The 56054-nt window shown below is 67.3% G+C and carries 55 protein-coding genes (2 of these 55 running past the window's edge); 24 read left to right on the plus strand and 31 right to left on the minus strand.

Going from position 1 to position 56054, the window contains the following annotated elements:
- From VH569_RS18710 to VH569_RS18720, 3 genes are all read left to right on the plus strand, one after another.
- Positions 1-914 carry the 3' portion of a solute carrier family 23 protein gene (locus VH569_RS18710; protein WP_423316926.1) on the plus strand. Its footprint begins 412 nt before the window's first position, so 914 of the gene's 1326 nt are visible here — the last part of the coding sequence; its start codon lies beyond the left edge, outside the window; its stop codon occupies positions 912-914.
- Between the two features lie 366 nt (positions 915-1280).
- On the plus strand, positions 1281-1976 hold the full coding sequence (locus VH569_RS18715) for a hypothetical protein (protein WP_423316927.1): 696 nt from the start codon (positions 1281-1283) through the stop codon (positions 1974-1976).
- A gap of 156 nt (positions 1977-2132) precedes the next feature.
- Complete coding sequence (locus VH569_RS18720; RefSeq protein ID WP_423316928.1) at positions 2133-3119, plus strand: LysR substrate-binding domain-containing protein; 987 nt, start codon at positions 2133-2135, stop codon at positions 3117-3119.
- A 3-nt stretch (positions 3120-3122) separates the two neighbouring features.
- Here the strand turns inward: VH569_RS18720 and VH569_RS18725 are convergent, their stop codons facing one another.
- The 8 genes from VH569_RS18725 to deoC all read right to left on the minus strand — a co-directional run bounded on the left by VH569_RS18725 (position 3123) and on the right by deoC (position 12348).
- The gene (locus VH569_RS18725) at positions 3123-4763 is read right to left on the minus strand and encodes an FGGY-family carbohydrate kinase (protein WP_423316930.1); all 1641 of its coding nucleotides are present in this window, start codon (positions 4761-4763) and stop codon (positions 3123-3125) included.
- Positions 4764-4784: 21 nt separating this feature from the next.
- Positions 4785-5708 (minus strand): ribokinase, encoded by a 924-nt coding sequence (gene rbsK / locus VH569_RS18730; RefSeq protein ID WP_423316931.1) that lies wholly within the window; start codon positions 5706-5708, stop codon positions 4785-4787.
- Positions 5709-5739: 31 nt separating this feature from the next.
- The gene (locus VH569_RS18735) at positions 5740-6825 is read right to left on the minus strand and encodes an aldose 1-epimerase family protein (protein WP_423316932.1); all 1086 of its coding nucleotides are present in this window, start codon (positions 6823-6825) and stop codon (positions 5740-5742) included.
- Between the two features lie 38 nt (positions 6826-6863).
- Positions 6864-7856, minus strand: coding sequence for an ABC transporter permease (locus VH569_RS18740; protein ID WP_377805568.1), 993 nt, complete (start codon positions 7854-7856; stop codon positions 6864-6866).
- A 12-nt stretch (positions 7857-7868) separates the two neighbouring features.
- Positions 7869-8846 carry an ABC transporter permease gene (locus VH569_RS18745; protein ID WP_012977088.1) on the minus strand — a complete coding sequence of 326 codons (978 nt, stop codon included), beginning with the start codon at positions 8844-8846 and terminating at the stop codon, positions 7869-7871.
- Positions 8847-8857: 11 nt separating this feature from the next.
- Entirely contained in the window at positions 8858-10360 is a 1503-nt protein-coding gene (locus VH569_RS18750) for a sugar ABC transporter ATP-binding protein (protein ID WP_423316933.1), read from the minus strand.
- A gap of 83 nt (positions 10361-10443) precedes the next feature.
- Entirely contained in the window at positions 10444-11490 is a 1047-nt protein-coding gene (locus tag VH569_RS18755; protein ID WP_377805566.1) for an autoinducer 2 ABC transporter substrate-binding protein, read from the minus strand.
- Positions 11491-11676: 186 nt separating this feature from the next.
- The gene (deoC, locus tag VH569_RS18760; RefSeq protein WP_423316934.1) at positions 11677-12348 is read right to left on the minus strand and encodes a deoxyribose-phosphate aldolase; all 672 of its coding nucleotides are present in this window, start codon (positions 12346-12348) and stop codon (positions 11677-11679) included.
- Positions 12349-12636: 288 nt separating this feature from the next.
- Between deoC and VH569_RS18765 the strand changes: the two genes are divergently transcribed.
- Positions 12637-13404, plus strand: coding sequence for a DeoR/GlpR family DNA-binding transcription regulator (locus tag VH569_RS18765; protein WP_423316935.1), 768 nt, complete (start codon positions 12637-12639; stop codon positions 13402-13404).
- Between the two features lie 9 nt (positions 13405-13413).
- Here VH569_RS18765 and VH569_RS18770 read toward each other — a convergent pair whose 3' ends face one another.
- The gene (locus tag VH569_RS18770; protein ID WP_423316937.1) at positions 13414-14361 is read right to left on the minus strand and encodes a LysR family transcriptional regulator; all 948 of its coding nucleotides are present in this window, start codon (positions 14359-14361) and stop codon (positions 13414-13416) included.
- Between the two features lie 123 nt (positions 14362-14484).
- Here VH569_RS18770 and VH569_RS18775 point away from each other — a divergent pair, with 123 nt between their 5' ends.
- The 10 genes from VH569_RS18775 (at position 14485) to fdhF (ending at position 28245) form a co-directional block, all read left to right on the plus strand.
- Positions 14485-15981: a form I ribulose bisphosphate carboxylase large subunit gene (locus VH569_RS18775; protein ID WP_423316938.1), complete on the plus strand. Its 1497-nt coding sequence runs from the start codon at positions 14485-14487 to the stop codon at positions 15979-15981.
- A 13-nt stretch (positions 15982-15994) separates the two neighbouring features.
- Positions 15995-16435: a ribulose bisphosphate carboxylase small subunit gene (locus tag VH569_RS18780; RefSeq protein WP_423316939.1), complete on the plus strand. Its 441-nt coding sequence runs from the start codon at positions 15995-15997 to the stop codon at positions 16433-16435.
- Positions 16425-17147 (plus strand): ribulose-phosphate 3-epimerase, encoded by a 723-nt coding sequence (gene rpe / locus VH569_RS18785; protein WP_423316941.1) that lies wholly within the window; start codon positions 16425-16427, stop codon positions 17145-17147. Before VH569_RS18780 ends, rpe begins: the two co-directional genes overlap by 11 nt.
- Positions 17144-18064, plus strand: a complete 921-nt coding sequence (cbbX, locus tag VH569_RS18790; protein WP_423316942.1) for a CbbX protein — start codon at positions 17144-17146, stop codon at positions 18062-18064. Before rpe ends, cbbX begins: the two co-directional genes overlap by 4 nt.
- A gap of 46 nt (positions 18065-18110) precedes the next feature.
- Positions 18111-19223: a class 1 fructose-bisphosphatase gene (locus VH569_RS18795; RefSeq protein ID WP_377805557.1), complete on the plus strand. Its 1113-nt coding sequence runs from the start codon at positions 18111-18113 to the stop codon at positions 19221-19223.
- Positions 19224-19236: 13 nt separating this feature from the next.
- Positions 19237-20112, plus strand: coding sequence for a phosphoribulokinase (locus tag VH569_RS18800; protein WP_423316944.1), 876 nt, complete (start codon positions 19237-19239; stop codon positions 20110-20112).
- Positions 20113-20165: 53 nt separating this feature from the next.
- Positions 20166-22232, plus strand: coding sequence for a transketolase (tkt, locus tag VH569_RS18805; protein WP_423316945.1), 2067 nt, complete (start codon positions 20166-20168; stop codon positions 22230-22232).
- Between the two features lie 16 nt (positions 22233-22248).
- The gene (fba, locus tag VH569_RS18810) at positions 22249-23340 is read left to right on the plus strand and encodes a class II fructose-bisphosphate aldolase (RefSeq protein ID WP_423316946.1); all 1092 of its coding nucleotides are present in this window, start codon (positions 22249-22251) and stop codon (positions 23338-23340) included.
- Positions 23341-23675: 335 nt separating this feature from the next.
- Positions 23676-25463 (plus strand): NAD(P)H-dependent oxidoreductase subunit E, encoded by a 1788-nt coding sequence (locus VH569_RS18815; RefSeq protein ID WP_423316947.1) that lies wholly within the window; start codon positions 23676-23678, stop codon positions 25461-25463.
- Between the two features lie 10 nt (positions 25464-25473).
- Positions 25474-28245 (plus strand): formate dehydrogenase subunit alpha, encoded by a 2772-nt coding sequence (gene fdhF, locus VH569_RS18820; RefSeq protein ID WP_423316949.1) that lies wholly within the window; start codon positions 25474-25476, stop codon positions 28243-28245.
- A gap of 71 nt (positions 28246-28316) precedes the next feature.
- On the opposite strand, the gene VH569_RS18825 is transcribed toward fdhF, so the two are convergent.
- Positions 28317-28760 (minus strand): dihydroneopterin aldolase, encoded by a 444-nt coding sequence (locus tag VH569_RS18825; protein ID WP_423316951.1) that lies wholly within the window; start codon positions 28758-28760, stop codon positions 28317-28319.
- A gap of 24 nt (positions 28761-28784) precedes the next feature.
- A complete protein-coding gene (locus tag VH569_RS18830) occupies positions 28785-29201 on the minus strand; it encodes a DUF3280 domain-containing protein (protein WP_423316953.1) in 417 nt (138 codons plus the stop codon).
- Positions 29202-29354: 153 nt separating this feature from the next.
- On the opposite strand from VH569_RS18830, the gene VH569_RS18835 reads away from it, so the two are divergent.
- Positions 29355-29993: a hypothetical protein gene (locus VH569_RS18835; RefSeq protein ID WP_423316954.1), complete on the plus strand. Its 639-nt coding sequence runs from the start codon at positions 29355-29357 to the stop codon at positions 29991-29993.
- Between the two features lie 9 nt (positions 29994-30002).
- Here the strand turns inward: VH569_RS18835 and VH569_RS18840 are convergent, their stop codons facing one another.
- From VH569_RS18840 to VH569_RS18860, 5 genes are all read right to left on the minus strand, one after another.
- Entirely contained in the window at positions 30003-31346 is a 1344-nt protein-coding gene (locus tag VH569_RS18840; RefSeq protein ID WP_423316956.1) for a quinoprotein dehydrogenase-associated putative ABC transporter substrate-binding protein, read from the minus strand.
- 7 nt (positions 31347-31353) lie between these two features.
- Complete coding sequence (locus tag VH569_RS18845; RefSeq protein WP_423316957.1) at positions 31354-31956, minus strand: c-type cytochrome; 603 nt, start codon at positions 31954-31956, stop codon at positions 31354-31356.
- A gap of 100 nt (positions 31957-32056) precedes the next feature.
- A complete protein-coding gene (locus VH569_RS18850; protein WP_098736894.1) occupies positions 32057-33892 on the minus strand; it encodes a methanol/ethanol family PQQ-dependent dehydrogenase in 1836 nt (611 codons plus the stop codon).
- A 413-nt stretch (positions 33893-34305) separates the two neighbouring features.
- The gene (locus tag VH569_RS18855; RefSeq protein ID WP_109047346.1) at positions 34306-35121 is read right to left on the minus strand and encodes an ABC transporter permease; all 816 of its coding nucleotides are present in this window, start codon (positions 35119-35121) and stop codon (positions 34306-34308) included.
- Positions 35118-35906 carry an ABC transporter ATP-binding protein gene (locus VH569_RS18860; protein ID WP_423316960.1) on the minus strand — a complete coding sequence of 263 codons (789 nt, stop codon included), beginning with the start codon at positions 35904-35906 and terminating at the stop codon, positions 35118-35120. The genes VH569_RS18855 and VH569_RS18860 overlap by 4 nt, the downstream gene beginning before the upstream one ends.
- A 156-nt stretch (positions 35907-36062) precedes the next feature.
- On the opposite strand from VH569_RS18860, the gene VH569_RS18865 reads away from it, so the two are divergent.
- From VH569_RS18865 to VH569_RS18875, 3 genes are read left to right on the plus strand one after another with little or no spacing between them, the layout of a single operon-like run.
- Positions 36063-37178: an ATP-grasp domain-containing protein gene (locus VH569_RS18865; RefSeq protein ID WP_423316962.1), complete on the plus strand. Its 1116-nt coding sequence runs from the start codon at positions 36063-36065 to the stop codon at positions 37176-37178.
- Positions 37175-38083, plus strand: a complete 909-nt coding sequence (locus tag VH569_RS18870) for a RimK family alpha-L-glutamate ligase (RefSeq protein WP_423316964.1) — start codon at positions 37175-37177, stop codon at positions 38081-38083. The genes VH569_RS18865 and VH569_RS18870 overlap by 4 nt, the downstream gene beginning before the upstream one ends.
- Entirely contained in the window at positions 38080-38916 is an 837-nt protein-coding gene (locus VH569_RS18875) for a RibD family protein (protein WP_423316966.1), read from the plus strand. Before VH569_RS18870 ends, VH569_RS18875 begins: the two co-directional genes overlap by 4 nt.
- A 46-nt stretch (positions 38917-38962) precedes the next feature.
- Here VH569_RS18875 and pqqA read toward each other — a convergent pair whose 3' ends face one another.
- From pqqA to VH569_RS18920, 9 genes are all read right to left on the minus strand, one after another.
- Positions 38963-39043: a pyrroloquinoline quinone precursor peptide PqqA gene (gene pqqA / locus VH569_RS18880; RefSeq protein ID WP_098736899.1), complete on the minus strand. Its 81-nt coding sequence runs from the start codon at positions 39041-39043 to the stop codon at positions 38963-38965.
- 418 nt (positions 39044-39461) lie between these two features.
- Positions 39462-39989 carry a formaldehyde-activating enzyme gene (gene fae / locus VH569_RS18885; RefSeq protein ID WP_280177216.1) on the minus strand — a complete coding sequence of 176 codons (528 nt, stop codon included), beginning with the start codon at positions 39987-39989 and terminating at the stop codon, positions 39462-39464.
- Positions 39990-40304: 315 nt separating this feature from the next.
- Complete coding sequence (locus VH569_RS18890) at positions 40305-40688, minus strand: hypothetical protein (protein ID WP_423316968.1); 384 nt, start codon at positions 40686-40688, stop codon at positions 40305-40307.
- A gap of 147 nt (positions 40689-40835) precedes the next feature.
- The gene (locus VH569_RS18895; RefSeq protein ID WP_109047351.1) at positions 40836-41810 is read right to left on the minus strand and encodes a PQQ-dependent catabolism-associated beta-propeller protein; all 975 of its coding nucleotides are present in this window, start codon (positions 41808-41810) and stop codon (positions 40836-40838) included.
- A 27-nt stretch (positions 41811-41837) separates the two neighbouring features.
- On the minus strand, positions 41838-43103 hold the full coding sequence (locus VH569_RS18900; protein WP_423316970.1) for an ABC transporter substrate-binding protein: 1266 nt from the start codon (positions 43101-43103) through the stop codon (positions 41838-41840).
- On the minus strand, positions 43078-43833 hold the full coding sequence (locus tag VH569_RS18905; RefSeq protein WP_423316972.1) for a formylmethanofuran dehydrogenase subunit C: 756 nt from the start codon (positions 43831-43833) through the stop codon (positions 43078-43080). The genes VH569_RS18900 and VH569_RS18905 overlap by 26 nt, the downstream gene beginning before the upstream one ends.
- Positions 43830-44753 (minus strand): formylmethanofuran--tetrahydromethanopterin N-formyltransferase, encoded by a 924-nt coding sequence (gene fhcD / locus VH569_RS18910; RefSeq protein ID WP_423316974.1) that lies wholly within the window; start codon positions 44751-44753, stop codon positions 43830-43832. Before fhcD ends, VH569_RS18905 begins: the two co-directional genes overlap by 4 nt.
- Positions 44753-46429: a formylmethanofuran dehydrogenase subunit A gene (locus VH569_RS18915; RefSeq protein ID WP_423316976.1), complete on the minus strand. Its 1677-nt coding sequence runs from the start codon at positions 46427-46429 to the stop codon at positions 44753-44755. Before VH569_RS18915 ends, fhcD begins: the two co-directional genes overlap by 1 nt.
- Positions 46423-47688 (minus strand): formylmethanofuran dehydrogenase, encoded by a 1266-nt coding sequence (locus VH569_RS18920; protein WP_423316978.1) that lies wholly within the window; start codon positions 47686-47688, stop codon positions 46423-46425. The genes VH569_RS18915 and VH569_RS18920 overlap by 7 nt, the downstream gene beginning before the upstream one ends.
- A gap of 293 nt (positions 47689-47981) precedes the next feature.
- Here VH569_RS18920 and VH569_RS18925 point away from each other — a divergent pair, with 293 nt between their 5' ends.
- From VH569_RS18925 to VH569_RS18950, 6 genes are read left to right on the plus strand one after another with little or no spacing between them, the layout of a single operon-like run.
- Positions 47982-48998: a beta-ribofuranosylaminobenzene 5'-phosphate synthase family protein gene (locus VH569_RS18925; protein ID WP_423316979.1), complete on the plus strand. Its 1017-nt coding sequence runs from the start codon at positions 47982-47984 to the stop codon at positions 48996-48998.
- Positions 48999-49014: 16 nt separating this feature from the next.
- A complete protein-coding gene (locus VH569_RS18930; protein WP_423316980.1) occupies positions 49015-49923 on the plus strand; it encodes an NAD(P)-dependent methylenetetrahydromethanopterin dehydrogenase in 909 nt (302 codons plus the stop codon).
- Positions 49920-50924, plus strand: a complete 1005-nt coding sequence (mch, locus tag VH569_RS18935; RefSeq protein WP_423316982.1) for a methenyltetrahydromethanopterin cyclohydrolase — start codon at positions 49920-49922, stop codon at positions 50922-50924. The genes VH569_RS18930 and mch overlap by 4 nt, the downstream gene beginning before the upstream one ends.
- On the plus strand, positions 50921-51775 hold the full coding sequence (locus tag VH569_RS18940) for a triphosphoribosyl-dephospho-CoA synthase (RefSeq protein WP_423316984.1): 855 nt from the start codon (positions 50921-50923) through the stop codon (positions 51773-51775). Before mch ends, VH569_RS18940 begins: the two co-directional genes overlap by 4 nt.
- The gene (locus VH569_RS18945) at positions 51772-52698 is read left to right on the plus strand and encodes a quinoprotein relay system zinc metallohydrolase 2 (RefSeq protein WP_423316985.1); all 927 of its coding nucleotides are present in this window, start codon (positions 51772-51774) and stop codon (positions 52696-52698) included. Before VH569_RS18940 ends, VH569_RS18945 begins: the two co-directional genes overlap by 4 nt.
- Before the next feature lie 11 nt (positions 52699-52709).
- Positions 52710-53534 (plus strand): quinoprotein dehydrogenase-associated SoxYZ-like carrier, encoded by an 825-nt coding sequence (locus tag VH569_RS18950; protein WP_423316987.1) that lies wholly within the window; start codon positions 52710-52712, stop codon positions 53532-53534.
- A 7-nt stretch (positions 53535-53541) separates the two neighbouring features.
- Here the strand turns inward: VH569_RS18950 and VH569_RS18955 are convergent, their stop codons facing one another.
- The 6 genes from VH569_RS18955 to ctaD all read right to left on the minus strand — a co-directional run.
- Complete coding sequence (locus VH569_RS18955) at positions 53542-53886, minus strand: hypothetical protein (protein WP_423316988.1); 345 nt, start codon at positions 53884-53886, stop codon at positions 53542-53544.
- Between the two features lie 155 nt (positions 53887-54041).
- Positions 54042-54236 carry a hypothetical protein gene (locus VH569_RS18960; protein ID WP_098736911.1) on the minus strand — a complete coding sequence of 65 codons (195 nt, stop codon included), beginning with the start codon at positions 54234-54236 and terminating at the stop codon, positions 54042-54044.
- Positions 54237-54432: 196 nt separating this feature from the next.
- Positions 54433-54906, minus strand: coding sequence for a hypothetical protein (locus VH569_RS18965; protein ID WP_423316990.1), 474 nt, complete (start codon positions 54904-54906; stop codon positions 54433-54435).
- A 44-nt stretch (positions 54907-54950) separates the two neighbouring features.
- On the minus strand, positions 54951-55295 hold the full coding sequence (locus tag VH569_RS18970; protein WP_423316992.1) for a cytochrome C oxidase subunit IV family protein: 345 nt from the start codon (positions 55293-55295) through the stop codon (positions 54951-54953).
- Positions 55292-55960, minus strand: coding sequence for a cytochrome c oxidase subunit 3 (locus tag VH569_RS18975; RefSeq protein ID WP_423316994.1), 669 nt, complete (start codon positions 55958-55960; stop codon positions 55292-55294). Before VH569_RS18975 ends, VH569_RS18970 begins: the two co-directional genes overlap by 4 nt.
- Positions 55953-56054, minus strand: the 3' portion of a protein-coding gene (ctaD, locus tag VH569_RS18980; RefSeq protein ID WP_423316995.1) for a cytochrome c oxidase subunit I. Its footprint extends 1542 nt past the window's final position; the window shows 102 of its 1644 coding nt (coding positions 1543-1644); its start codon lies off the right edge, out of view — the gene reads right to left on this strand; the stop codon is at positions 55953-55955. The genes VH569_RS18975 and ctaD overlap by 8 nt, the downstream gene beginning before the upstream one ends.

Here is a 56054-nt window from a genome sequence, read left to right on the forward strand (position 1 = left end):
CGCCGGCGGTCACCGGTGCGGTCGGTGCGGCCATCGGCCTCAACCTGTCGCCGGTCGCGGTCAAGGGCATCGAGGGAAGCGGTCCGCACATCCTCGTCGCCCTGTTCACGCTGGTCGCCACCGCCCTCATCGCGGTCTATGCCCCGCTTGCCATCCGCCGGGTGTCGATCCTCGTCGGCATCGCCTCCGGCTATGTCTTCTATGTCGTGCTCGCCAACGGCATGGGCCTGCTGCCGCCGGTCAGCTTCGCCGAGCTGGACGCCGCCCCGTGGTTCGGCATGCCGGCCTTCCGCACGCCGACCTTCGATGCCGGCGCCATGGCGCTGGTCGCCCCCATCGCCTTCATCCTCGTCGCGGAGAATCTCGGCCACATCAAGGCCATCGGCGCGATGACCGGGCGCAACCTCGACCGCTTCATCGGTCGCGGCTTCATCGGCGACGGCATCGCCACCATCGTGTCCGGCAGCGGCGGCGGCACCGGCGTCACCACCTATGTCGAGAACATGGGCGTGATGGCGGTCACCCGCGTCTTCTCCACCCTGATCTTCGTCGTCGCCGCCGTCGCCGCCATCCTGCTGGGCTTCTCGCCGAAGTTCGGCGCCCTGCTGCGGACCATCCCGGCCCCGGTGCTGGGCGGGCTGGCGACCGTCGTCTTCGGCCTGATCGCCGCGGCGATGGTGCGGCTGTGGGTGGACAACCGCGTCGATTTCTCCGATCCGCGCAACCTCATCACCGTCGGCGTGACGCTGGTGCTCGGCGCCGGCAACTTCACCGTCACCGCCGGCGGCTTCTCCATCGGCGGCATCGGCACCGCCACCATCGCCGCGCTCGGCCTCTACCAGCTGCTCGGCATCGGCCGCCCGCGCGAGGCCGTCCGCACCGCCTCAGGCACGGACGGCGCGACGCTTCACTGACGGCACTCATCCCGCGCCGCCGCCCTTCCGGCAATTGCCGGTGACGGCGGCGGCGCGCCCGTCCTCCATGGACGCTGAGCCGGAGGCGTTTGCCGATTTCCCAATAGGCCGACACCTCTGTCGGCGTCATCCCCGCGAAGGTGGGGATCCAGGCCTATCCATTGGTTTTGCTTGGGAGATTCTGGATCCCCGCCTCCGCGGGGATGACGGTCGATCAGGGACGCGCTTGGCTTCGACAGCACACCAACCTCCAAGCTAGAGTTTGTGCTTTCCGCAGCGCCCCCAAATTTCACAAAAACTCTCCATTAAAGGACTAAAGTCCCATACCCTTTCCGCATTTGGTCCACCCACTTGCGGAGCCTTGCCATGCCTCTCGATCCCCGCAGCTTCACCGACGACAACTTCCCCCGTTGGGCCGAAGAGCCGCCGACCCCGTCCGAAGGCGCGCTGGTCCCCGGATCGCAGTTCCATGAAGAGCAATGGATCATGGCCGCCGGCATGCTGGCCCGCGGCAACAGCTTCCTTCAGGTCTCCCGCGCCATGGGGTGCAGCCGCACCACGCTGTGGCGGGCCTATTACGGCTCCAAGGACTTCCGTCACAGGGTGTGGTGGGAGCGGCAGGCGCTGAACCGCGAGGCGGAACTGCGGCTGTCCTCGCTGCGGGTGCTGGTGGCCGAGCAGATCGAGCGGCTGGTCACCTCGGGCGATCCCGCCACCGTGCGCTGGCTGGCCGAGCGGCTCGGCCTGTTCGCCGGCCTCGACAGGGCGGCTGCCAGGCGGCAGGACGCCAAACCAGACCAGCCGCCCGCCCCGAAACCGGTTCCCCGTCCTGAAGACCCGCCCGCCGTCACCGTCCCCGAACTCGACGACGACATCCCCGGCGCCATCCGCGAGCGCTGCCCGCCCAGCCCGGCCATGGTCGCCACCGTCATCGCCCAGCCGGAGGCGCAGGGGCCGAAGGGCGTCTTCCCCTGGACCGTCAACCAGTATGAGGACTACCCCAACCTCAACCCCGGCCCGGTGCCCCGCCGCGGTGCCGGCCCGTTCTCCGGGCGCCGGTAGCATGGAACAGTCGCCGGAACGCGTTCCACGCCGTTCCATCCCATCGCGACATACCCACCACCCCCCTTGAACCGCGCCCGTCCGATTGCTATTCGCCCTTCTTCGGCGGACACTCTCTCCACTTGCGGGAGCCGCGATTGAAAGGACGGGGTCCGTATGGACAAGCTGCATGCGATGCGCGTCTTCATCCGGGTGGTCGAGGCGAACAGCTTCTCGAAGGCGGCGGAAACGCTGGGGCTGCCGCGCGCCTCGGTGACGACGACCATCCAGAATCTGGAGGCGGCGCTGGGCGTGCGCCTGCTCCAGCGCACCACGCGCAAGCTCAACCTGACGCTGGACGGTGCCGCCTATCTGGAGGGCGCCAGCCGCATCCTGTCGGAAATCGACGAGATCGAATCCACCTTCACCAGCGCCCGCAAGACGCCGCGCGGCCGGTTGCGGGTGGACATGCCGGGCTCCATCGGTCGGCTGGTCATCATCCCCTCGATCCACGAATTCCACGCCAAATACCCCGACATCGAGCTGATGCTGGGGCTGGGCGACCGCCCCATCGATCTGGTGCAGGAGGGGGTGGACTGCGTCGTCCGCGTCGGCGAGCTTGCCGATTCAAGCCTGCTGGCCCGCCGGATCGGCGCCATCCAGCAGGTCACCTGCGCCAGCCCGGCCTATCTCGCCGAGCATGGCGTGCCGAAGACCATCGAGGATCTCGAACGCCACATCGCGGTGAATTATTTCAGCAACCGCACCGGGCGCAACCTGGAGCTCAGCTTCCGCCGCGACGAAGAGGTGGTCGACATCGCCATGAAGGGCGTCATCTCCGTCAACGACGCCGACGCCTATGTCACCTGCGGGCTGGAAGGGCAGGGCATCCTGCAACCCGGCCGCTTCATGGTTCTGCCGCACCTGCGCAGCGGCGCCCTGCGCGAGATCCTGCCGGACTGGCGGCCGCCGCGGATGCCGATCTCCGCCGTCTATCCGCAGAACCGCCACCTGTCGCCGAAGGTGCGGGTCTTCGTCGACTGGCTGGCCGAACTGTTCGAGCGCTGCCCGCTGCTCCAGGGCGAGGATCTGCCGGGCGACCTGTGCGAGCAGCAGAAGGCGCCGATGGAGCGGGAGGGGGTGAGCGAGTGCGTGATGATGTGAGGCTCAGCCGGCCTTTTCCATCAGGGCCCGGTACGCCATCTGGTCCTCGTGCATCCGCAGGAACACGGCGTATTTGGCGTCGTGATAGGCCCGCAACGGCCCCTCGGCCGGCGTGATGCGGCGGCCGGCGCGGCTCATCCCGGCCATGCCGGCGGCGATGTCGGGGAAGGCGCCGCCCGCCACCGCCCCCAGCACCGCGGCGCCCAGCAGCACCGCCTCCGGTTCCTCCGGCAGGACCAGGGTGCAGCCGGTGGCGTCGGCATGGGCCTCCAGGAACACCGGGTTCCTGGTGCCGCCGCCGCAGGCGAGGATGGTGTCGATGGCATAGCCGCGGCCGTTCATCGCCGCGACGATGTGCCGGGTGCCGTAGGCCACCGCCTGCACCGTCGCCAGATAGAGCAGCGCCAGATCCTCCAGCCCGTCCGACAGCCGCAGCCCGCTGATCGCGCCGCGCAGGCTGGCGTCCGCCCGCGGCGAGCGGTTGCCGTGGAAGTCGGGCAGCACATGCAGGTTGCGGGTCAGCATCGCCACCGGCCCGCCGCTGCGTTCGGCAAGATCCGCCAGCTCCTCGTTCAGCAGCTGGTAGACCGTGGTGCCGCGCCGCTGGGCCTCAAGGGCAAGCTCGCCATGGCGGGGATGGCCCTGCACCACATGGTCGATCAAGGCGCCGGTCGCCGACTGCCCGCCCTCGTTCAGCCACAGCCCCGGCAGCATGGCCGAATGGTAAGGCCCCCAGACGCCGGGGATGAAGCGCGCGGCACCGGGGCTCATCACCATATGGCAGCTCGACGTGCCGCCGATCAGCGCCAGCCGCCGGTCGAAATCGACGCTGCCCGCCGCCTCCAGCGGCACCCCGATCACCCCGATCCCGCCGGCATGGGCGTCGATCATCGAGGTGCCGACCGCGATGCCCGGCGTCAGCCCAAGCTCGCGCGCCGCCTCAAGGCTCAGCCCGCCGGCGACGGCGCTGCCGACCTTGCCGACCTCGGTGCCAATGCGGGCATGCCCCTCATCGACCAGATCGCCCAACCCGATGGCGCGGAGATAGCCGTCGTCCCACCGCCCCTCATGCCCCAGATAGGTCCATTTGCACACCAAGGAGCACAGCGACCGCCGCGCCGACCCGGTCGCCCGCCAGGTCAGGAAGTCCGGCAGATCGAAGAAATGGGCGGCCCGGCTCCAGCTTTGCGGAAGCCTCTCCTTCAGCCACAGCAGCTTCGGCGTCTGCATCTCCGGCGACAGCCGGCCGCCGACATAGCGCAGCACCTCATGGCCGCCGGCATTGATGCGGTCGGTCTGCTCGATGGCGCGGTGGTCCATCCAGACGATGACGTTGCGGGAATCGTCGCCCTCCGGATCGACCGTCACCGGCCGCCCGGCGGCATCGAGCACCACCAGCGAACAGGTGGCGTCGAAGCCGATGCCGACCACCTCCGGCGTCTCGGCGCAGGTCGCCAGCGCCTCCTGCACCGCGGCGCAGACGGCGGCCCAGATGTCGTCGGAGGACTGCTCCGCCCACTCCGGATCGGGCTTCCACATCCGGATCGGGCGGGCGGCGGCGGCCAGCCGGCGGCCGGCAAGGTCGAAGATGCCGGCGCGGGCGCTGCCGGTCCCCACATCCACCCCGATCACGGCGCGTGTCATGGTGTGTTCCCTTTCCGACCCTTACAGGGTGGCGCAGAAGGCCTCGAACGCCTCGCGGCTGGCATAGGATTTCTGGGTGCCCGGCCGGGTGATGCTGTCGGCGGCATAGCGCACCGCCATGTGCAGCGCCGCGTCCAGATCGCGGTTCTCGACGTAATAGCGGGCGAAGCTGCCGATGAAGGCATCGCCGGCCCCGGTGGTGTCGACCGGCGTCACCCGCACCGGCTCGATCCGCCGCGTCTCCTCGCCCTTGGTCACCAGGAGCGCGCCGCGGGCGCCCAAGGTGACGATCACCGTGCGGATGCCGCGCCCGATCAGCGCGCGCGCCGCCGTCTCGGCCTCCGCCTCCGAAGTCACCGGCAGACCGGAGATGGTCGCCAGCTCGGTCTGGTTCGGCACCAGGAAAGTGACCTGCTCGATCCGCTTCGGGTCGAGATCGGTCGGCGCCGGGGCCGGGTTCAGCAGGGTCTCGATGCCGTGCCGCGCGCCGAAATCGATGGTGTGGTAGATCGTCTCCAGCGGGACTTCCAACTGCATGACGATCAGGTCGCAGCCCTTCAGGTCTTCCGCCGCGCGGTCGATGTCGGCCGGCGACAGCAGGGCGTTGGCACCCTTGATGATCAGGATGCTGTTCTCGCCCGACGGCTCGACGAAGATGGGGGCGACGCCGCTGGACGTGCCGGGCACCCGCTCGACATGGCGGGTGTCGATGCCGGACTCCTCGAAGTTGCGGATGGTGTTGTCGGCGAAGATGTCGTCGCCGACCTTGGTGACCATCATCACCTCGGCCCCCAGCCGGGCGGCGGCGATGGCCTGGTTGGCGCCCTTGCCGCCACAGCCCATCTCGAAGCGCGGCGCCTCGATGGTCTCGCCGGGGCCGGGCATGCGGGCGGTGTAGGTGATCAGGTCGACCATGTTGCTGCCGACCACGGCGATCTTGCCCATCTTCGGTATCTCCTTGTCACTGCGCCCTAACTCACAGCGCCCGGATGGCGCATTCCTCGGCTTCGGCCTCGTCGGCGGTCAGATAGCCCAGCCGCACCGAAAAGCGCCGGGTCTCGCCGCCCGCCAGCGTCTGGACATTGCCCTTCGCGCTCTCTGCGCTGTAGCCCTCCGGCTCGCAGGTGGAGGGCAGGGCGAAGGCGCAGACCTTCTGGTCGCTGTTGACCAGCACCCAGCGTACCGTCTTGGGGAACTCGCGCGTGCTGTAGGCGATGTGGAAGGCGTCGCCCTCGCGCCGCCGCATCATCACCGCGGTGCCGCCCTCCTCGTCGGTGCGCAGGCCGCGGATGTAGAAGACCTGCTCCGGGTCGTAGCGTCCAGGCGCGTCCAGCACCTCCATCACCGCCGGATCGCGGGCGAGGTCGGCCAGCAGCGCGTCATAGGCCGGGCTGCGCGGCACATGGGCCGGCACCACCGTGCGCACCGCCGTCGCCTCCGGCGTGAAGGGGGCGGGCTGGACGATGCGGGCACCCTCGGCGAAGGCGAAATTGACGTGGCACATGTACATCAGGTCCATGGCTGCACCCGACAGGTTCTCCACCGCCATGCCGATGTCAAACAGGGCGGAGCCGGGGCGCAGCACCACGCGCGGCCGGGCGACGTAATGAGCGCCGAAACCCATCACATACTCGCGCCGGCCGGTAACGGCCATATAGGAGCCTTCGTCGTCCTCCCCCACCTCCAGCCCGGCGGAATCCATCGGTGCGCAGGGCATCTCGCCATGCAGAAGGTGGCTGTCCTGCGGGCCGGGGCAGCCGTTGCGCAGCAGCCCGGAATGGAAGGCGAAGCAGCCATAGGTGCCGACGATCTCGGTGGCGGGCCGTGGCATGTCGAACATGTTCGCCATGGTCAGGTCAACCCCGTCGAACACGGCGTCCCAGACCATCTGGCCGTAATAGGGCAGCACCACCAGATGCCCGCGCCGGTTCGACAGCCGCACCGCCTCGATCCCGCTGTCGTAGCGGAACAGGCTGGCGGTCATGCCGTGCGCCTCGGCGACCGGGCGTTCGGCCTCGCCGAAGAAGCTTTTGCGGAAATGGATTGCGGTTCGGACGCTCATGGGATTTCCTCCCTATCGGAAGCTGGCCTGGAAACCGGTTAGCGGGTGCGGTTCTTGTAGGCGTTGATGGCGATGACCAGCAGAAGGAACGCGCCCCAGATGAAATCGATCAGGTGGTTGGAGAAGCGCAGGATCTGGAAGCCGCTCGACAGCAGCATCAGCGCCGCCACCGCGATGGTGATGCCCAGCACCGTGCCGCGCCCACCCGCCGGGTTGGTGCCGCCCAGCACGGCGATCAGAACCGCCTGCAACAGGTACGAGGTGCCGTAATCCGACTTCGCCGCATTGGTCCGCCCCGACAGGATGATCCCGGCGACCGAGGCCAGCACGCCGGTCAGCATGTAGCTGTACAGCACCATCCGTTCCCGCTTCAGCCCGGCGAACAGCGCCGCCTTCGGGTTGGTGCCGATCAGCATCAGGTTGATGCCGAGCGCGGTGCGGCTCAAGACGAAGGCGATCAGCGCGGCGATCACGGCGAACAGCACGAAGGGCGTCGCCAGCCCCAGGATCTTGCCGTTGCCGAGGAAGGCCCAGGCGGTGGGGAAGCCGACGATGGCCGGCCCGCCAGTCAACACGATGGCGAGCCCGGTGAAGACCTGCCCCGTCCCCAGCGTCGCCAGGATCGGCGTGATGCCGAGGCGCGTGATCAGCAGCCCGTTGACCGTCCCGGCGACCAGCCCGGTGCCGAGCGCGATCACCCCGCCGAGCAGGACGGTCAGGATGCCGGCGTCGGCGATGCCGGCGGCCCCCGCCATCTTGTGGAACAGCACGCCGGCCAGGATGCCCGACAAATTGGCGACCCCCACCACCGACAGGTCGATGCCGCCGGTCAGCATGGCGATCATCATCGCGATGGAGAGCAGACCCAGTTCGGGGAAGATGTAGGTGATCGATTCGAAGTTGTAGTAGCGCAGGAACTTGTCCGGGCTGAGCGCCGTCATCACGGCGAAGATCAGCACCGTCATCACCAGCAGCTGGACGATGTTGTTGTCGCGGTTGATCAGGCTGCGGATGTTCATTTGTGCCTTCATGCTCCCGCCTCCTCAGGCCGCCCGGCGGCGGTCGCGCCACGCCGACAGGGCGGTCGCGGCGATGACGATCAGACCCACGACGACGAGCTGCCAGGTGGTGTCCACGCGCATGATGATCAGGCTGTTCTTGACCATCACCAGCATGAAGACACCGAGCATGGTGCCGAGCACGCTGCCCCGTCCGCCGAAGATCGACGCTCCGCCCAGCACCACCGCGGCGATGACGTCCAGCTCCAGCCCGACGAAGTCGCGCGGGTTGGCCAGCCAGATCATGCCGCTGTGCAGCAGCCCGGCGAAACCGGCCAGCGCGCCGGCGACGCAGTAGATGAAGAAGATGGTCTTGCGCAGGTCGAAGCCGGCGCGCCGCGCCGCCTCCGGATCGCCGCCCAGCGCGTAGGCGCTGCGGCCGATCATGGTGTAGCGCAGCACCAGATGCATGGCGAGCGCCAGCCCGAGATAGATCAGCACCATCGCCGTCAGGCCGTAGGTGGTGCCGTCGGCCTTGGTGACGCTGACCACGTCGGTGCGGGCGAAGTCGATCAGCGCGGTCGGCATCTTGTTGATGTTGATCATGCTGGTGCCGACGACGCCCAGCAGGAAGCCGCGCACCATGGCGCTGGTGCCCAGCGTCACGATCAGCGGGATCATGCGGAACTTGTAGACGAAGAAGCCGTTCACCGCGCCGAATGCCAGCCCCATCAGGGTGGCGGCCAGCAGCGGCAGCACGACGCCGTTGTAGCCCAGCGCCAGCATGCCCTTGATCGTCAGATACATGGCGGCGACGGCGAAGGCCGGGAACGACACGTCGATGCCGCCGGAGATCAGCACCAGCAGAACGCCCATCGCCATGATGCCGATGATCACGTTGCTGCGCATCAGGCTGAAGAGGTTGTCGAGCTGCCAGAAGGCGGGGTTGATCGTGCCGATGAGGACCATGGCGAGCAGCAGGATGCCCGCGATGACCGTTTCCGACCGGCGGAGCAGGGCCATCGGTTCCTCCCTCAGGTAAAGGTCTTGAGCCGGTCGCTGACCGTCTCTTCGGTGACGGCGGCGGCGGGCAGATCCTCGATGAAGCGCCCGCGATGCATCAGCACGATGCGGTTGCAGTTCTGCACCAGCTCCAGCACGTCGTCGGAGATCATCAGGACGGCGAGGCCATGATGCTGCGCCAGCTCGCGGATCTTGGCGTGGATTTCCGCCTTCGACCCGACATCGACGCCGACGGTCGGGCCGTTCAGGATCAGCACGCGGGCGTCGGTCAGCAGCCAGCGGGCCAGCACCACGCGCTGCTGGTTTCCGCCCGACAGCTGCATCACCGGCTTCTCGGCGGTGGGGGTGGCGATCTGCATGGCACGGACCATGCCCTGCGTCATCTCCTCGGCTCGCTCGCGGTCGATCACCAGTTTCGGCGCCAGCCGCTCGTAGGAGGTGGCGAGCATGTTGCGCTTGATGCTCTGCGGCAGGAACAGCCCTTCGCTCAGCCGGTCCTCCGGCACATAGGCGATGCCGGCGGCGATGGCCTCCTGGGTCGTGCGCAGCCTCACCGGCGCGCCGTCGATCAGGATTTCGCCCTCGTAGCGCGGCACCATGCCGAACAGCGCCAGGGCCAGATCGGTGCGACCGGAACCGAGCAGGCCCGACAGCCCGACGATCTCGCCCGGCCGGATGGCGAGGCTCAATTCCTCGCATTTGCCGGGCACGGTCAGGCCGCGGATCTCCAGCCTCGGCACCGGCGGCGGGCCAGGTGGCGGGGTCCAGGCATAGGGTTGGTTGAGGATGTCGCCGCCGGTCATGTGGCGGGTGATCAGCGCCTCGTCGAAGTCGCCGGTCGGCCCCTCCGCCACCTTGCGGCCGTTGCGGATCACGGTGATGCGCTCGCTGATCTCCAGCATCTCGCGCATCTTGTGGCTGACGAACAGGATGGCGATGCCGCGCGCCTGGATGTCGCGGACGATGCGGAACAGCGTCTCGACCTCCTTGCGGGTCAAGGCCGTGGTCGGCTCGTCCATGATGATCAGGCGGGCATCCGACATCAGCGCGCGGGCGATGGCGACCAGCTGCTTGCCGGCGGTCGGCAGCGATGCGACCTCGGCATCGAGATCCAGCTCCACGCCCAGCCGGTCGACCGCCTTGCGGGCGATGGCGCGGGTGCGCCGCCAGTTCATCAGCCGCCGCTTCTCGCCGAGATGGACGTTCATCGCCAGATTCTCGGCGACGGTCAGGTTTCCGAACAGGGAGAAATCCTGGTAGATGACCTGGACGCCGTGGGCGATGGCCTCGATCGGCGTCATCGCCGCGATCGGCTTGCCGTCGATCAGGATTTCGCCGCCGTCCGGCCGGTAGACGCCGGACATGATCTTGATGACGGTGGATTTGCCCGACCCGTTCTCGCCGGCCAGGCAATGGATCTCGCCGGGCTTGATGACCAGCGACATGGCGTCCAGCGCCACGACGCCGGCAAACACCTTCCGGATGTTCCGGAGTTCGATGAAACCGTCCGACATGTCTTCCGCCCGGCGGTTCGAGGAAAGGATGAAGACGCGGGCGCCGGCCGCCGTTCCCGGCCGCCNCCCCCGCCCCTGGGTCGTCAGAAGTCGTAGGAGCCCATGTTCTCCTTGGTGACGCCGACCCAGCCCTGGCCGTACAGCAGGTTGGCCTTGGCCCCCTGCGGCGTGGTCAGGGCGGTGTAGCCGGGCAGGCCGAGGTTCAGGCCGGCCTTGATCTGGTCCTTCTTGCCGTCCAGCGCCATCACCGCCAGCATGTTCATGGCATAGCCGGCGACCGCCGGATCCCAGAACTGGATGTACTGGATGTCGCCCTGGGTCAGATACTGGCCGGCCACCGAGACCAGACCGGTGCCGGAGAAGAACAGCTTGTTCTTCAGGCCGCGTTCCGCCACCAGACGGCCGGCTCCGGCCGAGGTCGGCATCGGACCGCCGACGATCCCCTTCAGGTCGGGGTAGGTCGTCAGGACTTCCTTCAGCTTGTTGTAGTCGGTGTTGGCGTCGTCATAGGTCTCCAGACGGTTGGTCACCATCTGCATCTTCGGGAAATGTTCCTTCTGATAGGCGACGGCGCCGTCGATCCACTCGTTCTGCGACTTCGAGGTCAGGCTGCCGACGGTGCAGACATACTTGCCCTCGCCGCCCATCGCCTTGCCCAGCACTTCCATCAGCTTGGCGCCGTAGGCGAAGTTGTCGAAGGCCTCCAGCACATAGTCGGCGTTCTGGATGTTCGACGCCTCATGCGCGATCACCACGATGCCGCGGTCGCGCGCCTTCTTCAGCACCGGCTCCACCGCCTCGACCGAGAAGGGGACGATGGCGATGGCGTCGACGCCCTGGGCGATCAGGTTCTCGACCAGCTGGACCTGCGCCGCCGCGTCGGCTTGGCTCGGCCCCACCATCCAGGTGTCGTGGCCGGTGTCGCTGGCGAACTGCTTCACGCCATCGCGCATCCGGTCGAACCAGGCGATGCCGTCGACCTTCACCACGGTGGCGATGGTGTATTTCTTCTTGGTGGCGTCGGCCTTCAGCGTCTTGACGGCATCCGGGGTCGGAACCGGATCGGCGGCCATCGCCGGCCCGGCGACCAGCGATGCGGCGACGATGAGCGAGGACAGCAATTTCTTCATGTCGGCGTGACTCCCATGAGAGGCGATTCGCACGGCACGGCGGGGACGGAACTCCGCAACCCGCCGGCAGCACCGGGGTGTTTGCCACCCCCTCCGCGTTCCGTTTTTGGTGATGCCGTGCCGGGCGGGACGGACGGAACTCCCGCCCGACCGGCACGCTACGCTACGTGTGCGAAGCTGGCTGCCTCAGCCGCCGATGATCGCCACGCTGGCGCTGGCGCCGATGCGCGAGGCACCGGCCGCGATCATGCGGCGGGCGTCCTCGGTGGTCCGCACGCCGCCCGACGCCTTGACGCCCATGCCGTCGCCGACGGTCTGGCGCATCAGCGCCACGTCCTCGGCGGTGGCACCGCCCCCGGCGAAGCCGGTGGAGGTCTTGACGAAATCGGCCCCGGCCTCCTGCGACAGGCGGCAGGCCAGGATCTTCTCCTCGTCGGTGAGCAGGCTGGTCTCGATGATGACCTTCAGCAGGGCGTCGCCGCAGGCTTGGCGGACCTCGGCGATGTCGTCGCGCACGGCGGATACTTGGCCGGCTTTCAGCAGGCCGATGGGGATCACCATGTCGACCTCGCGGGCGCCATGGCGGACCACCCACTCGGCCTCGTCCGCCTTGATCGCCGAAGGATCGGCGCCGAAGGGGAAGCAGATGACGGCGCAGGGCGCCACCGGCGATCCGGCCAGCCGTTCGGTCACCAGCGGGATGAAGACGGGGTTGACGCAGACCGCCTTGAAGGCGTGCGCACGCGCCTCGTCGCACAGCCGCTCGACCTCGGCGGGCTGGGCATCGGGGCGCAACAGGGTATGGTCGATGAACGGAGCCAGACCGGCAGGCTCCGCCGGAACGCTGGGTATCGGCATCTTGGTCCTCCCGGGGAGCCCCTTGTCCTTTGGAGCTCTCCTCGATTATCGCCGGGATGCCGACACCGCTTCAGAATTCCCCTTTGGGAGAGTCTTGCGATGTTAACATCCTAACATTTTCTGAAAGGATAGTTTCACGCTGTCGCGCGCTGTGTCAAGATCAATGCACGCGATTGTGATCTTGACCACGGCCCTCCTGTTCAAGGTTTTGCGCCATTGGGATTAACCCGTCTGGATTGTAAGGTGCGGCCGCTGGCAGGAAGGGCGGAAACGGTGCGGAATGCAGACATGTCGATGAGAAAGGCCGAGCGTCTGAATCGGTTGCAGTCCGCCCTGGATGCCGGCGGCTATCTTCGGCTGAAGGATGCGGCGCGGCTGCTGGGCGTGTCGGAAATGACGGTGCGGCGCGACATCGCGTCCTGCGGGGGACGATTCGCCTATCTCGGCGGCTACATCGCCGGCGGGCTGGAGAGCGCAGGCGGCATGGGCTACATCCTGGACCGCGAGCGGGACGCCCATATCGAGATGAAGCGCACCGCCTGCGAGGCGGCGGCAAGCCTGCTGAAGCCGGGCGAAACGGTTTTCATCGATTGCGGCACCACCACCACCCATCTCGCCAGCCGAATCCCGGCCGACAGCCAGATCACCGTGGTCTGTTACGCGATGAACATTGCGGAGATCGTCTGCAAGAAGCCCGGCGTGCGCGTGGTCATGCTGGGCGGCCTTTACCACGCCTCCTCGGCCTCCTTCTCCAGTCCGGAATCGCTGGAGATGCTGCGCGGCATCGGCATCAACACCGCCTTCATCTCGGCCGGCGGCGTGCACGAGTCGCTGGGGATCAGCTGCTCCAACTTCCATGAGGTGGAGATCAAGCAGACGGCCATCGCCAACGCGGTGACCAGGGCGCTTGTCATCGACAGCAGCAAGTTCGATCAGGTCAAGCCGGCCTTCTTCGCCAAACTCGACAGTTTCGATTTCCTGTGTTGCGACGACGGATTGGACGCTGCAAGGTCGGAACGGTTGACCGCCGCCGGGGTGCGCATCGTGCTGGCCTGACGCCAGGACTCAGGTGCCGGGGGCCAGCGCCCGGTGGCCGGCATGGAGGCTGTCGATGATCGCCTGCCCGCGCTCCAGCAGATAGCCGCGCAACTGTGCATGGACCGGCAGCAGTGGCAGGCTGCGGCGGTGGGCGATGTACCACGACCGCATCAGCGGCAGTCCCTCCACCTTCAGCTCGCGCAACATGCCCAGTGCCAGCTCCAGACTCACGGTGTGGCGGGACAGCAGGGCGACACCGATTCCGGCCATCACCGCCTGCTTGATCGTCTCGTTGCTGCTGGATGTCATGACGATGCGCGGGGAGAAGCCCTGGCCCTGGAAATAGGCATCGGTGAGCGCCCGCGTGCCGGCCCCTTCCTCCCGCGCGATGAAGTCGCTGTCGGCCAGGTCGGACAGGCGGAGTGTCGGGGCCTGGGCCAGCGGATGGCCCGGCGCGCAGATGATGATGCTGGGATGGCGGGCGAACGGTTCGGCCAGCAACTCGTCCGCATCCAAGGGTCGGCCCATGATGGCAAGATCGACCTCGCCCTTCGCCACCATCGCATTCACTTCGCGCCGGTTGCCATCCTGGAGATGGATGGACACGCCCGGCCGCTCCGCCTGGAAGCGGGACACCATGTGCGGGGCGATGTATTTGGCGGTGCTGACCAGCCCGATGGTGACGTTGCCGCCGGTAACCCCCTTCAGCGCCTGCATACGCCGGTCCGCATTGTCCAGCGCCTGGAGGATCAGCGTCGCATGTTCCAGCAGGTCGCGCCCCGCCTCCGTCAGCACGACGCCCCGGCCGACCCGCTCGAACAGTGGAAAGCCGCAATGGCCCTCCACCTGCTTGATCTGGAACGAGACCGCGCCGGGCGTCAGGCCGAACTGTTCCGCCACGCGGGCGAAGGACAGGCTGCAGGCGGCGGCGGTAAAAATCTGGAGCTGGCGCAGAGTGGCGTGCTGGATGGTCATCGGCTGGCGTCATGCACGAGGAATACCTATCCATACTGTGCTGTGTATTTGAATTTTCCTCAATAGTACGTAGGGCTAACGTTTTCGTCGAACGAACCGAACGTCACCGACGAGGTGAGGACGATGAATTACGTATCGACAACGCTCCCCCCTGATCAGAAGGCCGGCGACGCGGTCGTCAGCGACCCCAAGGCCCGCTACCGGCCCGGTGTGCTGAAATACCGGCAGATGGGCTACTGGGAGCCGGACTATGAGCCGAAGGACACCGATATTCTCGCCGTCTTCCGCATCACGCCGCAGGATGGCGTCGATCCGGAGGAAGCGGCGGCAGCTGTTGCCGGCGAGAGTTCCACCGCCACCTGGACCGTGGTTTGGACCGACCGCCTGACCGACTGCGAGCGCTATCGCGCCAAGGCCTTCCGCGTCGACCCGGTGCCCGGCATGTCCGGCCAGTATTTCGCCTACATCGCCTATGAACTCGACCTGTTCGAGGAAGGGTCGATCGCCAACCTGACCGCGTCGATCATCGGCAACGTCTTCGGCTTCAAGCCTCTGAAGGGTCTGCGGTTGGAGGATATGCGAATCCCCATCGCCTATCTGAAAACCTTCCAGGGGCCGGCGACCGGCATCGTGGTGGAGCGCGAGCGGCTGAACAATTTCGGCCGGCCGTTGCTGGGCGCCACCATGAAGCCGAAGCTGGGCCTGTCCGGCCGCAACTATGGCCGCGTGGTGTATGAGGCGCTGAAGGGTGGGCTCGATTTCACCAAGGACGACGAGAACATCAACTCGCAGCCCTTCATGCACTGGCGCGACCGCTTCCTCTACTGCATGGAGGGGGTGAACCGTGCCACTGCCGAGACTGGGGAAATCAAGGGTACCTACCTGAATGTCACCGCCGCCACCATGGAGGACATGTACGAGCGCGCCGAGTTCGCCAAAGAACTGGGCAGCGTCATCGTCATGATCGATCTGGTGATCGGCTATACCGCGATCCAGTCGATGGCGAAATGGGCGCGGCGCAATGACATGATCCTGCATCTGCACCGCGCCGGCCATTCCACCTACACAAGGCAGAAGAACCACGGCGTGTCGTTCCGCGTCATCGCCAAGTGGATGCGCATGGCCGGCGTCGACCACATCCATGCCGGCACTGTCGTTGGCAAGCTGGAGGGCGATCCCAACGTCATCCGCGGCATCTACGACACCTGCCGCGAAACCCATGTTCCACAGAATCTCCAGCACGGCATTTTCTTCGACCAGTCCTGGGCCGGTCTGAAACGGATGATGCCGGTGGCGTCCGGCGGCATCCATGCCGGGCAGATGCACCAACTGCTGACCTATCTGGGCGAGGACGTGATCCTGCAGTTCGGCGGCGGCACCATCGGCCATCCCGACGGCATTCAGGCCGGTGCCACCGCCAACCGTGTCGCTCTGGAAACGATGGTCAAGGCCCGCAACGAGGGCCGCGACATCTGGAACGAGGGGCCGGAAATCCTGCGCGAGGCCGCCCGCTGGTGCGCTCCGCTGCGTGCGGCGCTCGACACCTGGAAGGACGTGACCTTCGATTACGCCTCCACCGACAGCGTCGATTACGTCCCCACCCCCACACCGGCAATGTAAAGGAGCGCTTCCCATGCGACTGACCCAGGGCCAGTTCTCCTTCCTGCCGGATTTGACGGACGAGGAGATCACCAAACAGGTGCAATACGCCCTCGACCAGGGCTGGGCCGTGGCGGTGGAGTTCACCGACGACCCGCACCCGCGCAACAGCTATTGGACGATGTGGGGCAACCCCATGTTCGACCTGCGCGACGCCAAGGGCGTGACGATGGAGATCGACGCCTGCCGCACTGCGCATCCCGAGCAGTATGTGAAGGTTCTCGCCTTCGACAGTTCGCACGGCTTCGAGACGGTGCGCATGTCGTTCCTGATCAACCGCCCGGCGGAGGAGCCCGGTTTCGAACTGTTGCGGTCGGAGGGACCGGGGCGGCGCATCGGCTACACGGTGCGCAGCTATGCCACCGGCCGCCCCGCCGGGCAGCGCTATGGCGGGGAGACCCGTCATGAACCGTGAGCTTGGGTCAGGATATCTGCTTGCTCCTTCAATCCTCTCCGCCGACTTCGCACGGCTGGGCGAGGAGGTGGAGCGGGTGGTGGAGGCGGGGTGCGAATTCATCCATGTCGACGTGATGGACAATCATTATGTCCCCAACCTGACCATCGGTCCGTTGGTCTGCGCCGCCATCCGTCCGCACACCCGTGCCATCCTCGACATCCATTTGATGGTGCGTCCGGTCGATGCACTGGTGCCGCTGTTCGCCAAGGCCGGTGCAGACATCATCAGTTTCCACCCCGAGGCATCGGACCATCCCGACCGAACCCTGGCGCTGATCCGTGAGCACGGCTGCCGCGCCGGTTTGGCGTTGAACCCGGCGACGCCGCTGGCCCATCTCGACCATGTGATGGACCGGCTGGACCTGATCCTCGTCATGTCGGTCAATCCCGGCTTCGGCGGCCAGTCCTTCATCCCCTCCGCGTTCGAGAAGATCGCCGAAGTCCGCCGCCGGATCGACCGCCACCGCGAGCGTACCGGCCGCGACATCCGGCTGGAGGTGGACGGCGGCATCAAGCCTGACAACATCCACGCCGTGGCCGATGCCGGCGCCGACATCTTCGTCGCCGGATCCGCCATCTTCGGCGCGGCGGATGCCGACGGTGGCTATCGCGGCGTGGTCGGGCGGATGCGCGCCGCCCTGATGGCCGAACCGGAATGGAGGGCGGCATGAGCGGGGCCGCCGGCCTTCTCGACCAGGAGACCCGTGACCGGCCGTCCGACGCTCCGTCCGTCGATCTCGACGCGCTTTACCGGGAGTCCGGCATCGGCGGAATGCTGGCGGGGATGGATCGCGACCTTATCGGGTTGAAGCCGGTGAAGACCCGCATCCGCGAGATCGCCGCCCTGCTGCTGGTGGAACGCGCCCGCCGCAGCATCGGCCTCCGGGCGGAGCCGCCGTCGCTGCACATGTGCTTCACCGGCAATCCCGGCACCGGCAAGACCAGTGTGGCGCGGCGCATGGCCGGGCTTCTCCATGGGCTGGGCTACATCCGCCGCGACCATGTGGTCAGCGTCACCCGTGACGATCTGGTCGGCCAGTATATCGGCCACACGGCACCCAAGACGAAGGAGGTGCTGAAGCGCGCCATGGGCGGCGTGCTGTTCATCGACGAGGCCTATTACCTCTACCGGCCTGAGAACGAACGCGATTACGGCCAGGAAGCCATCGAAATCCTGCTTCAGGTGATGGAGGACAGCCGCGACGACCTCGTGGTGATCCTCGCCGGCTACCGCGACCGCATGGAGGTCTTTTTCCGCTCCAATCCCGGCATGGCGTCGCGCATCGCCCACCATGTCGATTTCCCCGACTACGAGGCGGAAGAGCTGCTGGAGATCGCCCGGCTGATGACGGCGGGCATGCAGTACCGCCTGGCGCCGGAGGCGGAGCGGGCGATGGCCGACTACATCCTGCGCCGCATGGTCCAGCCTCGCTTCGCCAACGCCCGCTCCATCCGCAACGCGCTGGACCGCGCCCGCCTGCGACAGGCCAACCGCCTGTTCGAAGCGCGCGGCAGCGCCATCGCCGCCGACGACCTGCTGACCATCGCCGAGGAGGACATCCGCCAAAGCCGCGTCTTCACACAATAGGCCGGCAGCAAGCCGGCCGCACATAACACCGAGAGAGGGGGAACCGATGCCGCACCGTCACACCACCTTCAGCAAATTCATCATCGAGGACCAGCGCCGCCGTGGCGGGGCCGACACCGACCTGACGGCCCTGCTCAACGACGTGCAGACCGCGTGCAAGTTCATCGCCAGCGCCGCCGCCCGCGGATCGCTGGCTCCGTCCGCTGGCCAGCCGGCGGTTCCGGCTCCCGAACCCGGCGTCAACGTTCATGGCGAGACGCAGAAGCCGCTCGACCTGATCGCCAACGAGATCATGCTGCGCACCTGCGAGTATGGCGGCAAGCTCTGCGGCATGGCGTCGGAGGAGATGGAGGAGCCCTACCGCATCCCCCGCGAATATCCGCGCGGCCGCTATCTGCTGGCCTTCGATCCGCTGGACGGCTCGTCGAACGTCGACGTCAATCTGACCGTCGGTACCATCTTCTCCATCCTCAAGGCGCCCGATGGTGTGGACGAGCCGGAAGTGGAGCATTTCCTGCAGCCCGGCACGCAACAGGTGGCGGCCGGCTTCGCCCTCTACGGTCCGGCCGACATGATCATCGCCACCTTCGGCGAGGGCGTGCACGGCTTCACGCTCGACCGCGAAATCGGCGCCTACACTCTGACACACCCGGACATGCGCATCCCCGACCATGTCTGCGAGTTCGCCATCAACAGCTCCAACGCCCGTTTCTGGGAGCCGCCGGTCCGCATGTATGTCGAGGAATGCATCAAGGGCAGTTCCGGCCCGCGCGAAGCGGATTTCAACATGCGCTGGATCGCGTCCCTGGTGGCGGAGGTCTACCGCATCCTGATCCGCGGCGGCGTTTTCCTCTATCCGCGCGACGCCAGACCGACCCACAAGCCGGGCAGGCTGCGCCTTCTCTACGAGGCCAACCCCATTGCCATGCTGGTGGAGCAGGCGGGCGGGGCGGCCAGCACTGGGCGGCAGCGCATCCTCGACATCAAGCCGATGGCCCTGCACCAGCGCGTGCCTGTCATCCTGGGATCGAAGGCGGAGGTGGAGCGGCTGGTCGCCTATCACGCCGCCTATGATCGGGGGGAGGAGTTGTCCTTCCATGCCCCGCTGTTCGGCAGCCGGTCGCTGTTCCTCGCCTCCGAAACCGCGGCACTCGGCTGAGGGAGATCACACCATGTCGGCCCGTCATCCGATCATCGCCGTCACCGGTTCCTCCGGCGCCGGAACGACCACCGTCACCCGCACCTTCCAGCAAATCTTCCGCAGGGAGAGCATCGCCGCCGCCATCGTCGAGGGCGACAGCTTCCACCGCTACGACCGGCGGGAGATGCGCGCCAAGGTCGCCGAAGCGCAGGAGGAGCCCCATTCGACCTTCAGTCATTTCGGTCCCGACGCCAACCTGTTCGAGGAGCTGGACGATCTGTTCCGCAGCTATGGCGAGACCGGCGGCGGCCGCTTCCGCCGCTATCTGCATGACGCCAAGGAGGCCGAGCCCTACGGCCAGGACCCCGGCACCTTCACGCCGTGGGAGGAGATCGAACCCGGCACCGACCTGCTGTTCTACGAGGGGCTGCACGGCTGCGTGCGCACCGAGCGCGTCGATCTCGCCCGTCATGCCGACCTGAAGATCGGCGTCGTTCCCATCGTGAATCTCGAATGGATTCAGAAGATCCACCGCGACCGCAACATGCGCGGCTATTCGGAGGAGGCCATCGTCGACACCATTCTGCGGCGCATGCCCGATTACGTGAAATACATCTGCCCGCAATTCAGCAGCACCGACGTGAATTTCCAGCGCGTGCCGACGGTGGACACCAGCAATCCCTTCATCGCCCGCGACATTCCGACCTCCGACGAGAGCATGCTGGTCATCCGCTTCACCCGGCCGAAGGGCATCGACTTCCCCTATCTGCTGTCGATGCTGAAGGACAGCTTCATGACCCGGCCCAACACCATCGTCTGTCCGGGCGACAAGATGGCGCTGGCGATGCAGCTGATCTTCACGCCGATGATCTGGCAACTCGCCGACCGCAAGAAGAAGGCGTTCTAAGCGGGGCGCCGAAAAGACACCCATCGGGGAGGATACCAGCGATGAATGCATCGATGACCGCGGCCATTGAGGTCCGCGAACAGGACCGGCTTGCCGTTTCGCCGACTGAGTTGCCCGACGATACTCCCGGCCGCGGCTCTGGACGCCGCCTGTTGGCGAACGCATTGCGCATGCTCGCCATCGATGCCGTGGAGGCCGCGAATTCCGGCCATCCCGGCATGCCGATGGGGATGGCCGACATCGCCGAGGCGCTGTGGCGGCGCCATCTGCGCCACAATCCGACCGACCCCGGCTGGCCTGACCGCGACCGCTTCGTGCTGTCGAACGGGCACGGCTCCATGCTGCTCTACGCCCTGCTGCACCTGACCGGCTACGACCTGCCGATGGAGGAACTGCGGCGCTTCCGGCAGCTCGGTTCCCGCACGCCGGGCCATCCGGAATATGGCGTGACGCCGGGGGTGGAGACGACCACCGGACCGCTGGGGCAGGGCCTCGCCAATGCCATCGGCATGGCACTTGCCGAACGGCTGCTGGGGGCGGAGTTCAACAGGCCGGGGCACCGGATCGTCGATCACCGGACCTTCTGCTTCGTCGGCGACGGTTGCCTGATGGAGGGGATCAGCCACGAGGCCTGCTCGCTGGCCGGCACGCTGGGTTTGGAAAAGCTGGTGGTCTTCTATGACGACAACGGCATTTCCATCGATGGTCCCGTCGCCGGCTGGTTCACCGACGACACACCGCAACGGTTCGAGGCCTATGGCTGGCGGGTGATCCGACAGGTCGATGGCCACGACGCCTACGCGCTGGACGCTGCCATCGACGAGGCGCTGACCCCCTGCGGCGAGCCGACGCTGATCTGCTGCAGGACGGTGATCGGCCACGGCTCCCCCAACCGGGCCGGTTCGGCCGAAGCGCATGGCGCACCGCTGGGCTCGGCGGAGGTTGCCGCGACCAGGGCCGCGCTCGGATGGACCGCCCCGCCCTTCGAGATTGCGGAGGAGGTGTACGCCGGTTGGGACGCCCGGCGGCGCGGTGCGGCGGCACAGGCCGGCTGGCAGGCCCGGTTCGACGCCTATGCCGACGCCCACCCGCAGGCCGCGGCTGAGTTCCTGCGGCGGATGCGCGGCGACCTGCCGGAGAGCTTCGCCAGTTCGGCCGATGCCTGGATTGGCGCCGTCGCCGCCCAGGCGGAGGCGATGGCGACGCGCAAGGCGTCACAACAGGCGATCGGTGCGCTGGCAGGCCTGCTGCCGGAGTTGCTGGGCGGATCGGCGGATCTGACCGGCTCCACCCTCACCGACTGGCGGGGGAGTGGCGGGCGCCACCTTCATTACGGCGTGCGGGAATTCGCGATGGCCGCGGTGATGAACGGCATGGCGCTGCATGCCGGCTTTCTGCCCTTCGGCGGCACCTTCCTGGCCTTTTCCGACTATGCCCGCAACGGCCTGCGCCTATCGGCGCTGATGGGACTGCGCGTGGTCCACGTCTTCACCCATGACGGCATCGGCTTGGGCGAGGACGGTCCGACGCATCAGCCGGTCGAGCATGCCGCGAGCCTGCGTCTGATCCCGAACCTCGACGTCTGGCGCCCGTGCGATGCCCTGGAGACCGCCGTCGCCTGGCGCGCTGCGGTGGAGCGGTCGGGCGGGCCGACCGCGCTGCTGTTGTCGCGACAGAGCCTGCCGGCCCAAGGAACAGGGCGCGCCGGCACTGAACGCGCCAATGACGCGGCCCATGGCGGCTATGTGCTGGCCGACGATGGGCGGCCCGATGTGGTGTTGATCGCCACCGGATCGGAGGTATCCATCGCCATGGAGGCTCGGCTGCTGCTCGCAGACCGGGACATCGCCGCTCGCGTCGTTTCCATGCCCTGCTGCGAGGTGTTCGACCGGCAGGATCCGTCATGGCGCCGTGCCGTACTGCCCGACGGCATTCCCCGGCTGGCGGTGGAGGCCGGGGCAACCGGGCTGTGGCGCGCCACCGTCGGGCTTGCCGGCGATGTGGTGGGCCTCGACCGTTACGGCGAGTCCGCTCCCGCCGCAGACCTCTACCGCCATTTCGGCATCACGGCCGACGCGGTGGCGGACCGCGCCCAAAGCCTTTGCGTCCCCCTGTCCTGAACCGGAGACCTCCCCGATGGCCCTGATCTCCCTTCGGCAGCTCCTCGACCATGCGGCCCAGCATGGCTATGGCGTGCCGGCCTTCAACATCAACAACATGGAACAGATTCAGGCGATCATGCAGGCGGCGGACGATTGCGCCAGCCCGGTGATCCTCCAGGCGTCAGCCGGAGCGCGCAAATATGCCGGCGAGCCGTTCCTGCGCCATATGGTCCAGGCGGCGGCGGAGATGTGGCCGCACATTCCCGTCTGCCTGCATCAGGACCATGGCGCCAGCCCGGCGGTCTGCCAGCAGGCCATCCGTTCCGGCTTCACCAGCGTGATGATGGACGGGTCGCTGCTGGACGACATGAAGACACCGGCCGGTTACGACTACAACATCCGCGTTACCCGGCAGGTGGTGGAGCAGGCGCACGCCGTCGGCGTTTCGGTGGAGGGCGAACTGGGCTGCCTCGGTTCGCTGGAGACCGGCAAGGCGGGGGAGGAGGACGGTTCCGGCGCCGCCGGCACGCTGTCGCGCGACCAGCTCCTGACCGATCCGGAGCAGGCGGCCGATTTCGTGGCACGCACAGGCGTGGACGCGCTCGCCATCGCCATCGGCACCAGCCACGGCGCCTACAAGTTCAGCCGCCGCCCGGATGGCGAGGTGCTGGCGATCGGCCGTATCCGCGCCATCCATGAGCGCATCCCCGACACCCATCTGGTGATGCACGGGTCCTCCAGCGTGCCGCAGGAGTGGCTGGAGATCATCCGCGCCCATGGCGGTTGCATCCGCGAGACCTACGGCGTCCCGGTGGAGGAAATCCGCGAGGGCATCCGGAACGGTGTGCGCAAGGTCAACATCGACACCGACATCCGCCTCGCCATGAGCGGCAGCCTGCGTCGCGCGTTGATGACGCGACCGGAGGAATTCGACCCGCGCCGGTTCCTGGCCGAGGCCACCAGGGCCGCCCGCAGCCTCTGCCGCGAACGGTTCGAAGCCTTCGGATCCGCCGGACATGCGGAGCGGATCGTTCCGCTTCCACTGGAGCGCATGGCCGCCCGCTCCGCGGCACTGGAGTTCGCGGCGATGGAGCGGCGGTCGCCGACGGTGATGGCGTCGCACTGACGGAGTGCGGCGCTGATTGTCAGTGCTTCGCGTCTCGGTCACGCCCTCAACCGCCCGCTCGGCGGTTGGGGGCGTCTTGCATCGGCAATACCATGCTGCGCTCCCCGATCCACCGTCTTATCGAGCTTCCGGACGCACTTGAGGTCGTTGTCCGCAGCAATATCGACTTATGCCAACAGTCATCCGACATTCCCATCCGGCTGAGGCCATTAATGATTTAGAGTGCTGACATTCAGCAAGATATCGGTTAACTTGGCATCTGGTATACGAAACGCCAGGAACTTGGGATCGCGACAACCAGAAGCGCGAACCACCCAGCAGAGGCCAGAACCGTCGTGACCGCATTCCCTCCGATCATCAGTGCGACGCCGCCCGGCGGCGTTCCCGCCCGCAGCATCCATCCCGGCTCCGGCCGCCGCAAGACGCGCGACCAGCAGAAGGGTCGTCAGGTCGATCCCCTCAGCCTTGACGAGATACGGGCGCTTCTCGGCGACCGTTCCCGACAGCCGGATCTGTTGATCGAGCATCTCCACCTGCTTCAGGACCATTACGGCTGCCTGCATGCCCGCCATCTCGCCGCCTTGGCGAAGGAGATGAAGCTGGCCCTGGTCGAGGTGTTCGAAGTGGCATCCTTCTACGCCCATTTCGACATCGTGATGGACGGAGAGCCGGCTCCGCCGAAGCTGACCATTCGTGTGTGCGACTCGCTGAGCTGTGCGCTGGCCGGAGCCGAACAGTTGCACGAGGCGCTGAAGGCCGGCGTCGACGAGCGTGATGTCCGCGTCGTGCGTGCGCCCTGCATGGGCGGCTGCAACAACGCCCCCGTCGTGGCGATCGGCCATGCCCCGCATGAGAACGCGACGGTCGAGAGCGTGCTCGACGCCGTGGCCCATGGCCATGTCCACCCCGACATTCCCGACTATCTGGGCTTCGACGACTACATCCGCGGCGGCGGCTACAAGATGCTGGCCGAATGCCTGAACGGCGCACGCGACGTCGATGCCGTGCTGAAGGGGCTGGAGGATTCCAGCATCCGCGGCCTGGGCGGTGCCGGTTTCCCCACCGGCCTGAAATGGCGCTATGTCCGGGCGGAGCCGGGGCCGCGCATGATGGCGATCAACGGCGACGAGGGCGAGCCCGGCACCTTCAAGGACCGATTCCATCTGGAGCGCGACCCGCATCGCTTCCTGGAAGGGATGCTGATCGGCGCCTGGACGGTTGAGGCGACCGACGTCTACATCTACCTGCGCGACGAATACCCGCAATGCCGGGAAATCCTGCTGCGCGAAATCCCGAAGGTCGAGGCCGCCGGCTTCGCCCGCCACACCCGCATCCATCTCCGCCGCGGTGCCGGCGCCTACATCTGCGGCGAAGAGTCGGCGATGCTGGAAAGCATCGAAGGCAAGCGCGGGCTGCCCCGGCACAAGCCGCCTTTCCCATCGGTGGTCGGCCTGTTCGGCCGCCCGACGCTGATCAACAACATCGAGACGGTGTTCTGGGTCCGCGAAATCCTGGAGAAGGGCGGAGCGTGGTTCGCCAGCCATGGCCTGAACGGCCGCAAGGGGCTGCGCACCTTCTCGGTCTCCGGTCGGGTCAAGGATCCGGGGGTCAAGCTGGCCCCGGCCGGTATCACCCTGCAGGAGCTGATCGACCAGTATTGCGGCGGCATGGCCGACGGCCACACGCTGAAGGGCTACCTGCCCGGCGGTCCGTCGGGCGGCATCCTGCCGGCAGCGATGGCGAACATTCCGCTCGATTTCGGGACGCTGGAGGCACACGGGTCCTTCATCGGTTCGGCCGCCGTCGTCGTGCTGTCCGACAAGGACAACATGCGCGACGTGGCGCTCAACCTGCTGAAATTCTTCGAGGACGAGAGCTGCGGCCAATGCACGCCCTGTCGGGTCGGCACCGAGAAAGCGGTGCGCCTGATCGGCGAGCCGGAATGGGACGAGGAGTTGCTGGCGGCCCTCGCCACTGTGATGGGCGACGCCTCGATCTGCGGCCTGGGCCAGGCGGCGATGAATCCGATCAAGCTGGTGATGAAGCATTTCCGCGACGACTTCGTGTCGCGCCAGGGCAGGGCCCAGGGTGCCGCCCAGGGCGCAACCGGATCGCAGGGGTAAGGAGACCGACATGTCCAACGGCATCACGTTCACCCTGGACGGCACCGAGGTCGAGGCGCGCAACGGCGAGACGATCTGGCAGGTCGCCACCCGGCTCGGTACCGAGATCCCGCATCTCTGCCATCGGCCGGAACCGGGATACCGCCCGGACGGCAACTGCCGCGCCTGCATGGTCGAGATCGAGGGGGAGCGCGTGCTCGCCGCCTCCTGCATCCGCAAGCCCAAGCCCGGCATGACGGTGCGCACCGCGTCGGAGCGGGCCAAGGCGTCGCGCAAGCTGGTCTTCGAACTGCTGCTGGCCGACCAGCCGGAGCGGGAGAGCGCGCACGACCCCAACTCCACCTTCTGGAACTGGGCCGACAAGGTCGAGATCGCCGGCAGCCGCTTTCCCGCCGTGGACCGGCCGACCAAGACCGACGACATGTCGCATCCGGCGATGGCGGTCCAGCTCGATGCCTGCATCCACTGCAACCTGTGCGTCCGCGCCTGCCGCGAGGTGCAGGTCAACGACGTCATCGGCATGGCGGCGCGTGGGCATCTGGAAAAGATCGTCTTCGATTTCGACGACCCGATGGGACAATCCACCTGCGTCGCCTGCGGCGAGTGCGTGCAGGCCTGCCCGACCGGTGCGCTGATGCCGGCGACTCTGGTGGACGAGAAGGGCGTCTACGCCAACGCACCCGACCGTGAAGTCGACTCCGTCTGCCCATACTGCGGTGTCGGCTGCCAGCTGACCTATAAGATCAAAGACAACAAGATCGTCGCCGTCGACGGCAAGGACGGTCCGTCGAACCAGAATCGCCTGTGCGTGAAGGGCCGCTTCGGCTTCGATTACGCCCATCACGGCGACCGGCTGACCGTGCCGCTGATCCGCAAGGAGGGCGTGTCGAAGCACGACGTCGACATCGACCCGATGAACCCCTTCACCCATTTCCGCGAAGCGAGCTGGGACGAGGCGCTGGCGGTGGCCGCCGGCGGCCTGCGCAAGATCCGCGACGAGCGCGGCGGCAACGCGCTGGCCGGCTTCGGATCGGCCAAGGGGTCGAACGAGGAGGCCTATCTCTTCCAGAAGCTGGTCCGCACCGGCTTCGGCACCAACAACGTCGATCACTGCACCCGGCTCTGCCATGCCTCGTCGGTCGCGGCATTGATCGAGGGTGTCGGGTCGGGGGCGGTGTCGGCGCCCTTCATGGCGGCGGAGGATGCCGAGGTCATTGTCATCATCGGCGCCAACCCGACGGAGAACCATCCCGTCGCCGCCACCTTCTTCAAGAACGCGGCGGAACGTGGCGCCAAGCTGATCGTCATGGACCCGCGCGGTCTCGCCATGGCGCGCCACGCCACGCACATGCTGCAGTTCACGCCGGGCCGCGACGTGTCGATGCTGAACGCCATCCTCCACACCATCATCGCGGAGGGGCTGTACGACCGCCAATACGTCCAGGCCAACACCGAGGATTTCGAGGCGCTGGCCGAAACGGTGAAGGATTACCCGCCGGAGGAAATGGAGAAGGTCTGCGGCATTCCCGCGGCCACCTTGCGCACGGTGGCCCGGCTGTTCGCACGGTCCAAGGCGTCGATCATCTTCTGGGGCATGGGCGTGTCGCAGCACATCCACGGCACCGACAACAGCCGCTGCCTGATCGCGCTGTCGCTGGTCACCGGCCAGATCGGCCGCCCCGGCACCGGCCTGCATCCGCTGCGCGGCCAGAACAACGTCCAGGGCGCGTCCGACGCCGGCCTGATCCCGATGTTCTACCCCGACTACAAGTCGGTCGAGGATCCGGAGGTCCAGTCCTTCTATGAAAATTACTGGGGCACCAAGCTGGACGGCAAGCGTGGCCTGACGGTGGTCGAGATCATGGACGCCATCCATGACGGCCGGATCAACGGCCTCTACATCGAGGGCGAGAATCCGGCGATGTCCGATCCGGATGTGACCCACGCCCGCGAGGCGCTGGCGATGCTCGACCATCTGGTGGTGCAGGACATCTTCCTGACCGAGACGGCCAAATACGCCGACGTGGTGCTGCCGGCCTCGGCCTGGCCGGAGAAGGACGGCACCGTCATCAACACCAACCGTCAGGTCCAGATGGGCCGTGCCGCGGTGCCGCTGCCGGGCGAGGCGCGCCAGGATCTGTGGATCATCCAGGACATGGCGCGCGGGCTGGGCCTCAACTGGAACTATACCCACGTGTCGGAGGTGTTCACCGAGATGGTCGGTGCCATGCCGTCGCTCGCCAACATCAGCTGGGAGCGGGTGGAGCGCGAAGGCTCCGTCACCTATCCGGTCGACAGTCCGGACCAGCCGGGCCACGACATCGTCTTCGGCAACGGCTTTCCGACGAAGACGGGCCGCGGGCGCTTCGTGCCGGCGCGGCCGATCAACCCGGCGGAGACGCCGGACCTCGACTATCCGCTGGTCCTCACCACCGGCCGCCAGCTGGAGCATTGGCACACCGGGTCGATGACCCGCCGGTCGAGCGTGCTGGATGCGGTGGAGCCGGAGGCAGTGGCCTATGTCTCCCCGCATGACCTCACCCGCGCCGGGATGAGAACCGGCGACTACATGCTGGTGTCGAGCCGTCGCGGCACGATCCGCCTGAAAGCGCGCATCGACGACCGCATGCCGGTGGGGCTGGTCTTCATCCCCTTCGCCTACGCGGAAGCGGCGGCGAATGTGCTGACCAACCCGCAGCTCGATCCTTTCGGCAAGATCCCGGAGTTCAAATACTGCGCGATCAAGATCGAGAAGGCGCAGATGGCCGAGGCGGCGGAGTAGCGAGGTTGAAACCGGTCCCGCAGGCGGCGTGCGCGCCGCCGCCTGCGGCCCCACGGCTGGCTTTGCTACCGTTACGACGGCTCCCGTGCGCCGGTCAGCACCACGCCCACCCCGGCGGCCTGCGGGACGATCTCCAGCTTTTCCACCTGCACCCGGGCGAAGACCGCCTGCGGCGGCGACAGGCACAGCGCCAGCAGTTTCTCCGCCAGCACCTCCAGCAGTTGGATGTGCGGGCTTTGCATGAAGGCTTCGACGCCCTTGATCAGGTATTCGTAGGAGACGACGGCGTCGAGATCGTCGACGAAGGGCCGGTTCGGCACCTCCACCGTGACGGTCAGGCTGACCCGCACGCGCTGGGTCCGGACCTTCTCATGGTCCCAGACGCCGATGCGGAAATCGCCGACATAGTCGTGCAGCACCAGATCGTAGCGGCGCATCAGGGCCGCCGTGCGCGGTGGCGGCGGTCGCAGGACGTTCATGATGCTGCTGTAGCCGCTTTGTGATTCGTCCGGCATTCCTCGATCCTCCCCGCCGCCCGCTTACCGCTTTTGCGGCGCATGCTCTGCCAGCCGATGATCGACCAGCCAGCCGACGCCGCGCGACCATGCGGTCTCGGTGTCGCCGCGGATGTCGCCGCGCGCCGTTGTCACCGCTTGGCCGGTGCCGACATCCTCGACGACCACGCCGATCCACAGGATCAGGCTGCTGACCTTGCGGACGATGCCGAAGACGACCAGATCGGCCCCGGCCGCCCGTGCGATGTCGCGCTCGCAGCCGTTGCAGGATCGGATCGCCGTTCCCGGCGGCACCAGTCCGGCGGTGGCCGCATCGCCGATCACGTCATACCCCTTGGCATCGAGGGCATGGCGCAACTCCGCGCTGACCCGTTTCAGCCGCTCCGCATGCTCCACGGATGGGGCTTCGCCGCTGCTGTCCTCCAGTTCGAGGTCCAACACCAGCGTCCGCGCCGATGCCGGTACCGGCAAAGCGACCGTCGCAACAGCGATGATAGCGGCTGCGGCCCACCTCCCCACATGATCCATCGGGCTTCTCCTTTTGCGCAGCGGTTCCGATTGCGCCGGATCGTTTGCGGAGCCATCATTCCTGCTATGCAACGATATTCCTCCGTCCTCGGACCCGCCTTCGCCGCGGCTCTGGCCATCGCCGCGGGCGCCGGATTGCCCGCCGCTGCCATTGCGCAGGACCCGAAGAACCCCGACTGGCCCTGCCAGCAAATCCTCGTTCCCAGCTTGTCCCCGGCTTCGGTCTGGGATGGCCCGTCCCTCGACGGCCTGATGGACGAGTGGCAACGAGACCCCGCGGTCGCCGCCCTGGTCCGGCGCGCCGCCGACGACAGTATCGATCCCGCGACGCTGGAACCGCAGGCCGAAGCGCTGGCGGGGCCGGTCAAGCAGGACGCGGAACAGGAGCACGATCGCAGGCTCGCCCTGGTGTTCGCCGGAACCTTCCAGACGCTGGATCGTCAGCGCACCGCCGCCATCGCCTCCATCGAGCGGTACGCCCAGCACCAGCGTGCCCTGCGCGACCGCATCGCCGCCAGCCTGCGCGATCTCGACGCCGCATCGGGCGACGCGGCCCGCGCGAAGGAGATCAAGGATGCCATCGCCTGGGACCGCCGCATTCTCGACGACCGCCGCCGGTCGCAGACCGCCGTGTGCGAGCAGCCGGCACGGATCGAGCAGCGGCTTGGTCAGATCGCCCGGATGCTGACGGCGTTGCTGTCCTGAGCGGAACACTCAGTTCGCAACCTTCGATGCAGGGCTTGAGGATGCGGGGTTCGGCTCCGGTTCGACCGTGACCAGCTCGTGCCCCGCCGCCGTCCAGCCTTCGGTGCCGGCCGGGAACCACTTGACCGACTGATAGCCCAGGGCGACCGCGCGCTTGGCCGCATTCCAGCTCATCCAGCAGTCGGGCTGGCAGAACACCACCAGCGGACGCCTGCGGTCACCCGCGGTCAGGGCCTCTAAGCCGGTGCGGAGATAGGCCTCCTGTTCGTCCGATGGCGCACCGTAGCCGACATTCGGCAGCCAATGGGCGCCGGGAAGGCTGCGATGCGGTGGCGGCACCCAACGGCTGTCCGCCGTCAGACCCGCAGGTTTCGGTGGCGTCGGCAGCACGTCGATCAGGACGGCACCGGCCTTCGCCAGCCGCTCCACCTCCGCCGCTCCCACCGTTTCGGCGCCACGCAGGCCGGGTGGGGTGGGGGAGCGGTAATCGGCCATGCGATAGCCGTCCGGTTCCGCCATCTCTGCCCGGATGGTTCCGTCGGCATTGACCAGCGGGACATGGTATTCGGCGAGGATGCGGTCGATGTCGCCCTGACGGCGGACGATGAAGTCGTTCAGCCAGTGCCGCCAGTCCGGCTCGTCCGGACGGAGCCCCATGGAGATCATGTACTGAAAGGGCGAAGCCCCCGGTTCGTCCATCAGCGGCACGACCGCCAGCGGCACCTGTTGCCGGGCGGCGAAATAGCCGGCAATCGGCCCCCAGACGATGGCGGCATCGGTGCGTGCCGCCGCCACGTCCTCCACCGCCTGCTGGGCCGGATGGTGGGCGCGCGTGTCGGTGTCGAGCTGGTAGGGCTCCATCTTGATCAACCCATGGCGCAGCATCACCGCAGAAGGCGGCGTGCGGGCGACGACGCCGATGCGTGCACCCTGCAGCGACGGATCGGCCAGCGTCTTCGCCGTGATTCCGGAATCCTTCCGATAGATCAGCGCATAGGTCGACCGATAATAGGGATTGGTGTTCTGCATCAGCTCTTCGCCGACTGCGGTGCCCATCACCAGATCGCATTGACGGGTGCGCAGCGTGTTGCGGACGAAGCCGATGGTCTGCGGCCACCATGTGAAGGCCAACGGCACCTTCAGATCGTCGGCGATCAGCTGGGCGATCCGGTTCTCGAACCCCTCGCGGCGATCGTTGGAGAAGGGAAGCAGGCTGGCATCGGCGCAGACGCGCAGCACCTCGGTGGGGATGCCCTCTGCCGCACTGGCAGGCTGGCCAATGGACGCAGCCGCCGCGCAGAGCGCGACGGCCAGGTACTGGACACGCCTGGAACAGGAGAGTCGGCGGGTCATGCCGGACTCACGACGGCGCTTTGAACCGCTCGGGCCGTCCACGGCCGATCTTATCGTCCGAGCGCGCCTTCAGATAGCGGTAGATGTCGGCGAGGTTGAGCATCACGTTGGGATCGGACCCGAAGGTCGGCATCACCTTGTCGCCGGTGGCGCCCATGTTCTTGCGGCCGTTGGTCACCACGTCGGTGAATTGCCAATAGTCTATCCGCTTCAGTGAATCGGCCAGCGCCGGCGCGAAGGACGAACCGAGCCCGTCCGGCCCGTGACAGACATGGCAGGACGAGGCATAGCGCCGATATCCGTTGTAGGTCCCCTGGTCCACCTTGCCGTCCCGCACGGCGTAGAGCGGCACGCCCTGATCGTCCACCAGTTCCTCCGGGTCGGCGACCTTCGCCTCCTGCGCGGCGTTTCCGCCGGATGGCGCCTGGGTGGTCGGAGCCTGGGCGGTTGGGCTTTGCGTAGCCGGAGTTTGAGCGGTTTGCGTCTGGTTCGGCGGTGTTGGGCTCTGCTCCGGTTTCTGTGCTGCATCCTGCTGGCCGAATGCGGTGCCGAGGGTCACGGTTGCGGTGAACCCGACGGCGGCGCACAGCCCGATCAGGTATTTGGGCATCTTGCTTTCTCTCCCCACTGCCTTCATGCGTAGGCGCCATCAGCCTTGAAATTATGCGGGCGCCGGTCTCCAGCCTTGGGAGCCGGCGCCCGCTTGTTCGTTACTGAGTGTCCGGCAAGGCGAAGACGGTCAGCGTGCCGCCCAGCTGGGTGTATTCGCCCAGCGCCTTGTGCGCGCCGACGGCGCCCAGCCCTTCCTGTTCGCCGGTCAGACCGGCGGCCAGCCCGATGCCGGCCCAGCCGCCGACACCCGACAGCACGGCGATGTATTGCTTGCCCTTGTGCATGTAGGTGTTGACGTTGCCGATGATGCCGGACGAGGTCTTGAAGTTGTAGAGGTCCTTGCCGTCCTTCAGGTCGAACGCCTTCAGATAGCCTTCCAGCGTCCCGTAGAAGCCGACGCCGCCCTTGGTCGACAGGGCGCCGCTCCACACCGCGAAACGTTCGGGCTTCGACCAGACGATCTTGCCGGCGGACGGATCCCAGGCGATGAAGTTGCCCATGCCGCCATGGGAATCGGGCGCAGGATACATGCTGAGCGTCGCGCCGACATAGGGCTGGCCGGCGGAATACTCCACCTTGAACGGCTCGTAATCCATGCAGATGTGGTTGGTCGGCACATAGATCAGGCCGCTGTCGGGCGAGTAGCTGGCCGGCTGCTGGTCCTTGGAGCCCAGCGCCGCCGGGCAGACGCCGGTGGTGTTGTGATCCTCGCCCTGGGCGAAGGTGCTGTACTTGTCGTTCACCTTCGGCCGGCCGGTCTTCATGTCGATCTCGCTCGCCCAGTTGACGGACGGATCGTATTTCTGAGCGACCAGCAGCTCGCCGTTGGTGCGGTCGATGGTATAGGCGAAGCCGTTGCGGTCGAAATTGATCAGCGCCTTGCGTTTGCCCCCGCCGATGGTGACGTCGGCCAGGATGTTCTCGTTGACGCCGTCATAATCCCATTCGTCGAAGGGCGTCTTCTGGAACACCCATTTCGCCTGTCCGGTGTCGGCATCGCGGGCGAAGATGGTCATCGACCATTTGTTGTCGCTCTTGGCCCGGTCCTTGTCGACTGCGCGCTGCGCCGGGTTCCAGGTGCCCGGGTTGCCGGTGCCGTAATAGATCAGGTTCAGTTCGGGATCGTAGGTGTACCAGCCCCAGGTGGTGCCGCCGCCGATCTTCCACTGGTCGGCCGGCCAGGTCTTGATGCCGAGGTCGGGCTCGCCGATCGGCTTGCCGAGCATCATCGTCTTCTGCGGGTCGATCATCACGTCCTTGTCGGGACCGGTCGAATAGGCCCGCCACACCATCTTGCCGGAGTTGATGTCGTAAGCGGTCAGATGGCCGCGCACGCCGAACTCGCCGCCGCTGATGCCGACATAGACCTTGTCCTTCACCACCAGCGGGGCGGCGGTCAGCGTCTCGCCCTTGCTGGCGTCGCCGTTCTTGGCCGACCACAGCACCTTGCCGGTTTCGGTGTCCAGCGCCACCAGCGTGTTGTCGGCCTGACCCAGGAACAGCTTGTTGCCGGCGACCGCCACACCGCGGGTGACGGTGTCGCAGCACATCACGGGGATGACGGACGAATCCTGTCTCGGCTCATACTTCCACTTGATGCGGCCGTTGTCATTGAGATCGAGCGCATAGACGTTGTTGGGGAAGGGCGTCGAGATGTACATCGTGTCGCCCACCACGATGGGACCGCCTTCGTGGCCGCGAAGCACGCCGGTGGAGAACTGCCACACCGGGCGCAGGTTCTTCACGTTGTCGCGGGTGATCTGGTCGAGCGTGCTGTAACGCTGGCCGGCATAATTTCCAAGCTGCAATGCCCAGTTGGACGGGTCCTTCTGGTTCTTCAGAATGTCGTCGTTGGCGAAGGCACCAGTGGGTATGGCGGCGGTGGCCGCCTGGATCGCGGCGGTGACGAGCAGACAGCGCACAAAGGGGTTCATGTGTTTCCTCCCGTTTTTTCGGCGGTCGTCCGTGGTCCCAGAAACTCGTGCGGCGGCAGGCGGCGGCTTCCGTGAAAGGCGATCTACAGAGAGGGCGTTCTCCCTCGACGATGGACACGTGACGTCGAACTGAGAGACGTCGGGCGGTTCGGTTACCGGCGCTCAGATTTCGAACTGTTTTGGCATCGCAGGCGTGCCGGTCCTAAATGACGGGACACGACTGTTGGCGGGGTTCTAAACTGCCCCGCACTCTGTTGGCGATACTGACAATCAGTTTGATCAAATAAAGATAGGCTGTGAAGATTATTTTCCGCCACCGTTCGAAAGTTTTCGAAAGAGGCGGAATAACGGGTAGGGAGAGACTGAAGAGTTAATCCGTAAGATCGCTAACACCGAATCTGACGCTCCCGATATCAGGCCTGTTCGGCCGGACCACCCCGCCGCGCCCAGAAACCACGCCCCGGATCGTAGGCCAGAACCGCCGCACCCAGGAACAGGGCGAGACAGCCGGTGACCCACAGCAGCGCGGCGACATCGACTCGGAGATACAGGCTGAAGCGGATCAGTTCCACCGCCTGGGTGAAAGGGTTCCAGGCGGCGATCTGGTAGAGTGCCGGGCTGCCCTCCCTGATCCGCCAGAGCGGATAGAGGGCGGAGGAGGCGAAGAACATCGGAAAGATCACGAAGTTCATCACCCCGGCGAAATTCTCCAGTTGCCGGACGAAGGACGACAGCAGCAGGCCGAGCGCCCCCAGCATCAGCCCGCTGAGCAGCAGCGCCGGTAGGGCTGCGAGATAGCCCAGCGGCGGCGGCTCCACCCCCCACAGCCATGCGATGCCGAGAAACACATAAACCTGGGCAATCGACACCGCGACACCCGCCAGCAGCTTGGCGACCAGCAGATACCAGCGCGGCAGGGGACTGACCAGCAACGTTCGCATGCTGCCCATCTCACGGTCATAGACCATCGACAGTGAGTTCTGCATGCCGTTGAACAGCTGGATCATCGCGACCAGCCCCGGAACCACATACTCGTCGTAGAGGATGTAGGTTTCGTAAGGCGGGATGATCGACACGCCCAGCACGGCCCGGAAGCCGACGGCGAAGATCGCCAGCCAGACCAGCGGCCGGACCAGGGCGGCGAAGAAGCGCTCGCGCTGGTGCAGGAAACGCAGGCCTTCGCGCACGATGATGCTGCGCAGGCAGTACCAGTAGGTTGCGGCGCTCATGGACGGTGCTCCCCCGTGGTCAGGGCGGCGAAGGCGGCGGGCAGGGCGGCGGTGGCGGTCTCGGCGCAGACCCTCCGCACCGTGCCGGAGGCGCGCAGCCGACCCTGGTGCAGCACGGCGACGGAATCCTCGTCGGTCGCCTCGTCCATCAAATGGGTGGCCCACAGGACCGCCAGCCCCTGCTCCCGGCACAGCGCGCGGACATGGGTCAGAATGTGGCGGCGCGAGTCCGCATCCAGACCGACCGTCGGCTCGTCGAGCAGCAACAGGCTCGGCCGGTGCAGCAGTGCACGGGCAATCTCTACCCGCCTTCGCTGACCGCCGGACAGGGCGCGGACCTTGTCGTCGCCGCGGTCGGCAAGGCCGATGCGCGCCAGTTCCTCCCGCGCGCGGGCTTCGCAGTCGGAGGGCGACATTCCATGCAGGCCGCCGTGATAGTGCAGGTTCTGCCGGACGGTGAGATCGAGGTCGAGCGTCGGCTGCTGGAACACCACGCCGATCCGCTCCAACGCGCGGGTCGGCTGGCGCCGCAGGTCGAAGCCGAAGAGGCGGATGGCACCGGTCCGGTTGGAATAGAGCCGGGTGATCAACGAGAACAGCGTGGTCTTTCCCGCCCCGTTCAGGCCCAGCAGCATGGTGAATCCGCCGGGCGCCACGGCGAAGGACACGCGATCCAGCGCCACGCGCTTGCCGAAATTGTGGCTCAACTCTTCCACCGCCAGGGCGGGAGGGCCATGGATCGCAGGAATCGGCGGAGGCTCTGCAGGGATCGCGGCTTCGTACATCCTGTCTTCCCCAGGACACACCCTGTTCGATGCCGGAGTCAAATCCGGTGGGCGGCGGTCGCCATGCTTCGGAAGGGTCATTGCAAAGAGATCGTTCGCGTCTGATTGTTGGCACTGCAAACGATTGTTCAAGATGCTTTTCCGAGGGGGGGGAGCTTGACCCCGACGGCAGTTCCGGAATTCGTCGTGGTTGCGCTGTCGGCACGGGCGCTGTCGGCCAGCGCCTGCCGCGGCGGGCGCAGCGTCGCCGCCATCGATCTGTTCGCCGATGCGGATACGGCTGCCATGGCAGGCCCCTGCTTGAACCTGCCGTCGCGCCGGCTGCGCATTTCCGCCGGCGCATTGCGGCGGGCGCTGGCCTTGCCCGATTTGCGCGGGCTGCCACTGGTCTATGGCGCGGGGTTCGAGGAGCAACCCGATCTTCTGGCGGCGCTTGCCCGCGTCCGGTCGGTGGTCGGCAACCGCGCAGAAGCGGTGGCGCAGGTGAAGGATCCTCTCGCCTTCGCAGCCCTGCTCGCCCGTCTCGGCATTCCGCATCCGGAGGTCTCGCTATCACTGCCGGACCGCGACGGCTGGCTGGTGAAGCGCGCAGGCGCCAGCGGTGGCGGTCACATCCGGCGGGCCTCCACGCGTCTGCCGGCCGGCCATTATGCCCAGCGCCGCGTGGATGGGCGTCCGGTGTCCCTGCTGTTTCTGGCCGACGGCCGTCGCATCCTGCCGGTGGGCTTCAGCCGGCAATGGGTGGCGCCGGCACCCAGGCAGCCCTACCGTTACGGCGGGGCGGTCGGCCCGTTGCCGGCTTGCGGAGGGATGGGCGCGGCGATGATCGATGCGGCGGCAACGATCACCGAAGCGGTTGGGCTGGTCGGGCTGAACAGCGCCGATTTCCTGGTAGGGTCCGCCGGATGGTGCCTGCTGGAGATCAACCCGCGACCGGGAGCGACGCTCGACCTGTTCGACCGTCCGCCGATGCCCAGCCTGTTCGGCCTGCATCTGGCGGCCTGCGCCGGGCAACTGCCGGCCGCACTGCCGCCGCTTGCCGGCTGCCGCGCCGCCATGGTCGTCTACGCCACGGCTCCCGTCCATTTGCCGGAGGGACTGCGCTGGCCGGACTGGACAGCCGACCGGCCGCAAACGCCTGCGCATGTCCCGGCCGGAGCGCCGCTTTGCACCGTGCTTGCCGACGCAGACGGCCTGCTGGAGGCCCGGCGCCTTGCCGGCCGGTACGCCCGGACGCTGTACCGGCTCTCCACCATGGTGGAGGCGGCATGAGCGGCGCAGTCGCCTTGTTCACCGACGGAGCCGATTGGCATGCGGCACGCCTGGAGCGGGCATTCGCGCGCCGCGGTGTCGAATGCCGGCGCGTTTCGTTGAGCGCCTGCGGCTTCGCCGTCGGACGGACGCTGACCGATCTTCTGCTGCCGGGCTTTGGCGACAGCCTGCCGTCCGGTGCTTTCGTGAGGGTGATCGGTCAGGGCAGCTTCGAACAGGTGACGCTGCGCTTGGGGGTGCTTCACGCGCTCGACCGGTTGGGCGTCCCCGTCTACAACACCGCCCGGGCCATCGAACGCTGTGTGGACAAGAGCGCCACCAGTTTCCTGCTGGCCCGGTCCGGCCTGCCGACGCCTCCCTCCGTCGCCGTTCAATCCGCCGATATGGCGCATGCCGTGGTGGAGAACACGCCGGACTGCGTGCTGAAGCCGCTGTTCGGCGCTCAGGGACGCGGCCTGCGCCGCCTGTCCACCCCAGACGATGTGCCGGAGTCCGAGGCGGTGGCCGGCGTCTATTACCTTCAATCTTTCGTGCCGCCGCGCCGGGAGGGCGAGTGGCGCGATTGCCGGGTCTTCGTCGTGGGAGGGCATGCGGTGGCCGCCATGATCCGCCATGGCCGCAGTTGGATCACCAATGTGCATCAGGGCGCCCGCTGCGAGGCCGTGGCCCCGGACGGCACCGCCGCCGATCTGGCAGTGCGCGCCGCCGCTGCCGTGGGGGCGGATTATGCCGGTGTCGATCTGATCGCCGATCCTGGCGACGGCGACCGCTGGCTGGTGCTGGAGGTCAATTCGATGCCGGCTTGGCAGGGCCTGCAATCGGTCAGCAAGATCGATATCGCCGATGCGCTGGCCGCCGATTTCCTGTGCCGGATCGATGCCGTTTCATCGAGGGAACCGCGATGACTGCTCGCCTGCTGCGTCTCTATCCCGGGGCGCCTGAGGACATCGCACTGTCCGGCGCCTATCTCGCTCACCGCCTTCATGAGCAGGGGAGTGCCGGCGCACCGTTCGTCTATGCCAGCTTTGTCGGCAGCCTGGATGGGCGCATCGCCTTCCGCGACCCCGCCACCGGGGAAAGCCGGCTGCCGGCCGGGCTGGTCAGCGGCAACGACTTCCGGCTGTTCCTCGAACTTCAGGCGCAGGCGGACTGTCTGGTCACCCATGGCGGTTACCTGCGCGACCTTGCGGCGGGCCGGTTGGACGACGTTCTGCAAATCGGCACACAGCAGGCCACGCGGGATCTGGCGCAGTGGCGGGCGGACAACGGCCTTCTACCCCAGCCTGCCGTGGTCATCGCCAGCGCCAGCCTGGACTTCCCGATGCCGGTCTCGCCCGCAAGGCATGGTCAGCGCGTGATTGTCGCCACCGGTGCAGGGGCTCCGCCCGAGCGGGTCGCGCACTGGCTGCGCGCCGGCTATGAGGTGCTGGTCGCCGGTGCCGGCGCGTCGGTGGAAGGCGGGACCCTGGTCCGCGAACTCGGCAGCCGGGAGCTGCGCAGCATCTATCTGCTGACGGGGCCGCGGATGCTCGACACCATGCTGCGCGATCGGGTGCTTTCACGGCTTTACCTCACCACCGCGCATCGCCTGCTCGGTGGTGAGAGTTTCCACACCATGCTGTCGGGCCCGGAGCTGGGTAATGCCGGCCGGCTGCGGCTCTGCGCGCTCCACTACGATGTGGGCGCGCCGGACGATGCGGGGCAGTTCTTCGTCCATTTCGAGCCGCTGCCGGCCTGAGTTGACGACGTGCAAGGATGTTCGAGGAATGGATCGCCTTTGCCGGTTACAAACCGGCGCAGGCGTAGGCGTTGATTTCGGTGCCGACCGAAATCTCGACAATCTTCGGCTTGCGCCAAGTCTTCATGTCCGCATCCTCCGCTGGAATGGGCGATCAGGCAACATTGCCGCGGGAGCCCACTAGGAAACTGTACCCGTGCGTCCGCAAGTCGACCATCATCCCAATGGATAGTTCTGAGATAATTCGGGCCAGATTTGCTGTGGTGCAGCAAAAATTCTGGAGAATTTGCTTATTGGAATTAGAAAAAATCTATGCGTCGCCCGCTGATTTGCCGGAGAGTTCAAAATAAATATCTTTTGTTAAAAATATAAATGAATTTCCCGACGATGGCCGGAGGCGTCGTTCTCTTCGATTTGCGGGTAAATAGATGTTTGGCGCATGGACGGTATCCGGTCCTATCGCGCTGGCCCGGATGCGGCCGGTGGCGTACCCCATGACGGTGATCCGGACACCGCCATCCGGCAGGACGCCACCGGACCCGGCGTCAGGCGGCGAAGGGATGCTTGGCCGAATCCTTCTGGTTCAGCAGATCCTTGAGGGTCGGATAGCCGGACACCGCGCGCTCGATGGCCTCCTTGGTGGCGCGGTAGTTGTAGTCCTGGATCTTGGCGTTGTCCTTGGCTTCCCAATGGATGAAGACGCCGACGCAGATGAAGATGTTGTCGATCTCATCCTGCGGGATGGTGCCGGCGGCGACGCAGTCGGCGACCGCCTTGGCGACGCCATGCTGGGCCGGCCCGAACATCTGCACCGCCTGTTCCGCCCCCTTGATCGTCACCTTGTTGAACAGGATGGTGGAGGGTTTGCATTGCAGGTTGGGGGCGATGACCGCCAGAAGGCTGGTGAAGCCATCCTTGTTGTTGGTCAGCGCGTTGCAGAAGGCGGTTTCTGCCGCACTGCCGCGCGGTCCCATGATCAGGTCGATGTGGGCGACCTCGTTGCCGTCGCCGACCAGAGATTCGCCCACCAGCACGCGATTGATTTTCGGGGATGACCCCTGCCACATGCCCATCGCCGCTTTCTCCCATGCATTTTGAAATCATTGGAGGACCGCCGCAGGTCATGCGGAAAACGCCGGTTCGGGCCGCTCCAGCACCATCGATGGCTGGATAGCTGCGGCTATGGCGTCGGTCACGGCGGGCATTATGGCATCTTGTTTGTTTTGCCAACAAACTCTCAAAAGAGGTCCGGAGTAACTTGAAATCGCAACTGCCGCCGTCCCGTTGACCGTATAAGGACCGGGATGGCGCGGCCTTTCGGGCAGCGCTACCCCATCTTCGGGAGGGCGGCGGTTGCTGGTCCGTCAGAGAACCGGACATGGTCCCGGTTACTGGCTGTCCTGCTTGCCGGTCGATTGTCCCGAGCCGCCCTGGGTGACGGGGGAACCGCCGATCACGCCCTGCCTTTCCTGTTGGAGCGAGCCGCCCGGAAGCTGTCCGGTCGGGGCGCTGGTGCCGTCGGTGGAACTGCCGGAGCTGCCCTGCGGGACTGGAGCGCCGCCGATGGCGCCCTGGCGCTTGCCGGGCAGGGAGTCGGGCGGCAATTGTCCGGTGGTGCCGGCCGGGGCGTTCTGCGTGCTGGTACCGGTGGAGCCGTCGGTGGAATTGCCGGTGGCGTTGCCGTCGGATTGCGCCGAAGCCGGCAGCGCGGCAATCGCAAGGCCGGCGGCCAGTGCAAGGCCCGTCAAGGGTAGGGTGGTGAAGCGTTTCATCGTGGGTCTCCGGGGATGGTCAATCCTGGCGAGGCGGTTCAGGACCGTCCGGTCCTGCCGCGAGCCGCGTCGGGCCATCGTCGGCGGTTCGCCGACGCACCCGGCCATCCCCATCAACCGGACGGTCCGGCAAGGGGTTCCGTCCGCTCACGGCTTGACGACGATGCCCCAGGGCGCGCCGCCGACCGGAATGCTCTTGATCACCTTGTTGCGCTCCAGGTCGATCACCGACAGATCGTTGCTGATGCCGTTGGTGGTGTAGAGCCGCTTCTCGTCGGGGGAGAAGGCGAGGTTCCACACGCGCTGCCCGACCAGGAAATAGCGTTTCACCTCAAGGCTGCCGGTGTCGATTTCGGCGATACGGTTTGCCGGACCCAGCGCCACGAATGCGCGCTTGCCGTCCTTCGTCATCTGGATGCCCACGGCCTGGATGGCCTCGCGCCGGACGCCGGTAACCTCGAACCGGATCTTCTTGATCACCTTGTGGGCTGCCGCATCGATCACGCTGACCGTGCCGCCGATCTCACTCGACACCCAGACCTGCTTGCCGTCGTCGGTGAAGCGGGCGACGCGCGGCCGGCTGTCCACCAGCACATTGCCGACGACGGCGTGCTTCTCCGTGTCGATGAAGTGCGCCATGTTGGTGGTTTCGGAGGTGTTGACCAGAATCTTGCCGTCGGGGCTGATCCCCATCCCTTCCGGCTCGACGCCGACCTGGATATTGCCGATGGCCTTGCGTTCGGCGACGTCGATCACCGTCACCATGTTGTCGTTCTCGTTGGCGACGTAGAGCTTTGTCCCGTCGGGCGACAGCACGAACAGTTCCGGATCGGGACCGGAGGGCAATGTGTGGACGATCTTGCCGCTGGCGATGTCCACCACGTCGATGCGGTTGTCGTCGCCGACGCACACGTAAAGCTGCGTCCCGTCGGCGCTCAGCGTGATGCCGCGCGGACGCCGGCCGACCTTGATCTTGTTTTTGATCTGAAGGCTGTCGCCGTCGACCACGGCGATCTGGTTGTCCTTCTCGTTGGACACGAAAATGGTTTCGGCGAGGAGGGGCTCGGCAACCAGGACCGGGCCGGCGAGAAGCAGCAGGGTGCAGGACAGCAGGAATCGCATGGTGTGGTCCGCCTTGTTGGGTCCGCCCTATCGGTTGAGACGGCATTTGCTTTCCGGCGCATCGTCGCCGAGCGTGTCGAGAGGTGTGACCGGGTGCAGGAACCCCTCCTGCGGCGACACCGAGACCAGCATCCGCGGCCCGGCGATCAGGATGGGCTGGCGCATCTGCCCGTCCCAGGCGCGGAAGGACAGCGCTTCCCCTTTGAAGCCAGCCAGTTCGAAATCGGGGCTGTGCAGATAGCCGGTCAGGCCATCGAAGCCGGTGGCGCCGGTGCGGGCCGCTGCCTCCCCAACGCTGCGCACCGCCAGCCACGCGGCATAGTCGCGTGGCGTCATCCAGCGTCCGGCCAGCTTTTCGAACCGGCTTTGCAGCTGGGTGCCGCCCCACTGTTCGTTCACCCGCGACCAGGCGGTTGCGGTTAGACCCTGGGTGCCGGCGACCGGGCGCGGATACCAAGTGCGTCCGTCGAGATAGTCGCCGAAATCACCCGCTTCGTCGGCGACGACCAGCACGTCGTAATCCGGCCCCTGGGTCGCGAGCGGAATGTCGGACTGGATGGTGGTGACGCCGGTATCGGTGCGCCGGTTTCCGGTGTCGAAGGTCCAGGATTTCTCATCGACGATCCGGCCACCGAAGCGCTTGGCCGCGCGGCGGACGGCGTCGGCATAGAGCGCATCGCCAGGGTCGCGGCCGGTCAGCAGGCTCCACCGCGGCCATTTCTTCCAGGCGAGATACTGTGCCAGCGCATCGGCCAGCATGCGCCGGCTGGGGGCGGTGTGCAGGATGTTGGCGCGGCATTGCTCGTTGCGCAGCGTATCGTCGGCGGCGCGCGCGTTGAAAAGCACCATGGACTTGGCTTCCGGCCGGTCCGCGGCGGCGAGCAGTGCATCGGCCGGCAGATCGGCGACGACGAAGCGCACCCCCTCGTCGGCCAGTGCCTTCACCCCGGCGGAGATGTCGCCGTCCTGCGGCAGGACCTGCTCCACCAGCCGGTAGCTCTGTTTCAGGAAGACGCCGGTCGTGTTGTTGTCGGCGAGCGCCAGCCGGGCCCCCTGAAGCCCTTCGTCGGTCGCGACCGGCTCCAGGAAGCTGAGTGGGGTGCGCGGATCCTCCTGGCGTGCCAGATAGCCGATCAGCACCACCGTGGCACCTGGGTCCTGCGAACCGCTTCCCTGGGCGGCTGCCGGTGGCGCAAGGGCAAGCAGTCCCAACAGCGGCAGAATGGCGGCAACCAGCCGCCGCGGCTTCGATAAGTCGGATCGTCGTTCAGGCCATTGCCAGAATCTCACCATGCCCTCCCTCCGCAAGGTCGCCGATGAACCGATGGGCGCGGGTGGTGCCCGCGCGCTCGAACCAGCTTCCGGTTCCCTCCAGGGCGCGCCGCAGCAGGTGCAGGAACAGCCAGTCCCGCATGCCGCCGTCGGCAAAGCCATCTGGTGCTTCGTCCTGCGCCCTGCCCAGCAGGAGCGTGCCGCGCCGCATGCCGAATCCCGGATGCGGACCGCAGCCGCCACCGGCGGCCAGCGTCCCGGCAACCATGAAGCCGCCGGCATAGGCGCCGACCGGCCCGTCGACGACGATGATGCCGCGCCGCATCCGTTCGGCTGTCCGGTCACCGGTGCTGCCGCCGACGCTGATCAGCCCGCCGCGCATTCCCAGCGGCAGGCCGGGCAGGGCGCCGCCCAGGGCACCCCCGGCATTGCCGGCGATGCGCAGCAGTCCGCCGCTCATCCCGGCACCGGCATGGCTCGCGGCGTCGCCCTCCACCAGAATGCGTCCGGATGCCATGCCGGCGCCGACCCGGTGCAGGACGGCCTGCCCCGGCCGGATCAGCAGGCCTTCGGCCGCATCGCCCACCGAAACCTCGAACATCCCGCCGACGGTCGCCACCCCACCGCCACAGGGCAGCGGCAGTCCGGCGACCTCGTCGGCCGTCAGGCCGGCCAGCCGTTCGGGCAGCAGGGTGGACATGTCCACCGCCGTTCCGGCGTCGCCGCGGAAGGTCAGGGTCATGCCGCTCATTCCATCACCTCGCCCATCACCTCGTGGAGGTGGAAATGGTGCGGCCCCAGCTTGCCGCCGTAATTCCCGGCGGTGATCGCCAGCACGCCGGCCGCCGTCCCACCAGCCGCCGCGGCAGCGATTCCGGCCCGCATGCCGGTGCGGATCGCCGTCTCGTCGATGCCGTCCAGCACCAGTTCCAGCACCGCCTCGACGTTCGGGGACAGCAGCGTTTCCGGTTCGACCGCCCGCAAGGTCGGGCAGAATCGCGTGTTGGTGGAGGCGATCAGCGCCTTGTATTTGGACCCCACCTTGGACCCCGACCGCACCACCCCGCCGGGGAAGGGCAGGATCACTCCGGGCAAGGACCGGATCGCAGCAACCGCCGCCTCCGCCGCGGCAAGGCACTGGCGGTGGCTGGCGGCCAGGATCAGGAAATTACCGCCGCCGATGCCCTTGGCCACGGCGACGCTGTCCTCGCAGACGAACTCGCCATCCATCACCGGCAGTCGCCAGAAGCGGCGGTCGCCGAATTTCTTGGAAACCTGGTGCCCGTCGCCGAAATAGCGCAAGCCCCCGCCGAGCGGAATGCGCTTGGTCCCCTGGAGGAGTCCGGCATAGCAGGCCGACCCCGGCGAGGTCATGATGCACTGCCCGACCCGGTTGACCACCAGCTTGGCGAGGTCGCCGGTGGACATGCCGAAGATCATCACCGCGGCACCCGGCCGGCTGTCCGGCGTTTCCTCCGGCGTCAGCAGCCGTTCCACCGCCGCCTCGCAACCGCAACCGATGACCGAGGTGGCGAAGCCAGTCAGGCTGGATGTCGCCGCCTCCACCCAGGCGGGCGTGTCGGCGGTGATGACCAGCCGTGTGTAGGTCATCGGAAACGCCTCGGCAAAGGTGTCCTCGATGCGCACGCCGTTGATCTGCATTTCCGCCATCACGGCACCTCCCGCCGTCGGCAGGGATGGAGCTGCGGGCCGGCGCCATGGCGGATTTCCGCGTCCTGGATGCGGAAATGCTTGATCGGCAGGCCGATGCGCTCGTCGAAATGGCGGGCGATGCGGCGCTCGATCAAATCGTCGAAGCCGGGGCGGACGACATGGGTGCAGCCCTGCGCCATCGCCACCAGCACGCCGTCGCGCACCACCAGCCGGCCGCTCTTGAAGACCAGATCGGGTCGCTCGAACATCGCGCGGCGGTCCGGCAAATCGCTGTAGACGGTGACGTCTGCCGAAGCGCCCGGCGCCAGATGGCCGCGGTCGGCAAGCCCCAGGATGCGGGCCGGCGCCGCACGGGTCATGATGGCGATCTCGGCCAGCGTGTATTCGCGGGTGATGGAGCCCAGCGTGGTGTGGGCCGGCGCGTCGGGATGGATTTCCGCCAGCTTCGCCAGCCGGTAATCGCGGTCCATCAGCAGCCGGATCAGTTCCGGATAGAAGGTGAAGGGCGCGCCGTTGGGGTGGTCGGTGGTTAGGAACACCCGCCAGGGATCGTCGAGCAGCAGGAAAAGCTCCAGCCCGATCGCCCATTGCAGCGCGTTGACATAGGACGTATCGCGGTAGCGGAAGGGGACCACGCCGCAGCCGGCATCGCATTCGATGTCCATCGCCAGCCATTTGCGGGGGTGGGCGAGCGGCGCCGTGTGGCGTTGCGCCATGGTGTCGGCCGATGCCGTCACCGTCTGCCCGAACATCACCTGCCCGATGTCCACCGACAGCGTCGGCGTCCGGTTCACCGCCTCCGCCAGCGCCGCGGCACCGGAGGAGAATTTGCGGTCTCCCGCCGTGTCGTAGCTGTGGAACTGGATGTGCGTCATGTGCATCGGCAGCCCCGATGCCGCCTGGATGGTGTCGAGCGTCGTCGCGACGTTGCCGGGAACCCCCAGATTGCAGCCATGGACATGCAGTGGGTGGGGCAGTCCCAGTTCGTAGACCGCACGGGCCAGCACCGTCAGGACGCTGCGCGGCGTAACGCCGTAATGCGGCCCGGCCTCGTCCAGGTCGAGCGAGCGGGCGTTGAATTTGAAGGCGTTGATGCCGCCGGGATTGACCACCTTGACGGCAAGGCTCTGGGTCGCCGTCAGCATCCAGGCGACATAATCGTTGACCGCCGCCTGCCCGGCGTTGGTGGCGATCAGGTCCAGCAGGAAATCGTCGTTTCCCAGCACCAGATAGCCGCCGGTGTCGATATAAGGGATGTCGCTCATCTCCAGATGCGCATGCCGGGCGTTGGAACCCAGCATCGCCGGCTCGAAGGCGGCGGTGAATCCCATCTCGATATAGCGGGCGCCGGTGGTGTGGGTGGAGGGCGTGGCGATGCCGCTGCCGCCCCCGATCCTATTGTGGCCGCAGGCATGGCCGGCGAAGCGGTGTCGGTCGTGCTCCTCTCCCATCAGCAGGCGGGCGAGGTTCACTTTGCCGCCGGCGATGTGGCTGTGGATGTCGATGGCGCCGGCCATTACCACCTTGCCGGTCACGTCATGCACCGCGTCCGGCGTGGCACCCGGCCCCGGATCGGCGGCGATGCGGTCGTCGCGCAGCCAGAGGTCGGCGACCTCGCCATGCCGCCCGTTGGCCGGATCGAACAGCCGCCCGCCGGTGAGCTTCGTCAGCATCCGGCGGCCTCCCTGGTTCTGGCGTTTTGGCCGAGTGCCGCCAGCATCCGGCCGATCACGCCGGCGACGCTCGGCAGCCCCCTGTCGATCAGGGCGCCGGCATGGAGAGCGACAACGCTGTCGGCGCGGAACACGTCGCCGGGATGGTCGATGCCCGGGGTGCCCACCGGAATGAACAGCGCCGGCTCCGGCGTAACCATCGTCTCAGGCGGCGCCAGCATGATGACTTTGCCGCCGGTGGGGAGAGGCGGTGCATCCGGACGGAAGGCGGATATCCACAGCGTCACGTCGGCGTCGCGCAGGCGCGTGCGCCAGTCGAAGCGTTCCGGATCGTGCAGCGGTCCGCCGCCATCGAAACCGGTGCGCAAGGGAAAGCCGGTGCGCCAGCCGCAGGCCTGATTGGCGCCGATCAGGTTGTCGGCCCCGGACAAGGGAAGACCGGCGCAGCGGGTGGTGCCGTCCACCGTACGGATCAGGCGCACCAGCCCCTCGACGATCAGGTCCGGCTGCGGCCCCTCGAACAGCCCCGCCGCCCAGACCACCACCGCGTAGCGGGCGGAACGCAACCGGGCCGCCAAGGCCGCCATCGGGTCGCCGTCCGCCAACCGTCCGGCCAATGCCGTCCTCAGCCCGCCGACCAGCGTCGCCAGATCGGTTTCCGCGCCGGTGTCCACCCCGCTTGTTTCGATCCTGCCGCCAAGGCACCGCACGGTTTCCGGCAGCGGTGCCCCGCCCAGGAAGACGACGCTCCGGCCATTGCCGTCAACGAAGGCCGGTTCCGGGACCACCCAGCGCTCCCACAGGCGCGGAAAGGCCGCGGCCGGGTCCGGGCCCACGACCAGGACGAGGTCGCAGCGGTTGCGCAGCTCCGCCAAGGTGGTCACCGACCAGCCGAAGCGGCGCAGGACCGACAGATTGCGGAACAGGGCATCCGAGCGCTCATGGTCCACGGTCGCGCCGATGCGTTCGGCGAGGCTGAGCGCGGCGAGCACGCCCTCCACATCGGCCGCCAGTCCAGCGATCAGCGGTGCGCGGCTGGACCCCAACAACCGGACCGCCTCGGCAATGGCGTCGTCCATGGAAATGGCGGCTCCGTCCAGACGGGCATCCGTCGGCACCGCCATGGGGCGTCGGAACAGCCGGTCGGCCTGCGGGCAGCCGCTCGGCCGTGGAGCGATGCCGGACTGGTCCCGGTCGATCCCGATGTCGCCGCAGCCGAGCCCGCAGAACGGACAGAGAATGTCGGGGTGGAAGGTCATGGCCCCCCAATCGCCTGAGTGGGAAGAACGAAGTCACACCGAAGAATTCAAGCCGAATTCAAGGACGCTGGCGATCTTCGCCACGATCCAATCAAGCATCGGTCCCGGCGTTGAGAGTCCGATTCTTGGGCATGGTCGGTCCCCGACAGGCAAAGCATCCGCTTCATGCCCGGTTTCCTCCCTGGATATGTCTTGCCCCGTTCGGGCTACCGCGCGTGGATACTCGTTCGCGCTACGGACAATTTTGTTCGTAACGCTAACATTGTGCGGTGACCCGCGCAAAGGGAATGCAGATGAGCCACCAGCGCAATCGGATAGGGGAGGTGTGGGTCCGTGCGCCTGCGCGCCTGCATGCCGGCTTCGTCGATCTGAACGGTGGGCTGGGGCGCCGCTTCGGCAGTCTTGGCATCGCCATCGACCGCCCGGCCATCGCCCTGCGTGTCCGGCCCGCCGACCGGCTGACCGTCAGCGGTCCATCGGCCGAGCGTGTCCGCCGCAGCATCGAACGGCTTGGGCGCGAAGCCGGCTTGCCCGACGCCGTCGCGGTGACGGTGGAGGAGGCGATCCCGCCCCATGTCGGGCTGGGCTCCGGCACCCAGACGGATCTTGCCGTTGCCGCGGCGCTGGTTTGCCTGGAGGGGCGCGGCACGGCTGCCCGCGATCTGGCCCGTGCGCTGGAGCGGGGGGCCCGGTCCGGCATCGGGCTGGCGGCCTTCGAGCAGGGCGGGGTGCTGCTGGACGGCGGGCGGGGCGGGCTCGACGCCGCGCCGCCGGTGATCGCGCGGGCGCCGTTTCCGGAGGAGTGGCGCATCCTGCTCCTGCTCCATCGCGGCGGCCATGGCCTGCACGGTGCGCCGGAGGCCGAGGCATTCCGCCGGTTGCCGCCCTTTCCGCCCGACGCCGCGGCGCATCTGTGCCGGCTGATGCTGATGGTTGCCCTGCCGGCATTGGCCGAGGGCGATGTCGACCGGTTCGGACAGGCCATCGGCGAGCTTCAGCGCACGGTCGGCGACCATTTCGCGCCCGCCCAGGGCGGCCGCTTCACCAGCCCGCTGGTGGCGGACGCGCTGGCCTGGCTGGAGGCGCAGGGGATCGCCGGGGTCGGCCAGAGCAGCTGGGGGCCGACCGGATTCGCCGTCATCGGCGATGCCCGACAGGCGGAGCGGCTGGCCGGCGAGATGCGCACGCGCTGGAGCGGTTCACCGCTGGAGGTGATGGTCTGCCGCGGGCGGAATGTCGGTGCGACGGTGCGGAACCTGTCCGCCGAGGCGGACTTCACGCCCGCGATACGGCGGGCAGCGGGGGAATGACCGGAGGGAGACAGGCATGGGCGCCCCTTATGTGCTGCACATGATCACGCCGCTGGCGAATGTCAGCCCGTTTGACGTCAACATGGCGGTGGATGCCGGCATCGACACGATGGTCCCCTACACCGGCATCGAGACCGCGCAGGTCGAGGCGCTGACGCAGGATGCCATGTTCTCCCGCGATCCGAAGAACGCGGTGCGCACCGGCCTGTTCATCGGCGGGCGCGATGCGGCGATGGCGCTGGACATGCTGGAGGTGGCGCGCAAGGCGATGTTCCCGCCCTTCCGGATCTCGGTCTTCGCCGACCCGTCGGGCGCCTTCACCACCGCCGCCGCCATGGTCGCCGTGGTCGAGCGTGCGCTGCGGCGGGTGGGGGTGGAGGGTCTGACCGGCCTGGATGTGCAGGTCTATGGCGCCACCGGCGTCGTCGGCGGCATCGCCGGACTGATCGCCGCCCAGGCCGGCGGCAATGTCACCCTGGTCAGCCACCGCGGCGTGTCGGCCGTGCAGGGCAAGGCGGAGGAGTTCGGCCGGCGTTATGGCGTCACGCTGTCCTGCGCCGACACATCGACCGGCGGCAAGGCGGCGCTGATGAAGCGGGCGGAGGTCGTTCTGGCCTGCGGCAAGGCGGGGGTGACCGTGCTGACCGCCGACGATTTGCGCGCGGCCAAGCGTCTGCGCGTCGCCGCCGACATCAACGCCGTGCCGCCGGCAGGGGTGGACGGTGTCGGCGTGCAGGACGACGGCGTTTCCTTGCCTGCCCAACCGAATGCGGTCGGCATCGGCGCCCTCGCCATCGGCAACGTCAAGTTCAAGGTCCAGCACAATCTGCTGGAGCGGATGCAGACCGGTGGCACCGCCGTTGCCTTCGATTTCCAGGATGCGATGGACGCGGCGCGGACCATCGCCGGAAAGGGCAAATCATGACTCAACATGCGCCGGCCGGGCGCCCCAGCCTGTCGGCCCTGTCCGCTCCGCTCGCCGCCGCTCTGGTCGCCGAAGCGGTGCGGTTGCGGCTTGGCATCGACCGCGTGGCCGGCGCCACCATCGTCGATGGCGGGATCGCCCATCCCGGCGGGCTGGAGGCCGGACGCCGCATCGCCGAGCTGTGCATGGGCGGTCTCGGCCGGGTGACGCTCCAGGCCGATACCCGGTCGGACCGCTGGCCCTTCCAGGTGGCGGTGCACAGCACCGACCCGGTGCTGGCCTGCCTCGGCAGCCAGTATGCCGGCTGGAGCCTGTCGCACAAGGACGAGGGCTGCTCCTTCTTCGCGCTCGGTTCCGGTCCCGGCCGCGCACTCGCCCGCAAGGAGCCGCTGTTCGAAGATCTGGGCTACACGGACAGCGGCGACCATGCGGTGCTGGTGCTGGAAAGCGGCACCGTGCCGCCGGCGCCGCTGGTCGAACGGATTGCCGCCGGGTGCGGGGTGGCGGCGGAACGGCTGACGCTGGTGTTGACGCCGACGGCCAGCCTCGCCGGCACGGTGCAGATCGTCGCCCGCGTGCTGGAAGTCGCCATGCACAAGGTGCACGCATTGGGCTTCCCGCTGGGGCATGTCGCCGACGGCATCGGCGTCGCCCCGTTGCCGCCACCCGGCAAGGGCTTCGTCGAGGCGATGGGGCGGACCAACGACGCCATCCTGTTCGGCGGCACCGTCCAGCTGTTCGTCACCGGACCCGACGATGCCGCCGCCGATCTGGCGAAACGCCTGCCCAGCACGGAGTCCCGCGATTACGGCCGCCCTTTCGCCGAAGTGTTCGCGGCGGTGAACAGGGACTTCTACGCCATCGACCCGCTGCTGTTCGCCCCGGCGCGCGTGGTGGTCACCGCACTCGACAGCGGCCGCAGCTTCCACGGCGGACATCTTGCCTCGGACATGCTCGACCGGTCCTTCGGTGGGGCGGAGGGCGCGGGAACGGCGGGATGAACGCTGCGACCGCGGAACTGTTCATGGCTGTCTGCCGGGCGGAGGTGATGGCGCTGAAGCCCGGCAACGTCCATGTGCATGCCGCCGGCCATGGCATGACGGTGGAGGACTTCCTTCTGTCGGCGGAGGCCGCAGCCCCCGAGATCGCCCGCACCGGCGCCCCGGTCGGCGAGCGCATCCTGCTGGCGGTGCAGGCCACTCGCTCGGTGGTTGGCTCCAACACCAACCTGGGCATCCTGCTGTTGTGCGCCCCGCTGGCGCGTGCCGCCGAGATCCCAAAAATGCGCCCGCTGCGCGACAGGCTGGCAGCAGTGCTGGCGGCGCTGACGGTGGAGGATGCCGAGGCAGGCTTCGAGGCGATCCGCCTCGCATCGCCCGGCGGGCTGGGTCGTGCCGCGGAGCATGACGTCGCCGGCCCGGCGAGGGTGGATCTGCGCACCGCCATGGCGGCGGCCCGGTCGCGCGACCGCATCGCCGCCCAATATGCCGACGGCTTTCGGGACGTCTTCGACATAGGCGTCGCCCGCGCCCGGTCGATGCCGGACAGCGATACCGTCACGCTCGCAGAAGCGATTTATCTGGAGTTCCTGACCGCCTTTCCCGACAGCCATGTCCTGCGCAAGCATGGAGAGGATCGCGCCATGGCCGTGCTGTCCGAAGCCCGCGAGGTGCGCCGTCAGGTCGCCGTGGCATCCTCGGCGGCCCTCCGGCGCGAGCATCTGTTCGTCTTCGATGCGCGCCTGAAATGGCAGGGCATCAACCCCGGCACCTCCGCCGACCTGACCGTCGCCAGCCTCTTCGCCCATCGTCTGGAGGACCGGGATGCTGACCGCAAAGGCACACAGGCATGAGGACCACCATCGGCCTCAACGTCGGCGGCGCTGCGCTATGCCTCCTCGCAGCCACCCTGCCTGCGTCGGCGGAACCGCTGGTCATGACGGAGGTGGCGCCCGGGGTCTTTGTCCACCAGGGGGCCATCGCCGAGCCGGCGCCGGACAACGCCGGAGACACGGCCAACATGGGCTTCATCGTCGGCGACAGCTTCGTCGCGGTCATCGACACCGGCGGTACGCCGGAATTGGGGGTGCGTCTGCACGAGGCCATTGCGGCGCGGACCGGCAGGAAACCGGTCATCGTCATCAACACCCACATGCACCCCGACCATGTTTTCGGCAACGCCGCCTTCGCCGGCGTGCCCATCGCCGGCCATGCCAACCTGCGCGACGCGCTGGCCGCCCGCCAGGAGGTCTATCGTCAACGGCTGACCGAGGAGCTGGGTGCCGGAGCGGCGGCCGGGATCGCCCCGGTCCGGGTGGACCGGCCGGTGGCGGAAGAGGTGCGGGTCGACCTCGGCAACCGCATCCTCGTGCTGACCGCCTATCCGACCGCGCACACCAACAATGACCTGACCGTCTTCGACCGCAAGACGGGGACGCTGTTCACGGGCGACCTGCTGTTCGTCGACCATGTCCCGGCGGTCGACGGCAATGCCATGGGCTGGCTTCGCGTGATCGACCGGCTGGAGCGGGTGCCGGCGGTGCGTGCCGTTCCCGGCCATGGGCCGGCGCGCGTGGCCTGGCCGGGAGCGCTGGATGCCCAGCGGCGCTACCTGACGGTGCTGGTGGAGGGTGTGCGCCGGGTGCTGAAGGCGGGCGGCGGCATCCAGGATGCCGTCGCCCATGTGGCGGAGGAGGAACGGGAGCGCTGGCTGTTGTTCGATGCATACAACCCGCGCAACGTCACGGCGACCTTCGCCGAACTGGAATGGGAATAGGAGCGGGAGCGATGATGCGATATCCGCCGATGGGGCTGCTGGCCGGCCTCCTGATCGTCCTGTCCACGCCGGGTCTTGCCGCCACCGATGCGGCGGAGGATGCCGCGCGCTGGGACATCCTGCACGACATGTATTTCAAGGACCGCCCGGTCGATGAGGCGGGCGCCCTCATCCGTATCGACGCGCCGGCCCGCGCCCATGACGCAGCCCTGGTCCCGGTGCGGATCGAGGTGGAGCCGTCGCTTCGCCTGAAGTCGCTGTCCCTGCTGGTCGACAAGAACCCGGTGCCGCTGGCCGTCAACTTCCGCTTCGGCCCGGCCAGCGCCGGCAGCGGCATCGAGACCCGCGTGCGCGTCAACGAATACACGAATATCCATGCGGTGGGCGAGACGCAGGACGGCCGATTGCTGATGACGGCGGTCTACGTGAAGGCCGCCGGCGGCTGCTCCGCCCCCGCCGTCAAGGACCCGCAGGAGGCGATGGCGCGTCTCGGCCGCATCAAGGTGAAGCTTCCGGAAACGCTGTCCCCCGGCAGCTCCGCCACCGCCCAGGTCATGGTCAGCCACCCCAACAGCAGCGGGCTTCAGTTCGATCAGGTCAGCCGCACCTACATCCCCGCCCATTATATCCAGTCGATCGTCATCCGCGCCGGCGGCCAGACGGTGCTGGAGGCGGACACCGACATTTCCATCAGCGAGGACCCGAACCTGCGCTTCAGTTTTTTGCCCACCGGGGGCGGCAGCCTGGAGGTGGTCGCGCAGGACACCAAGGGCGCCACCTTCACCCACAGCGTTCCTTTGACAGCCGCTGCCGCCAAGGGTGATCCGGCGCTTTAGCCTTCCCTCAGAAGCACTGGCGGTCTGCGGCGACCTGGGCCTGGCGGAAACGGTCCATCAGGTCCTTGGCCCATCCGGAGCTGCGGAAGATTCCGGCCCGCTCGCCCGGCTGGTCGGCCATCACCTTCACCGTCTCGATGGCGGTGTAATCGTCATAGGTGATGCGGTCGGCGATGGCGTCGATGCTGCATGCGCATTTCTCCATGACGATGTGCGACTGCCCGTTCGACGCCATGCAGGCGATCACGTAATCGGCCCGCGCCGCCGTGGGGTAGTCGTTGGCTGGGCTGGCGGCTGCCGGAGCAGCCGCCAGCAAGGCCGCGGCAAGGATGAACGCGATGCGAACAGGCATGCCCAAACCCCTTCCATCCCCGTCCATGGGGCTTGAGCCCATGGACCATCGATGATTGCCATATATAACAATCATGGATACGGATGGAGTTGGGGGGCTCAAAAGAGGTGGGCCTCTTTCGGGGCGATGCGATGGTCCCGCCGGATCCTGTGAGGTCAGATCTGGCGCGGTTCGCACTTCCAGCGGCGCACGGTGTATTTCGGGTGCTGCTCCGCCCATTCGGCGGCCCGGAACAGGCCGGTGCGCGAACAGGCCATCGCATTGACGAACGGCTCCTGGAACTGCGGGCGTTCGACGGTGCAGCGGTCCGGACTGGAAACAAGGCAAACCACGAAGATCAACTCGATCATGACAACTCCAGCCGTGATGGAGTGGGGGAGCGACCTCGGTTGGGCGCCTCGATCCGGCGGGCGGCCGTCCAGGTTCATGAGCGGGGATTATGCTGCACTGCACACAAAATCTGTGCAGGAGTCAAGCATGGCTTATGGAAAACCAATTTTGCCTTAACAAGCCGAGGAAGCCCATCGTCCCGGTGCGCTTCCTCACCTATCCCTGCATTGCCTTCGCAAGAAACCGGTCGATCGCCAGCGCGACCGCTTCGCTGTCGAGATCGTCCAACCGGCAGCTCTGCACGTCCGTGGTCTTCACCGGCGTCAGGAAGTTTTCCGAAATGGAGGTCGTGCCGTCCTCCCCGACATGGATGGTCATGTAGGCGCGCGGCGCATCCTCGGCGTTGTCGATGGAGGTGAAATGGACGATGGCGCGCGGCATCTCGTGGACTAGGCCGATGTCCTCCCGGAACCACACGGTGCCGACGTCGCGGACGATTTGCTGCCGGGATTCGACAATCGGCCGGATGATGCGGCCGTGCAGGTCGCGGATGTCCGCCAGCACCGCGAGCTTGCGGCCATTGCGGTCGCCCTCGCCGAAATGCCCGGCCGTGTTGCGCCTTGCGGCTTCCAGCATCCGGCGGGTTCGGACCACGGCATCGACAAGCCGGCTGGTGGCGTCCGAGTGCATCGCGTCTGACTCCTTGTTCCGGCAAGACTGTTCCCGCAAGGCGCTCAGCGGTCGCCCGACTGGTATTCCCGGCCGGTCGGCGCCGACAGGTCGCCAGCGGGTTCAACCTTGCGGGTCAGATAATCGGTGGCCGACAGAACGAAAAGCACCGCCAGCCAGAACAGTCCGGCCGCCGCCGCGGCACGGGTCAGCGCCGGGGCGCGGAACAGCTTCATGAACAGTGCCAGCACCAGAAGCGCCTTTGCCGCCGAGATGCCCAGCGCCAGCACGAGGTTCAGCGGGCCCGGCATTGGCACATAGGCAAGGGCTAGCGTCGCCGCCAGCAGCCCCACCAGTGCTGCCCAGGTGAACAGATAGGTGCGCGGAAGTCCTGTCGCCCCTGTCGTCATGAGCCGCTCCGTCCGACCAGATAGATCAGCGGGTAGAGGAAGATCCAGACGATGTCGACGAAATGCCAGTACAGGCCCGTCACCTCCACCGGCGTGTAATAACGCGCCGAAAAGGCGCCGCACCGTGCCCGCACTGCCAGCAGTGCGATCAGGACGATGCCGATGGTGACATGGATGCTGTGCAGCCCGGTCAGCAGGAAATAGAGGAAATAGAACAGCTCGATGGTCCGGGCATGCGGACCGTCCTGATGGAAATTCAGCCCCGGCACCAGATGCTCGGTCCACTCGCCATGGTACTCGTAGCCCTTCAGCCCCAGGAACAGCAGCCCCAGCAGTGCCGTGGCCGTCAGCAGCCGCGTCAGCGCCTTTCGCCGGCCCTGCTCCGCGGCATGGACGGCCCAGACCATGGTGAAGCTGCTGGTCAGCAGCACCAGCGTGTTGACCGATCCGATGACGACCTTGGTATGGCGTCCGGCTTCCGCCACGCCGTCCGGATGGCTGGCGCGCAGCCATGTGTAGGCCAGGAGCAATCCGCCGAAGAACAGCACCTCCGTCGCCAGGAACACCCACATGCCGAAGCTGGCGGCCTCCGCCTGCTGCTCCGCCGTCGCGTATTGCGGGTCCGGCTGGGGAACGCTTTGGGAAGCGGGCGCTGCGTCAGACATCCTGCGGCTCCGGTTCAGGCCGGTACTGGTAGGGCGGTCGGGTAACGGTCGGGGTCCGGTCGAAATTGTGGGTGGGGGGAGGGGAGGGAGTCTG

It is taken from the genome of Azospirillum sp. 11R-A (assembly GCF_049472615.1).
Taxonomy (GTDB): Bacteria; Pseudomonadota; Alphaproteobacteria; order Azospirillales; family Azospirillaceae; genus Azospirillum; species Azospirillum palustre.

Coding starts and splice junctions, on each gene's coding strand:
- VH569_RS18835 (WP_423316954.1), top strand. CDS start 29,355: ATGCAACGATATTCCTCCGTCCTCGGACCCGCCTTCGCCGCGGCTCTG.
- VH569_RS18940 (WP_423316984.1), top strand. CDS start 50,921: ATGAACGCTGCGACCGCGGAACTGTTCATGGCTGTCTGCCGGGCGGAG.
- VH569_RS18870 (WP_423316964.1), top strand. CDS start 37,175: ATGAGCGGCGCAGTCGCCTTGTTCACCGACGGAGCCGATTGGCATGCG.
- VH569_RS18860 (WP_423316960.1), bottom strand. CDS start 35,906: ATGTACGAAGCCGCGATCCCTGCAGAGCCTCCGCCGATTCCTGCGATC.
- VH569_RS18745 (WP_012977088.1), bottom strand. CDS start 8,846: ATGGCCCTGCTCCGCCGGTCGGAAACGGTCATCGCGGGCATCCTGCTG.
- VH569_RS18740 (WP_377805568.1), bottom strand. CDS start 7,856: ATGAAGGCACAAATGAACATCCGCAGCCTGATCAACCGCGACAACAAC.
- VH569_RS18855 (WP_109047346.1), bottom strand. CDS start 35,121: ATGAGCGCCGCAACCTACTGGTACTGCCTGCGCAGCATCATCGTGCGC.
- VH569_RS18905 (WP_423316972.1), bottom strand. CDS start 43,833: ATGAGCGGCATGACCCTGACCTTCCGCGGCGACGCCGGAACGGCGGTG.
- tkt (WP_423316945.1), top strand. CDS start 20,166: ATGACCGCGGCCATTGAGGTCCGCGAACAGGACCGGCTTGCCGTTTCG.
- rbsK (WP_423316931.1), bottom strand. CDS start 5,708: ATGGGCAAGATCGCCGTGGTCGGCAGCAACATGGTCGACCTGATCACC.
- VH569_RS18925 (WP_423316979.1), top strand. CDS start 47,982: ATGAGCCACCAGCGCAATCGGATAGGGGAGGTGTGGGTCCGTGCGCCT.
- VH569_RS18825 (WP_423316951.1), bottom strand. CDS start 28,760: ATGCCGGACGAATCACAAAGCGGCTACAGCAGCATCATGAACGTCCTG.
- VH569_RS18915 (WP_423316976.1), bottom strand. CDS start 46,429: ATGCTGACGAAGCTCACCGGCGGGCGGCTGTTCGATCCGGCCAACGGG.
- fhcD (WP_423316974.1), bottom strand. CDS start 44,753: ATGGCGGAAATGCAGATCAACGGCGTGCGCATCGAGGACACCTTTGCC.
- VH569_RS18950 (WP_423316987.1), top strand. CDS start 52,710: ATGATGCGATATCCGCCGATGGGGCTGCTGGCCGGCCTCCTGATCGTC.
- VH569_RS18725 (WP_423316930.1), bottom strand. CDS start 4,763: ATGACACGCGCCGTGATCGGGGTGGATGTGGGGACCGGCAGCGCCCGC.
- VH569_RS18890 (WP_423316968.1), bottom strand. CDS start 40,688: ATGAAACGCTTCACCACCCTACCCTTGACGGGCCTTGCACTGGCCGCC.
- fae (WP_280177216.1), bottom strand. CDS start 39,989: ATGGGCATGTGGCAGGGGTCATCCCCGAAAATCAATCGCGTGCTGGTG.
- VH569_RS18920 (WP_423316978.1), bottom strand. CDS start 47,688: ATGACCTTCCACCCCGACATTCTCTGTCCGTTCTGCGGGCTCGGCTGC.
- cbbX (WP_423316942.1), top strand. CDS start 17,144: ATGAGCGGGGCCGCCGGCCTTCTCGACCAGGAGACCCGTGACCGGCCG.
- VH569_RS18895 (WP_109047351.1), bottom strand. CDS start 41,810: ATGCGATTCCTGCTGTCCTGCACCCTGCTGCTTCTCGCCGGCCCGGTC.
- VH569_RS18965 (WP_423316990.1), bottom strand. CDS start 54,906: ATGCACTCGGACGCCACCAGCCGGCTTGTCGATGCCGTGGTCCGAACC.
- VH569_RS18715 (WP_423316927.1), top strand. CDS start 1,281: ATGCCTCTCGATCCCCGCAGCTTCACCGACGACAACTTCCCCCGTTGG.
- VH569_RS18780 (WP_423316939.1), top strand. CDS start 15,995: ATGCGACTGACCCAGGGCCAGTTCTCCTTCCTGCCGGATTTGACGGAC.
- VH569_RS18840 (WP_423316956.1), bottom strand. CDS start 31,346: ATGACCCGCCGACTCTCCTGTTCCAGGCGTGTCCAGTACCTGGCCGTC.
- VH569_RS18770 (WP_423316937.1), bottom strand. CDS start 14,361: ATGACCATCCAGCACGCCACTCTGCGCCAGCTCCAGATTTTTACCGCC.
- VH569_RS18955 (WP_423316988.1), bottom strand. CDS start 53,886: ATGCCTGTTCGCATCGCGTTCATCCTTGCCGCGGCCTTGCTGGCGGCT.
- VH569_RS18755 (WP_377805566.1), bottom strand. CDS start 11,490: ATGAAGAAATTGCTGTCCTCGCTCATCGTCGCCGCATCGCTGGTCGCC.
- VH569_RS18900 (WP_423316970.1), bottom strand. CDS start 43,103: ATGGTGAGATTCTGGCAATGGCCTGAACGACGATCCGACTTATCGAAG.
- fba (WP_423316946.1), top strand. CDS start 22,249: ATGGCCCTGATCTCCCTTCGGCAGCTCCTCGACCATGCGGCCCAGCAT.
- VH569_RS18795 (WP_377805557.1), top strand. CDS start 18,111: ATGCCGCACCGTCACACCACCTTCAGCAAATTCATCATCGAGGACCAG.
- VH569_RS18765 (WP_423316935.1), top strand. CDS start 12,637: ATGTCGATGAGAAAGGCCGAGCGTCTGAATCGGTTGCAGTCCGCCCTG.
- VH569_RS18945 (WP_423316985.1), top strand. CDS start 51,772: ATGAGGACCACCATCGGCCTCAACGTCGGCGGCGCTGCGCTATGCCTC.
- rpe (WP_423316941.1), top strand. CDS start 16,425: ATGAACCGTGAGCTTGGGTCAGGATATCTGCTTGCTCCTTCAATCCTC.
- VH569_RS18970 (WP_423316992.1), bottom strand. CDS start 55,295: ATGACGACAGGGGCGACAGGACTTCCGCGCACCTATCTGTTCACCTGG.
- VH569_RS18850 (WP_098736894.1), bottom strand. CDS start 33,892: ATGAACCCCTTTGTGCGCTGTCTGCTCGTCACCGCCGCGATCCAGGCG.
- VH569_RS18800 (WP_423316944.1), top strand. CDS start 19,237: ATGTCGGCCCGTCATCCGATCATCGCCGTCACCGGTTCCTCCGGCGCC.
- VH569_RS18975 (WP_423316994.1), bottom strand. CDS start 55,960: ATGTCTGACGCAGCGCCCGCTTCCCAAAGCGTTCCCCAGCCGGACCCG.
- pqqA (WP_098736899.1), bottom strand. CDS start 39,043: ATGAAGACTTGGCGCAAGCCGAAGATTGTCGAGATTTCGGTCGGCACC.
- VH569_RS18720 (WP_423316928.1), top strand. CDS start 2,133: ATGGACAAGCTGCATGCGATGCGCGTCTTCATCCGGGTGGTCGAGGCG.
- VH569_RS18930 (WP_423316980.1), top strand. CDS start 49,015: ATGGGCGCCCCTTATGTGCTGCACATGATCACGCCGCTGGCGAATGTC.
- VH569_RS18735 (WP_423316932.1), bottom strand. CDS start 6,825: ATGAGCGTCCGAACCGCAATCCATTTCCGCAAAAGCTTCTTCGGCGAG.
- VH569_RS18875 (WP_423316966.1), top strand. CDS start 38,080: ATGACTGCTCGCCTGCTGCGTCTCTATCCCGGGGCGCCTGAGGACATC.
- VH569_RS18750 (WP_423316933.1), bottom strand. CDS start 10,360: ATGTCGGACGGTTTCATCGAACTCCGGAACATCCGGAAGGTGTTTGCC.
- mch (WP_423316982.1), top strand. CDS start 49,920: ATGACTCAACATGCGCCGGCCGGGCGCCCCAGCCTGTCGGCCCTGTCC.
- deoC (WP_423316934.1), bottom strand. CDS start 12,348: ATGCCGATACCCAGCGTTCCGGCGGAGCCTGCCGGTCTGGCTCCGTTC.
- fdhF (WP_423316949.1), top strand. CDS start 25,474: ATGTCCAACGGCATCACGTTCACCCTGGACGGCACCGAGGTCGAGGCG.
- VH569_RS18845 (WP_423316957.1), bottom strand. CDS start 31,956: ATGCCCAAATACCTGATCGGGCTGTGCGCCGCCGTCGGGTTCACCGCA.
- VH569_RS18960 (WP_098736911.1), bottom strand. CDS start 54,236: ATGATCGAGTTGATCTTCGTGGTTTGCCTTGTTTCCAGTCCGGACCGC.
- VH569_RS18775 (WP_423316938.1), top strand. CDS start 14,485: ATGAATTACGTATCGACAACGCTCCCCCCTGATCAGAAGGCCGGCGAC.